Source organism: Nostoc sp. ChiQUE01b (assembly GCF_034531255.1).
GTDB lineage: Bacteria > Cyanobacteriota > Cyanobacteriia > Cyanobacteriales > Nostocaceae > Nostoc.
In genome coordinates, this window is the sequence record NZ_JAVRBM010000025.1 from 1 (window position 1) to 57,671 (window position 57,671).

Sequence of the window (57,671 nt, forward strand, 5' to 3'; positions counted from 1 at the left end):
TATTCTTCTACCACTTTTTTATGCCGTATTTATATTTCGGATAGGTCTAATACACATGCACCTGAAATTAAGCAGGTTTGGTTGGAACTCGAAACGTATATAAAAACTGTCGATTATGCGAACGAAAAACATACTGAGAATATTCCCCTGCTGCTAAAAACTTATGAAGGTGTAACACAGACTTATATTCAACAACTTGAAGAACTATCTCAACAACTTGATTTATCTGCTCTAACTGAGAATAAAATTGCGATGTCTATCGACAAGCCGCTTCGCGTCTACGCTCAACGAAGACTGTTAAAGTTTACCAACAGTGATTTAGCACTTGAGTTTGACGCTATCTCTGATGAACTGGTTACTGTCATTAATACCTCTTATGAGGAATTACAAGCAGCAACGACGACGTTCAAGACAGTAGCACAAATACGGATTCAAATTATTGTTGCTAGCATTCTGTTGTCAGCAGTAATTGCTACTCTTTTAGCTTTTTTGACGAGTCGAACCATTACCCATCCCGTGGAAGTGCTGACGAATGTAGCGCAGCGAGTCACCAAAGAATCTAACTTTGATCTGCAAGCACCCGTCATAACCACAGATGAAATTGGCATACTTGCTACTGCATTTAACCAAGTTTTGGACAGGGTTAAATGCTTACTGGAAGAACAGCAAGCAGCTGCCTTGCGTCAGCAGCAAATGCAAGAAGCGCAATTGCTTCAAAGTGAGAAAATGTCTAGTTTAGGACGAATGGTAGCTGGCATTGCCCACGAAATTAATAATCCGGTAAATTTTATCTATGGCAATTTAGATCCTGCTATTCAATATGTAGACGATTTATTAGCATTGTTACAAATCTATCGCCAAGAAGTACCTAGTCCACCTCTAGCGGTACAAGACCACGCCACCGAAATTGATGCAGAATTTGTAGAAGAAGATTTACCTAAAGTTTTGCAGTCGATGAAGTTCGGCGCCGATCGCGTCCGGCAAATTGTCTTGAGTTTGAAAAACTTCTCTCGTCTAGATGAAGCAGAAGCCCATGCAGTCGATTTGCATGAATGTATTGAGAGTACGCTACTCATCCTCAATAACCGGATCAAAAAAGGGATTACGATTGAGCGCTGCTACGGTGATATTCCCAACATTGAAGGTTTTTCTAGCTCGCTTTACCAAGTGTTTATGAACATTATCAACAATGCACTTGATGCTGTGGAGGAACAGCACAATACTCAAGACAACCCACGAATTACGATCGCTACCGAATTTCAAGACAAAAACTGGGTAGTTGTCCGTATTGCTGATAACGGTTCTGGTATTGCCCCTGAGACTCTAGAGAAAATTTTTGAGATGTTCTTTACCACCAAACCAACAGGCGTTGGCACTGGTATGGGACTTTCGATTAGTCATCAGATTGTTGTCGAAAAACATGGAGGACGACTAAGTTGTAAATCTCAGGTGGGTAGTGGTACAGAATTTACCATTTCTCTCCCCGTCCAAAAACAGTATTTACCCAAAGATACTCAACTGCAACTCTTGTGCTAAAGCCTCAACAAAAACAAGCCCTGCTACCGGATTTCCTACCCGATCCAAAGCTGGACTATAACAAGCGATCGCTCCCTCACCTGGTACTATTGCTACAAGTCCACCAGCAATCCCTGATTTCATTGGTAAACCAATTCTGACTGCAAACTTGGCAGAAGCTTCGTATAGTCCGCAAGTTAACATTACAGCATTGACAATCTGACGATTTTGTGCAGACAAATAGCTATTTTCACAAGCTAAGAGTTTTCCTAACACGGCTAAATCTTCAACTCGCCCAGACAAACAGCATATTTGTTCATAAGTGTCAAGTGCTGTTTGAATATTTTCTAGATGACCGGCTTGGGCGAGATAATTAGCGATCGCTTCATTGGCTTTTGAGCGGGTTAATCTTACTGAAGCTAGCATCACCTCATCTAAGCTTAGTTGACAACCTGCTAATTGGTTAAGCCATTGACAAAATAAAAGAGTGCGTTGATTAGCATTCTTTCCTGGTAACTTATCAGATAAAGTAATTGCCCCACTATTAATCATTGGGTTGCGGGGATGGCTGCGATCGCTAATTAATTGTTCTAAAGAATTGAAGGGTGCATCCGATGGTTCAACCCCAACCCACCCAAAAACTGTTTCTGCTCCCAGATGTTCTAGCAGATAAAGTAGGGAAAATGTCTTAATAACGCTCATTAACGGGAAAATAGAACCTGTATCCCCAAAGCTGATAGTTTTCCCCGATTCACAGCAGATATGAACTGCAAACAAAGCAGGATCAGCTAAAGCTAGTTGCGGAATGCGATCAAGAACTCGTCCTCCTTTAGCTTGGGTTTTGGCTAGTTGTACCCACGCTGATAATTTCTTAGTAGTTAGTTTTTCAAGCCCTTTCAAAGTGTAAACTTTTTAAAAGTTCATTTATTAAGTAGCAACTAACAGTATACTCTGATGTTGATTAAGGTTGACTTTACCCCTATGGCATCTTAGCAGTGTTTACAGACAACAAAACTTTATTGGAGGTAGGTTTGTGAAATTATCTAAACTCTCTAAAATTCTAGGTTTAACAATAGCATTTGCAATTTCATCACAAGCTACGTTGCTTATTCAACAAAACAAGGCTCTAGGGGGTGCTGGTACATCTATCCTTTATACAGGCGAATCCTTATTCCCTGGGCAATTCTTGATTTCACCTAATGGGCAATATAAAGCTGTACTGCAATATGATGGAAACTTTATTCTTTATAATTCATTTAACATTCCTCTGTGGTCATCAAACACTTTTGACACAGGAGCTAAATACATCGTCATGCAATACGACTGCGATTTAGTCATTTATGGATTTAATGCAATCCCCATCTGGGCAACTTTTACTACGATTGGTTCTAGTTGTCGTCTCGCAGTTGAAGATGATGGAAACTTGGTAATTTATAGAGGTGATAATCTTCCTTTATGGGCAAAGGGTACAAGATTGAGAGGTTAAAGATAAGCTACCTTGCTTAATTTAATGCTTTTTATCAATTTAACGCTTAAGGAGAAAAAACTTGTGAAACCTAATTAAAAAAAACGTACAGCGATCGCAGTTGTATTTGTCAGGTCGCTATTATGGGGAGCAACTTGCGTTCTAGAAAATCAAAATGCTATAGACAGTAATTATTTCATTTAGCATACGTCCCTCCTAATTTTTGAATAGAGGGGATTTTATTACTTAAGTGACACGAACAATTTTAGATTTTAGATTTTGGATTAAAATCAAAATCCGAAATCTAAAAAAGGGTTTCAAGCCTCTCAATTCATGGAGATAAAAATAAAAAAACGATTACTTTTAAGCTTTTTCTTTATAAGGAGAGGTCAATCCAAAATCACAAATCCAAAATCAAAAATTGGTTTAACCGAAGCGATCGCTCGACAGCATAACTAGCAACTTGGGTTAACTAGAAGAATTTTTAAAATCAACAAGAAGCAAATCTATTCCATTCATTATTATTGGGATTTTTTCTTCAATAACACTTAATTGCTGAAAACATTTCTGACTGTATTCTGTCTTTTCAATAAATTGTTTAATCGCCCTAATTAGTGGTGAGCGCACTTCATAGGTTGCCTCAGCTTTAGAAATTGCACTCGCAGGGATATCGTTATTCATCCGTAGAATTGCCAAGTCAATTAAATCCCTAGATTGGGTACTGGCATCATTCCAACGGTCAGCGTTAGCCATAAGTTTTGATGTAAATCTGTCGCTTATACTCAAGCATGGAATATTTGCCCACTGAGGATAAACAGGAGGATCTAAGTTAAAGTTTCCATTAGCTACAATTTCTACTTTAATAGTTGTTCCATTAACGGTAACAGGAAATCGAATCCCGTACTGATTTGCTGTGCTGTCACCCAACCTAATGTTTGTGGTATTTATAAATAATGCAGCAATTCCGTCATCATAAATTAAATTTCTTAAGTATCTATAATGTTCAGTTCCAGATGGAAAAAGAAAATCAATATCTTTACTAAGCCTATATTCGTCATATTCTAACGTTAATAAGGTACCACCTGCAAAAAGCGCGTAAGCATTTCTCAACACTTCAGGATTAAAAGCGTTAAGTATTTTAAGTATTTTATTATGATAATCAAGATTAAACATTTCTAAATCCGCTAGTATCCAAGAGTTATATTTGTTTGCCAAATAATAAACAAATCCTTCTTCTTCATCTTCTAGATGTTTGAAAGTGGATCTGTAATGCCAGTTGCGTTGATACAATTGAATCATTTCTTTCTCATGCAATTGATATACATTTTTTAGCTGCCAACCAATAGACTCTAAGAAGGGTAGCTTTTCTGGATTGAGCATAGCAGGGGTTAGTAGTTAGTTTTTCAAGTCTTTTCAAAGTATAACTTTTATAAAAGTTCATTGATAAAATAGCAATCAACAGTATACTCTGATATTGATCAAGGTTTTGTGATAAGCTAAACCACATTTAGTTTGCATAATCTAAAATTGTACATTTCTTGTGGGGTGGGCGTCTCGCCCGCCCAATATATGCAAGTTAAATGTGGAACAGCTTACCGTAGAAACACGAAATTAAGGATAAAAAATTTGTGAAACATAATTTAAAAAAGCATACAGCGATCGCAGTTGGCTTCGTCGGATCGCTGTTATGGGGAGCAACTTGCATTCTAGAAAATCAAAATGCTATTGCACAATTAGGAGGAATCTTTATAATAAACGAACTATCAAACAAATGCATTGATGTAGCTGGAAATCCTGGCACAGCTAATAGTGTGCCATTGCTACTTGCTAATTGCGAACTATCTGGATTTAGCGGTGCTGGTAGAATCACAGATCAGAAATGGGAATTTATTCGTGGGGGATTTATCAGAAATAAATTATCCAACAAATGCATTGATGTAGAGGGAAAGCCTGGCACAGCTGATGGTACGCGATTGATACTTTCTGATTGCGAACTATCTGGATTTAGCAGTCCCTTTGGAACCACAGATCAGAGGTGGGAATACATTGGTGCAGGATTTATCAGAAATGTATTATCCGACAAATGCATTGATGTACGTGGAGATCCTGGCACAATTGATGCTGCGCCATTGGTACTTTCTGATTGTGAAATATCTGGATTTAGCGGTTCTGGTACAACCTCAGATCAGAGGTGGCGATGGGAACCAAGATTTTAAGAGATTAAGGGGTGGGGTGCAACGCTAAAAACATTTTTAATTTATGCGGTTCCTGAAAGTTAGAAACTGGCAGTTCTCAAGACTAGCCAGTTTTTAGCTTTAAACTTGTTGGCGTTTTAACTCTTGTATCAATACTTGGCAACGCTTACTGGCTTCTCTTGCCTGTTGCCTGAACTGTTTAGCTTGCTCTTGGTTAGTTAAATATAGTTCAGATGCTTTTTGCCTGAGTTCAACAGCTTGTTTACTGAGTTTTTGAATACGAGTCTTTAATTCTTCAATTGTTTTCATCTTTTTCGCTCGCAATGACAGAAATACGTTACCTTTGCGTAAGTCCTGTTACTGTTAACTGTCAACCTAACTTAAGCAACTGCCAAAACATTACGACATTAGTCACCAACATTACAATATTAGTCATTAACATTACAATATTAGTGAGTAATATTACGACATTAGTCAGCAACATTACAATATCAGTCATTAACATTACGACATTAGTGAGTAATATTACGACGTTAGTCATCAAACATTACGACATCAGTCATTAACATTACAATATTAGTCATTAATATTACGACATTAGTCATCAACATGAAAGCAATCATGACTAAACTGAAGCTTGTATGAAGTTCAAATATATTATCTCTATCGGACTGGTATTTGATTGTTAGTATCAATATCCTCTAAGAGCAAAGTATACTTTATGATTCCCCGTGTCAGAGCGCCCGAATTACCGCAAAATTACTCTTGGCTCAACACCGATAAACCTTTGTCTCTTAAACAACTCAAGGGTAGAGTCATAATTTTAGACTTTTGGACATACTGCTGTATCAATTGTCTGCATATCCTGCCAAACCTGAAATATTTAGAACAAAAATATAAAGATAGTCTTACTATTATCGGTGTTCATTCCGCCAAATTTGATAACGAAAAGGAAACAGAAAATATTCGCCAAGCTATTCTGCGCTATGACATTGAACATCCTGTTGTAGTTGATAGTGGTTTTCGGATTTGGGAAGAGTATGCTGTACGTGCTTGGCCTACGTTAATAATTATTGATCCAGAAGGTTATGTGATTGGCCAGATTTCTGGTGAAGGAAATCGTGACACTTTAGATGAGTTGATTCAAAAGTTAATTCAGCAACACCAAAACAAAGGCACAATTAATTTCCAAGAAATCAGCTTGACTTTAGAAAAACAGCGCCAACCATTAATCACACCTTTAGCTTTTCCTGGTAAAGTTCTAGCTACCCAAGTGGGTTTATTCATTGCTGATTCTGGACATCACCGCCTAGTTATGAGTAGTTTCGACGGAGAAATTCTACATTTAATTGGTACTGGAAAATCTGGCTTAACCGATGGTGCTTTTAACGAAGCACAATTTTTTGCACCGCAAGGAATGGCTTATGATGCCGAAAATCAGATTCTTTATGTTGCTGATACAGAAAATCATGCACTGCGGCGAGTTGATTTAAAGCACCAAGTAGTCGAAACTATTGCGGGAACTGGCGAACAAAGCCATAATATCAATCCTCATGGTGGTGCTGGTTTAGAAACTGCACTGAATTCCCCTTGGGATTTAGTGAAAGTAGGAAATACCCTATTTATTGCAATGGCTGGGCCGCATCAAATTTGGCAAATGGATTTAGAAACTGGTATCATCAAAACTTATGCTGGTACTGGTGCAGAAGCGTGTATTGATGGTTCACTTACTGAATCTGCCTTTGCTCAACCTAGCGGTATTACTAATAATGGACAAGAATTATATATTGCTGACAGTGAAGTTAGTTCAATTCGTGGTGTTGGAATTGTCGAACCGTATCAAGTAAGAACTGTTTGCGGTAGTGGCGGTTTATTTGGTTTTGGCGATGTAGATGGACAAGGTGAAGATGTCCGTTTACAACACTGTTTAGGAGTGGAATATGCTCAGAATTTTTTGTGGGTGGCAGATACTTATAATCATAAAATTAAATTAGTAAGTCCCAATGGCAATTGTCAAACAGTTTTGGGAGATGGTTCTGCTGGTTTACAAAATGGTCAAGGTAAAAACACTCGTTTTTTTGAACCTTCAGGATTGAGTGCGATCGCTTCACATTTATATATTGCTGATACCAATAATCATGCCATCCGCCGCGTAGATTTAAATACTTTTGAGGTGACAACGCTGCAATTTCCTGAGTTGTGTGCGCCAGATGTTTGTATTCCATCAAATTTATAGAATCATAATCTCACGCGAAAACGCAAAGAAAAACTCTGTGTCTTTGGGTAAGATTTTAAAGAATAATGTTGTTGAGCGATCGCTTGATGTCTGCCCAGATTCTTTATTTACAGTTATTTATTCAGTATTTATACTAAACAAATGTTAATAAAACCACAATATAATTTAGTAGTAAGTATAGACATGGCAACTTTGAATTATCAGTATAGATATTGATATGAAAAATAAATTCATTCCTCTAGACTGTGGAGATGATGTCATTTTATTTGAGAACGCTACTTATAAAGTAAGTAAATTAAGAGAGTTAGTTATACGACAATTTGTAAAAAAATGGCGTCAGGAAATTTGTACATATAAAACTAAAATTAACAATGATTCAGTTGGTAGTTTGTTTGGCAGTATCTCTGCTGGAGACGAGTGCATACCCTTTAGTGAAATTAAACTAAATGCTGTCAAAGATTGTCAGATTCTTAAAATTGATGGTAAAGGCTGGCAGAAAGGCAAATTAGAAATTCTGATATTTATATATCCTAATAGCCATAAACCAAATAATATCTGTCTTGAATTTTATCCAGATGAACCATAGAGATAAAATAACCTTGATACAAGCAACATGAACACCATCCTCCACATTACCAAACGCCAACAATGGGAACAAGCAAAAAATATCGGTACATATCGCGCTGATTCGTTAGACAGCGAAGGTTTTATACATTGTTCAAAATCAACGCAAATACTTAAAGTTGCAAAGAGATTTTTTGATAATCAAAAAGAATTGGTACTACTTTTTATTGATTCTGAAAAAGTCCAAGCTGAAATTCGCTATGAACCTGCTGAAATAGGCGAATTATTTCCTCATGTATATGGTGAGTTGAATATTGATGCTGTATATCAGGTAATTGATTTTGAAGCTGGGGAAGATGGTTTATTTGAGTTGCCGCAAGAAGTTATAAATTTAAAATAATCAACCACAGAGGCGCAGAGAACACAGAGGAGAGATGAAAAGTCAAGGGTTTGATGTGGTGCGATCGCATCCCCAGGATTTTGAGAGAGCGACACGCGATCGCCAATTCATAACCCCAACTCAAAGCATTCCGCGCTTTACTTAAAGAACGGGGAATTAATAATCTAGAGCAATTGTGACCGAATTTAATTTACAAATCCAAGAAAATAGCGATCGCTTGTCTGCGACACGCTACGCGAACGCCAACGCCAAGGGCGAACGCTTGTCAACTCCACTTAAGGATGCTACACCTAGCTTGCTTCCCTTTAAGAGTACGATACACTCCGTCAACACTAAAAGCGATCGCCTCGACCGTTACCTTTCCCAAGAATTACCAGACTTATCCCGTTCCCGCATCCAACAGTTAATCGAACAGGGTAACGTCCAACTTAACGACAAAGTTTGCACATCTAAGAAGATCAATGTCAAGGTAGGCGATCGCATCACTATCGATATACCAGAAGTTCAACCTCTAGAACTGCAAGCACAAGATATCCCTTTAGATATCCTTTACGAAGATGACCAGTTACTTATTCTCAACAAACCCGCAGGTTTAGTTGTCCATCCTGCGCCCGGTCATCCTGATGGCACTTTGGTTAATGCCCTATTGGCTCACTGTCCCAATTTACCAGGAATTGGCGGAGTCCAACGTCCGGGAATCGTCCATCGATTGGATAAGAATACAACGGGGGCGATCGCGATCGCTAAAACAGATGTTGCCCATCATCATCTACAAGCACAACTCAAAGCAAAAACTGCACGACGAGAATACTTGGGCATAGTTTACGGTGCGCCAAAAACTGAAAATGGCACTATCGACTTGCCCATTGGCCGCCATCCCCAAGACCGCAAAAAAATGGCTGTTATGCCTGTTGAACAAGGCGGACGAGTCGCCGTCACTCACTGGAAAATATTAGAACGCCTTGGTAACTTCACCTTAATTCACTTTCAATTAGAAACTGGACGCACCCATCAAATTCGCGTTCACAGCAGCAAAATCGGTCATCCCATTGTCGGCGACCCAGTTTATAGTTCTGGCCATTCAGTAGGGGTAAATTTGCCTGGTCAAGCACTACACGCTTGGCGACTCAAATTGCAGCATCCCCTATCTGAGGAGTTGATTGAGGTGACAGCTACTCCTCCCGCCCACTTCACAAAACTTTTAGAGATGCTAAAAAGACGAGCTACACTTTAACCTCATCCACCCCTGAAACTACCCACATTTTAAACACATCAAGCTTTAATAAAAAACCATGCCCAATTCCCAATGCCCAATGCCCAATGCCCATTAACAATTAGCGTGCATTAGACATGGGATAGAGTCTGTTTCACTTAGTTATATCTAAATAAAACTCCTACATAACCCAAGACTTATGCACGCTATAAAATGATCAAATGGATGTACTAGCCAACCACCGACCAAAAATTATTTAATTCCTGACAGTTGCCGATAAGGTACAGACTTTTCGATATCGATGTTGTATGGCGATATCTGTTGTGGAGCATTGCCAGTTGCATTGATACTTTGTGCCAAAGCCAAGAATAAAGCTGGATCGCCAGCCTTGGGCTTTTGCTCTTGTGGGAGGAATCTGCGTACTTCGACCTGCCAAATGATTTGGGGGAAGCCCAGTTTGGCACGGTGGTAATCTTCGTACCGGGGAGATTTAATGTTGAATGGCAACTCACCCTCAGATTGGGATGGCAGTATCCGACGGCGGTGATAAGGCACTGTGGAGTATCCAAAATTGCTCAGGTACTCTTCAGTGTTGAGCACTTCATCAATAAAGCCTACAATACCCTTGGTAGCGACTACAATTGACCAGGCAATTTTTTCCCGCTCGCTGTATGGATCGCGTCCTAGAACCCGCTGAATTACTTGCTCAACAAAGCGATAATTATTGTTGAGGTCGTAAAAGCTTTTCTTAAAGGTGTTGGAAAGCACCAACCCACGGATAAAGTCTCGCACTGTAATTTGTCCATTACGGAGTTGAGACTCTAAATATGTTTCGCGATCGGCAGCAAAGGCATGAAAGAAAATTTGACGATATGCTGCTTCGATCAAATCACCTAAATCTGACGGAGAAAGTATATTGTCTGTAGTAAAAATCCTGGGCTGTTCATCACCCGGTACTTCATAAGCAGCTACACGCTGATTTTGACTTGAAGGGTCATATTCTAACAGAGGAATTGCCACTCTAAAGCCTCCATGTTCTTAATTAAAGTTAACAACTTTTAATCATATATTAAGGGAGTAGTTGTATCAGAACCTCAGATTCTGATAAATTTTCACGAAACTTAACTAAGGGTAATTTAAGTATTCGTACGATAAATAACTAGCCTAGTGGATTAAACCCATAGCTAATTAATAAAATAGGGAGTTGAGTTTCCAGTTTAATTGACTACGTAAATAGACTAAAAATTTTATTCACATATTTCAGATTAGGAGATTCAGTTTCACCTTTTTGAACTAAAGCAATAATTTTTAACATTTAGCAAAAGAAATTAATGGGGCATTGGGGACTGGGGGCTGGGGAATGGAACATTAAAAAATTTCATCTCCTCTGCTCCTCTGCCTTCTTCAGCGACCAATCCAAAATTCCAGGGGATCTATGGTTGATTTACAGTAAGGCCAGCTACGCAAAGTTGCTTCCATTCCTGCCTCCCAGTAGGGTGGTTCCAATCCCAGTCCTAAGCATAGATGAGATAGGATGCTAGCAAATTGCTCATTGTGACCAAACTCTCCTAGATGGGCATGGGCGTATTCATGGACGACTACACCAAACCAATCTTTAGGTGCAACTCGACCAACATCTACCAGAATAGTGATCGGGTTTGTGAGAATGTTGCACAGGCCATCTATGCCAAAGGACTGAGCTATGGGAACTGCAAAAATTTGGATTTGGCGACGCTCTTGAGGATGAAAGCACTGATGACAAACTTCTAGATAGGTGTTGATCTGAGCGTTTACGGCGTTAATATTTTCGCCGATCCAAGTGCAAATGGGGATGCGATCGCGCAGGTTATCCAATACATCCACCATACCCGGTTCTAGGGCAAGTCCCTGTACCAGACGCAGATAATCTCGCCCACAAGTAAAAGCATCGCTCTGCTTGAGAATCATTCACCAGCCCAAAACTGAATAAAACTGTCTTTTTTCCAAAATATCCGGCCCAAGTCCTTCTATTACTTCTTCTGCGCTGGAAACCTCAATAGAAGCATCAATACGGCTTTCGCTACAAAAAGAGGCCGTACTAAAGCCGCCAAACCGTTTGACTGTACTGGTTCGTAGTCGCATATTTGGGCTAGCGAACCAGAATCGCTCAATGGAACTCATTGTTTCATATTCGGTTGTCAACACCAGTCCGTCTTCATCGTCCATGTGAAAAAGACCGACTACAGGCACTATTTCGGCATAGCCTCTTTCGCGGAGTAATTTGCCTTGCCTTGGGTTATCGCCATCAGGCACGATCGCAAATATGGTTTTCCCCTGATGATTCTCCTCATCCTCTCGATCCCAAGCCATTGTCCCTAGCCAACGCACACGCGAGCCACCGACACAAAGGCTGGGGTCAATCTCATGATACTGGCACAGTTCAATGATTTCTGGATGATCGGCATCGAGAGTTTCTACCTGTATATCCGATTCTCCTGTCTCTGAGCGCTTGAAGGCCAGATGATGAGTTGCACGTTGCGATCGCCACTTACCAGCACTTAGCTGAAAAAATTCCATTGCGTCTATCAATCTTCTGACTCCTACTTATTACTCCTGCGGATGATGTTTACCTTGTTCTTTGTTTTTAGAGTAGTTGGTATATAAACATTCTAAACATTACAGCGATTAGTGGTCAGCTTCAATAAACACCCGACAAAGGGAGAGACAGACGTGTTGTAATGTGATTGTAAACTTTTATAAGCATGATTTATTATGACTTGACAATGTAGACATTTTAATATCCAAGTGCTAAACTAGTAGAAAGCGATCGTTTTCCACCAACAACAAATACCTTTCGATTCAGTCAATCACAGGAGTAAATGATGGACTTTCCAGTGGAATTAACCTTAGAACAACAGTTTCGCTTACAAAATTTGAAAGACCAGGTAAAAAATCTGAGTCAACAAGAGGCTCAAGAATTTTTACTAGAAGTTTTACGGCAGATGATGGTGAAAGATAATTTGGTCAAACATCTGTTAAAACAAGCTTGATCGAGTCAAAAACAAAATTTTTTCCTTAAGACTTACGCAATGGGAGAGTTCCATGAGAATGCGTAAGTCTTAATTTTTTGGGAATTGGGCATTGGGCATGGGTTATTCGCCTCATCTCCCTCATCTCCCTCATCTCCCCCTGCTCCCCCTGCTCCCCCTGCTCTCCTGCTTATTCTCTAGTCTCCATATCCCATGCCCGATGCCCCATGCCCCATACTCAATGTAAATATTACAGATTATTACTTTGTCTCTCATAGTAAAGACTAGGGTACTATTGATCCCCTATGTTTTTCTTTGGCTACTCACAGTTAACCTGATTGAGAACATGCCAAAAATAATATCCGCCATTTGTGAATATTAAGGAGAACTCATGGTTCTTGATGCTTTTTCCAGAGCTGTAATTGCGGCTGATGCCAAAACCGCTCCTATCGGTGGTGCTGACTTGGCAGCCCTTAAGTCTTTCATCGCTGAAGGTAACAAGCGCCTTGATGCAGTGAATGCGATCGCCAGCAACGCTAGCTGTGCGGTTTCTGATGCCATTGCTGGGATTGCTTGTGAAAACACAGGTTTGATTCAAGCTGGTGGTAACTTGTATCCCACTCGCCGGATGGCTGCTTGCCTGCGTGATGCTGAAATTGTTCTGCGCTATGTAACTTATGCGCTGTTGGCTGGTGATTCTTCCGTATTAGACGATCGTGCTTTGAACGGTCTGAAAGAAACCTACACAGCTTTGGGCGTACCCACTGGCTCTTCTGTACGGGCTTTCCAAATCCTGAAGGCTATCAGTGTCGCTCACATCACCAACACCAATACAGAAGCTAACGCTGGTAAAAAATTCCGCAAACTGGAAGTTGCTCAAGGCGACTGCTCTGCTCTAGCTGCTGAAGCTGCTAGCTACTTCGATCGCGTTATTTCTGCTTTGAGCTAATCGCTCATCGCTAAAGGCTGTTAGCCAAGCAAACTGAAATTAAAACCGATCAAATCTAATCTGGAGTATAAAAAGCAATGAAATCAGTTCTCACTACAGTTATTGCATCTGCTGATGCAGCAGGTCGTTTTCCCAGCAGTTCCGATCTAGAATCCGTTCAAGGTAGCATTCAGCGTGCTAATGCTCGTCTAGAAGCTGCTGAAAAGCTAGCTACTGGTATCGATAACGTAGCTAAGGAAGGTTATGATGCTGCCTTCAAGAAATATCCTTACCTGAGCCAAGAAGGTGAAGCTGGCGACACTCAAGTTAAGAAAGACAAGTGCCTCCGTGACATCAAGCACTACTTACGCTTGATCAACTACAGCTTAGTTGTGGGTGGTACTGGCCCTCTAGATGAGTGGGGTATTGCAGGTGCTCGCGAAGTTTATCGCTCTTTGAATCTGCCTACTGCTCCTTACGTTACCGCTTTGACTTATACTCGCGATCGCGCTTGCTCTCCTCGCGACTTGTCTCCTCAAGCGTTAGTTGAGTTCCGCTCTCTTCTTGACTACGTAATCAACTCCCTTTCATAGTCATAAGGATTGACTAGACGTAGACGAGCGATCGTCATACTCTAAAACTCAGGGACTCTCAGTCCGTTGCTTTGCCTGTATCAGGTTGAGTGATTGACCAAGAGTCCCTAAGTTGTTATTAATTCGTAATTAATGATTGAACTTGGAGGATTTAAACAGGGAAATTTTCTTTTATAGCAACAGCCAACGTGGTTAGGACATTAACAGATGATGAAACCTAGACACAAAGCGAAAAGTAGAGCCAGCGCCTTGAGCGGGTTTCCCGACTTGTGGCGACTGGCGTCGGAGCGGCGGCTTGGGCCGATGTGCTAGCGCAGCGTTAGCGACGCAGGAGCGTCACTTTTCAAGACAAAGACTTTTCACCCAGTCCCCATTACCCCTTATCCCCTTCAGGGGCCCCACCATCCCCAGTCCTTTGCTATATGACAATAGATTCTCTATTTGCACAGTTAAAACACCCCAACCCCAATTTGCGGGAACGAGCCATGTGGGAATTGGCTGATGTCCGTGATGAAAATACCATTCCTCGGCTGATGGGTATTTTAGATGAAGAAGATGTCACCTATCGTCGAGCTGCGGTAAAAGCACTAGGTGCTATTGGTACAGACGCTGTACCACTAGTGGTAGAGTCATTAGTAAATAGTGATAATGCGACTATTCGGGGCAGTTGTGCTAAGGCTCTAGCACAGGTTGCTGCTAATCATCCCGATGTTCCCTTCCCAGATGAGGGTTTACAGGGATTGCAAACAGCGCTCAATGACCCAAATCCCGTTGTTTATATTGCATCCGTAATGGCATTGGGTGAGATTGGATCTCCCGCCTTTGAGATTTTGACTGAAGCTTTGAAAACAATAGATAATGTGGCGGTGGCTGTGGCGATCGTCAATGCACTCGGTTCGATGGGCGATATCCGAGGGGTGGAAGTGCTGACGGCATTGACAAAGGATGAATCTGTCGATCCATACATTCGAGAGTCAGCAGTGAGTGCTTTGCCCCGATTAGATCAAGTGATTAAATTTAACAGAGAATAGCGATCGCTCTTATTACTACTTTTATTAATCCCAATAGGGCAGATACATTAGATAAACAGACTGGGTTTCACTTTAAAGTAACTTCCGAGTGCCTTAGCTTGTGCCTTACTAATTGACCGCTTACCGTTCACGACCTCAGACACCACGCCGCTCGACCCAATGATGCCTACCAAATCCGCTTGACGGGTATAACTGACTTCCATAATGTGTTGGAGAATTTCATGCGGTGCAGATTCATCCATTGGATAGTTCAGTGCCTCATACGCTTCAATCAGGGTTACTATCAGCTTATGCAGAGCTTGTTGTTCTGGAGTCCGGTTTTTGCAAAATGTTAGGCGCTCTGCAATTGCTAGGGTGCGATCATACTCTTCTTCCGTCTCAATCACCTTGGGAGCGACTTGCGCTAGTAGACTACTATAAGCAGCTTGGTCAAAAGTAAGGGTCATTTTTCCATTTACGAAGCGTGATGCGTAAAGCTCCCGTTTTCTAAACGGGGGATATAAGCCAACAGGACAAATTTATTTGTTCGTGAGATGTTAGAATTGAAATAGCGGTAAAGCGCATACATAAAAAGCGAAGTAGGTCGAGCGGAGAACTCACGAGCCGGAACCCTGGTAGCAATAAATCCTAAATCTTGTAGCAACTGCGAGTCAAAACAAAAATTAATAAATCATTTCAAACGCGGTCGGGCAGTCCGTGTGTGCTTGTGGACGTAACCAAACGGGGAGAGTTGAGTACTTGTATTTAAATCTCTAGGGCGGACGGATGAAGCAAGAATCCCCCGTTTTCCAAACGGGGGAGTGTCAACTTTGTTATGTTCGGCATGAGTTAGAAAGTATTTGTAATAAACAGTTTGGTTTTCGTAGTCAATACCGACAATCAGGCGATATTCATTCCCTTTGATGTTAAAGACAGTAAAATTTCCAACGGCTTCAGCATCCCGATAAATCTGACGAACGTCCTCCAAATTCTGCCATTCCACTTTGTTAACGGTTGCATACCAGTTGTCAACTTGCTTTTTAACATCAGGATACTGGGCAGCATCAATGCGGAGGTTACGAATCGCAATCAGATGCATTTGTCTCTACGTTTTTTGTCTATATTGATCAATCAACAAAAAACTAATCCCTGCTTAAATACTCTCAAATAGAGAGGAAAGTGTCAAGTCAGAAATGTCTATCGCCTTATTCCCAAGCTTCTTCCTCTAACTGCCTCTCAATTTGAGAAATCGCCAACTTAATCACTGCCTGAACCCCCGCTTCTTCTTCCTCAGTTAATGCGGCTTGCAGGGGTTCTAAAGCAGCAGCATCGCCAATCTTCATCAATGCCAAAGCCGCTGCTTTTCGAGTTTGCCAATCGGGATGATGCAGTAACTCAACGAGGTTTGGAATTGCCGAACGATAGGTTAGGCTACCCAAAGCTGCTGCTGCTTCACACCTGACAATTTCAGATGGATCGTTGAGGGCGTTAATTAAAATCTTAAACGCTCCTTCTTGAGTGCCTTCTTGAGCAATTTTAGCGATCGCACCCACCACCGCAGCCCGAACTTCAGCCGAGTCGGAGTTAATCTCCCGATATAAATGCTCCTTCGCTTCTGCCCCAATAAATCCCAACGCCCAGACCGCATGACCTTTGGCACTTTCTGGATACTCGGTTGACGCTAAGATTTTCAGCAATGCTGGCACAGCTGCCTCACCTATTTTGGCAAGCCCCCCCACTGACGAGGTTTTGACCACCATATCTTCATCATTTAACAGGGCATTGACCAAAGTGGGAACTGCGATCGGGTCAGCAATCAGTGTCAAGGTTTTAGCGCTGGCTCTCCGCACAACTGGGTTTGGATGATTTGCCACAGCTTCCATCAATAAAGGGGTTGCTGGTTTGCCGATTTTACCCAAAGCCTCTGCAAAACTCAACCTAACCATGCCCCGTGAGTCCCCCATACTCTCAACCATCCGCTTTAGTAGCTCTTGGTCATCTGAGTTGAAGGTGTTTAAGCTTAATTGCTCACTCACCGCTTCAAATAAAGCATCAGTTTCTGCATGGGACAGGTTTAACGCATCCGCCCCGGATTGAGTTTCGGAGTTGAGCATATTAACTTCTAGCTAAAATTATCAAGACGAATAACTAGTTGCTGCTACTCAGGGCAGCCTGTTGATTACGGAGTTCCTGGAGGGCAGAATCAATCTTGGCAAGCTCAGGCTCCAGTTTTGCCATAACGCTTACTCTCATCAACTTAGCCCGTTTTGCCGTTTCCGTGGTTTCTTGAACTAGACGTTCCCGATATTGCTCAAGTTCTGCAATCACTTCTGCTACATCTTGAGCGGTTACGTTATTGGTTGTTGTGAATTCTGAGGTTTCATCCATAAGTTTTGTTTCCTAAATACGTGTTTATATGAATCATCTGGGTCAGTGTTCCCAAGAATGTTTGTATTTGGTTAGTCGCTAAAGAGAGGCAACTAACTAATAGCTGACAAATGTATATGTTTCGATCTTCTCAGATCGCGTTACCACTGGTAAAGCTTTTTGACGGAAATCTTCAAAAGCTCAAAAGGTTTCCTCTAGTGGAAAAATATCTCCCCGCAAGTAGGACTCAAAGTTTTTCTTAAAGTATTGAATGCTTGTCACATTCGGCTCATCGCTTTCTATTGGCGTGAATTCATAAATTGGCACTTTTTCCCTTACCAGCTTGACCAAGCTAGGATGAAGCTGCTCAAAAGAATCTACTCTAAATATTGTGGTTTCAAATCTTAATTTAGCTGGATGAGCATATCCTAACTTCATCCAGGGCAACCAAGGACAGTCCCTCGCCCATTTAGCAGGTGGGACTTCAGTTGCATCAGGTCGGCAAGTATTTGAGATAAAGTACTCAACTCCCTTAAACTTTTCTCCAGGGCAATAGTCTGAATATTTGCTATCTCCTGCTAAGGGATGCGGGTATTCTAAAGGAATTTCCATGACAGAGGTAATATATCCACTGCCTTTAGGTATAATAAATTTCTTTGGTTTGACTGAGCCTTGGACAATACGATTAGCAATATGTACTACTGATACTGGTTGACTTGCTGTTGGTGACTTCCAAAAGTGCAGAATCTCTTGCGTATCTGGGTCACAAAATAAACCCAACTCTCTATTGATACGATATCCGACTTCGCTGTACTCAGAATCAAGCTTGATAAATACTTTGGTAGCATTCATCCCAATAATAGAGAATAATTTTTCTTTTGATTTTTCTGGTGTTTCTTGCCACCAAATTTCTCCAGACCAGTTGTAATAAAGCTGTAACCCATGATTTTTTCTGTAAAAATCGAGGTTATTAAATTCGTAGTCATCTAAATAATCACTCATATATGTTCCTATTATCCTCAAATAGCTACGTAGACGCTTTTGATACTTTAATCAATCCCGAAATAGAATTTACCGCTATTTCACAATCCCCAATCCTCTGTACCCACTCCCTAGTAGGATAGTAAAAGTGATCTCTAAGCAATTATCCAAGAGCCATTTACAGATCAATGGATAAACGTTTTTTTAAAATGTTTGGGCTAACAGAAGAACAAGCGATCGCAATTATCGATACACCATTAGAACAACTCGAAGACGCTTCTGATAAGTATATTGCTGTTTCCCATTTAATTAACTTCCCGACTGAGCAATCGATCGCGGCTTTGGTGCGGGCGATTGAAACCAGTAACCCTGATGAGTTAGACCACCGGATTGTCCGACGCAAAGCTGTGGAAAGTCTGGGGCGATTGCAGGCACAATCAGCTTTACCTGTAATTCGGCAGTGCCTTAAAGATGATGATATTTATACTGTTGAAAATACCGTGTGGGCGATCGGAGAAATCGGGACTAAAGATCCAGAAATTCTCGAAGAGGTAGCGCAACTGCTAGATAAACCAGGTCAAATTTATCGAGTCATTATCCACACCCTAGCTAAAGCTGACTATCAACCGTCCCTTGAACGTATACGGAAGTTTACCCAAGTTGAGGATGAACCTACCCGTAGCGCAGCGATCGCTACAGTTTGTCGGTTCACGGGTGACTACTCCGAAATTACTGAGGTAATGGCGCTGCTGCAAAGTTCCAGTGTCAATGCACGGCGCGGTTGTATTCAAGACCTGATTGATTCACGCTACTATAAAGCCATCCCAGAAATTGCCCGTTGTCCTGTATCTCTAGTGTTTCGGTTGCGAGGATTGCGGATGCTTTTGGATGCAGGGGTTCCCAGTGATGAAATTACCTTTACAGAAATTCAACCTTACTTAGAGCAAGTACTCTACGATCATCCCAATGACCTCGATCTAGTACATGAGTATGATGCTACGCCTGTTTTGGATTTTGTGATTAACGAACTCTACGAAACCGATTTTGGACGGTGTTATTTAGCAACAAAAACCTTACTAGATATCTATCCACAAGAAGCACCAGCAGCGCTTTTAGTAACTTATTCGGACAAGGCATATAACGATTATGGCGCTCATTATCATGTGATGAAACTTTTCGGCTGGCTGAAATATGCTCCCGCCTACGATTTATTAGTAGAAAACCTGCACAACCGCGAACCTCAGTTTCAGAAATCTCGTGCGGCGTGTGCGATCGCTCTTGGTGAATTGGGTGATCAAAGAGCAATTCCTGAAATCAAAATTTGCCTGAATACGCCAATTTGGGATTTAAAATACGCTTGTTTATTAGCGCTAGATCGCTTAGGAGACTCGTCTGGTCGGGAAATTTGCAGTGGCGATCGTGATTGGTTAATTAGGGCGAAAGCGACGAGTAATCGATAGTTAGGAGTTAAAAGTTAGGAGTTAACCCTGTTTTGTCACTTTCGGAAAACAATAATCGAATCTAAATTCTGAGACTACCAGTGTCGAAACATTTCTCCCATAACACGCGATAAATTGATGAATTTTTGATATCAAAACCAGGGGAGATAAGGACAAGTTCCAAAACCAAGAATAAAATCGGAACTTTACTTTGTATCTCTGTGTGGCACTTCATGACCGGCTCTCTAGCATTACGCCAAAATATAGATATTGGAGTGAAGCAGAACCAACCATGACTGAAGCCAAGTCTACTCATACAGTGCGCCGGGGAAGAATATTCCCCCAAATCCAGTGGACAGAACAACAAAAAGCCAAACGTCGAGCAGAACGCCAGGAGTTTCATCAACGCAGCCAGGTGATTTTTGATCGCGTTAAGCCAGAGTACATCCAAACTCACTACAACTGGTATATGGTTGTTGAACCTGAAAGTGGAAACTATTTTGTTGATCGTGATGAAGAAGTAGCTATGCAGATGGCCCGTATTAAGCACCCTGGTACTGTACCATTGTTTCTCTTCCGAATTAATGAAACAGGGGTTTCTGGAACTATATGATACTTGGGTTGTTCGGCAATGATGACGAGCTGGTTTTTGAGATTGAGCTTATTGGTGCAGATGGATTAAAACTACCAGTTAGTGTCATATTAGATACAGGGTTCTCTGGCTGGTTGGCTATTGATGAACAAGACTTACAAGGACTGGATTGGATTTACGTGCAGACACGAGCGCTGCGAACCGCAAGGGGGAAGCGGATTTTAATATCTATGCAGGTCTTGTAAGAATCGACGGGGAAACCTTTGATATTCCTGTTCATGTGGGTGAAGAAATGTCAGAAATTTTACTTGGTCGCCAGTGGTTAAAAACTCGACGGTTGGTGGTGGATATGCCGTCATTGGTGTTAACGCTGGAATAATGTTTTCTCTTTGTGCAATCAGGCTTTAGGATGGCTGGAAGCAGCTTACCGTTCGCGCAACGTCTCGTAGAGAAGGTATCGCCCGAATCCATAACTAGCAACTTGAGTTATTCAAAGTTAGGAGTAGAAACGTACATCTGTACGCCTCTACTGGCGGTTTAGGACTTACTACTGGTGACTGCTTCGTTTAAAACTAACTCTGCTTGTGGTGTCTCCTCTTCTTCTTCTGGCAAACCGAAAATTGACCTGTACAACTTCACGTACTCTTTGGCAGATTTATACCAACTAAAATCTTCACTCATGCCCCGTTTTTGTAATTCTTGCCATTGCGGTTTGAAACGGAAGCCTTCCCACGCCCGGATCATACACGTGAAAAGGTCTAGTGGTTCATAGCGATCAAAACAATAACCGGTGCCTGCGGCATTTTCAGGGTCGTGATGGCTTACGGTGTCAACTAATCCACCTGTGCGACGAACAATGGGCACAGAACCGTAGCGCAAAGACATCATTTGGCTAATACCGCAAGGTTCAAAACGACTGGGCATTAAGAAAGCATCAGTACCAGCGTAGATCCGGCGAGACAGGGCATCGTTATACAGTAAATAAGTTGCCATGCGTCCCGGAAAACGCGATGCTAATTGCCACATCTGAGTTTCATAGTAGCGATCGCCTGTCCCTAACAGTACAAACTGGGCATCTGTATAGGAGAGGAAGCGATCGAGGATTTGCAATATCAAATCAATGCCTTTTTGTTCCACTAATCGGGTAACAATCCCAATAAAAAAGGCTTTGGAGTTAACTTCTAATCCTACTTCTTGTTGCAAAGCAATTTTATTGGCTTTGCGTTTTTCTAAAGTATCAGCAGTAAAGGTTTGCTCAATGTATTTGTCATTTTCTGGGTTATAAACTTCGGTATCAATACCGTTGATAATCCCAGATAATTTACCGCTAATAAAAGACAGCAAACCTTCTAATGTTTCACCGTAAGTTGCTGTCTTGATTTGCTCGGCATAGGTAGGCGAAACTGTATTTACCTTATTAGCAAATTGTACCGCCGCCGCCATTGTGTTGTGTCCTTGCATATACCAAGGACACCAAGTAATTTTCTCTAAATACCAACGCCACGGCCCTTGATAAGCCAGGTTATGGATGGTAAAGACTGTGGTGATATCAGGATCTTGGTGCATCCACACCGGAATCATCCCCGTGTGCCAATCATGACAATGGATAATTTCTGGCTTCCAGTAATTCCAGGCAAACTCGGCTGCACCATTAGCAAACAATGTGAACCGCCAATCTTCATCATCTCCAGAATAGATGCGGCGCGGCATGAAAGCCGGATGTCCAAATAAGTACAAGGGAACATCAGTACCAGGCAGAATACTTTCGTATACTGCAAAGTGCTGAAACATGGCATCTCCCCACCAGATGGGTTCTTGGGGAATTTCCATTTTGTCTGGCAGGAAGCCGTAGTAAGGCAAGAATATCCGCACATCATGCCCCATTTCTCTCAGGATTTTGGGTAATGCCCCGACAACATCACCCATTCCTCCTACTTTCGCAACGGGTGCTGCCTCTGCTGCAACAAATAGAATCCGCATGGTAATTTTTGCTTCCCTGAGTCTATATTGGCAAATTAACTTTCTGAAATCTCGCTCAACGCGACAAGTCGCGTCTGGCACATCTTGAGTGCAACGGCGATCAATTCTTATCTAATCACATCAGCTTGCCCAATTGCTTAGGAACCGCGCCCAATCACCGCAAAAATTTCTGATAAAATTTCTTGCGCTCCCTGTTTTCGCAACAGTTCTGCTAGTTCTTGGCCTAGTGCTTCGGCGTTATTGGCAATTCCGGTAACGGTATCTTTGACGAACTTTTGACCATCTACACTGGCGACTATCCCGGTTAAGGTCAAATTCTCACCAGATATTTCTGTATTTACACCGATAGGTACTTGACATCCGCCCTCTAAAGAGCGAAGAAAAGATCGTTCGGCGAGACAGCGATCGCGTGTTTGGGGATGTTCGATCACTTTGAGTAGAGATAGCAATTCACTATCATCAGCACGGCATTCTATCCCTAAAGCACCTTGTCCAACGGCGTGGAGGGAGATTTCTTTGGGGAGAACTTGATGAATGCGATCGCCCATTCCCAATCTCTCTAACCCTGCTGCTGCCAAAATTAAGGCATCGTATTCGCCTGCATCCAGTTTTGCCAACCGTGTAATTAAGTTTCCCCGCACATCCTTAAAGGTAAAGTGAGGGAAGTGATGGCGTAACTGTGCTAACCGTCGCAGCGAAGATGTACCAATTACCGCACCTTCTGGCAACGTATCGATTTGTTTATCTTTGTGCTTTTCATGCACTACTAATGCATCTGCTGGGTTTTCCCGTTCAGTAATTGCTGCTAGCGTTAACCCTTCTGGTAAGTGAGTCGGCAGATCCTTGAGAGAATGTACGGCAAAGTCAATCTCCTGATTGAGCATTCCGAGTTCAAGTTCTTTAGTAAAAAGTCCTTTATCGCCAATCTTAGCTAACGCTACATCCAAGATTTTATCACCTTGGGTAGACATGGTGTGGACTTCAAAAGTGATATCAGGGAAACAATTCTTTAGTTGCTCTTGTACCCAGTAGGTCTGAACCAGAGCAAGTTGGCTTTTACGCGAGCCGATGCGAATAGTGCGTGGGGGACTAGAAACAACTGAAGTCATAAAACAATATAATATTGCAGGCGATAAATTCACTCTCATCTAGACTACCGTAGTCAGTGACTCATACGAATTTTGGGTTTTGGATTTGGGATTTGGAATTACAATTCTTTACCAAAAGCTGGTTTGAGGAATCTTACAGCAGTTTTCAAGGGGAGCATCCCAATGCAAGCAAATTTACCAAGTTAGCAGGTAGTCATTGCGAATGGAGCGTACTCCTTTCCTACGGAACGCTCCGCGAACAAAGAAGCAAGGTACGCGGTAGCGTCTCCAAGAGTTGCGGAATGTTCGCCCTTGGCGTTCCCGAACGCGAGTGCATCTCTGTCAGGAGAAGGGTAGCAATCGCAGCATCTAGACTTTGCGATTGCTTTGCTTCATTTCATTACACTCGCTTGTAAAGTTCTGACTGTTGGATAGCGATCGCAAACTGGGTTGCAAGTTGCTTCATCAACTCAACTTTCTAAGAGTCCTATCAGTGCGATTGGACTGATGGGAATTAATGAAGTTATAGAAAAGAGGCAAATTGCTTATGCTTTTCCAAAGTTGCATTGTACTTTTGGTAATCGGTCAATTGTGCTAGGTGTGGTGCTTATTCGTTGCCAAAAAATTGAGTTTGACGATAACGGATAACCTATCGATGATGTGCTAATTGCTCCGAACTGGACAATTTAGATTATTTCTCCAGATCGGAGTATTAATTGGGTTAAAAGCAATATCTTAAATTGCCTAAAATATGGTTTTTGAGATAATCTTGTAATTGTTGGGTACGCAATTTAGTGGAATTTTCTCGACAACCAAAATAAATGGTTGGGGCAATACTTCCTCCCTCAGTTCTACTTATTTCAAACTCACAACTGGTTTCTCTAAACTTGATCCATGCTACCTGTGAAGCAATTAATTTCTGTTTACTAAAGCTATCTAAGGTAGGTAGCAATTGTTGATAAACTTAATTCATTTTTTTATCTGTATTCTGATAAGACAACTTTATGCATTCATCAATTGCTATTTGAGTTTGAGGATTATTGCAGTTGAGATTTTGAACTAAGCGCGTCTCCCGTAAATCAGGTGTTGTGTCTGCTATTGTCATGGTGGGAGTACTTAAATTGCTGAGAGTTAGCATACTTGCTAAAACTAGTAATAATTGACGCATGGGAAAATTTTTATTGTTCAAGTATAGACAAAAGATACCAAAATACACGTCAGCATTGGTATGTTTCGACGCAAAACACTTCTTAAACTTCTTACAAAAGGGAAACCAGCCGCCAGAAGGAAGCTGAAATTTCACAAGGATGTTAGAAATAATTTGATATTTTAGTGATATAAGTCTAACTTTTATACTTTATGAATCGTTCCGCCTGTCTGATCTTTAATCCTGTTGCGGGTCAGGGCGACCCAGATACAGAACTAGCAGAAATTCGGGCAATATTAGAGCCAGATATTGATCTAGATATTTATTTTACAACTGAAGAAATCGATGCCGATCAACTGGCATATCAAGCTGTAGAGCGAGGAGTAGATGCAATCATTGCTTCCGGAGGGGATGGTACTCTCTCAATAGCGGCGGCGGCTGTAGTGGGAACTGATATCCCATTTGGCATCATTTCCAGAGGAACAGCGAACGCTTTTGCCACAGCTTTAGGAATTCCTGACACGATCGCAGGTGCGTGTAACACAATTTTGCAGGGAGCAACCACCCATGTAGACGTAGCCTATTGCAATGATCGGCCAATGGTACTCTTGGCAGGTATTGGCTTTGAAGCTGAAACTGTAGAATTGGCAGACCGAGACGCCAAGAATCGCTTTGGAATGATGGCCTACGTTTTGGCAGGAATCCAGCAATTAAGAAGCTTACATAACTTTGATGTTGAAATTGAAACTGAAGATAGGATAATTAAAACTAGTGCCTGTGCAGTAACGGTAGCAAATGCCGCGCCTCCCACTTCAGTTTTGGCTCAAGGCCCAGCAGGTCTGATTTATGATGATGGGTTACTAGATTTAACGATTGTCGCTCCAGCTAACAAGGCAGGAGCGATCGCCGCCACATTTCATCTATTTCAAACGGCTTCTACAGGTAATGCCGTAGACCGCGATGATATTGGTTTCCTGCGAGCCAAACAATTTAAAATTACGACTGAGCCACCACAAAAAGTTGTTCTAGATGGTGAAATAGTAGGCACAACACCTGTAGAAATTAAGTGTGTGCCAGCAGGCTTAAAAATTTTCGTGCCATTAGTAGAAGAAGTTGAGCCTACCGAAAAACTAGAAGGACTCCCTAATCTGATTATTGAGATGAAAGATACAGCAGGAGAATAAGGGCATGGGGCATTGGGCATTGGGCATGGGGATTTGAATCTTCAATTTTGAATTTTGAATTTTGAATTGATTTCTCCGTGCCCCTGCTCCCCTTAAATTGAAAACTCAGGAGTAGGTTGCATTGAAACTTGTATCTGATCCAACGATCGCTAACAAAATTCGGAAAATGAATCAGCGAGTACGGTGGCAAGATCCGTTAATTATAGAACGGGACATCGACCAAACTCGGCTGGTTTTGGAAGATGGTCAAACAGACAATTCTGAGTTCTCATTTTTAGTTGTCGGTGATAGTGGTTCCGGCAGGCACGGAGGACACAATCCCCAGCGACAGGTGGCTGAACTTATGCTGCCCCATCACAAAGAATCCCGGTTTATGCTGCATACGGGGGATGTGATTTATTTAGTGGGATCGAGTGAATATTACCAGCAAAACTTCATCGAGCCTTACCGAGAGTTTCTCTTGGGTACAGAGTATCGTAAACGGATTGCTTACGACCAAATGGTTTTTAAGCTGCCTATTTTACCAGTGCCGGGAAATCACGATTACTATAACTTGCCGATTTTATTGAGCTTGGCATCTCTAACAACATTACCCATTCGTCACCTGTTGCGATCGCGGTTAGACCTAGATGTGGGCTTGCATGGCTCAAGATGCGGTGACGCTTACGCCAAGGCATTTCTCGACTATCTGAAGGCGTTTCAGCTTCCAGGAGAGTTAGCCAGTCATTTAGATCGGTACTACACAGCCAAGACAGATACAGGTCGTTGTCTTTCTTATCAACCTGGGCACTTTACCCGCCTTCCCAATCGCTATTACACTTTTCGTTATGGCGGTATTGATTTCTTTGCTTTGGATTCTAATACATTTAACGATCCACCACCGCTACCGAAAACAAAAAAAGGTGATGCCGATCGCAAACTCTTAGAAAAACGCCGTGAAGATTTCGAGCAAGAAAAGCTAGAAATTATTGAAACTTCAGCCAAACTTCGCCCGGAAAACCCTAATGAAGCCGATCAATTAGACGACTTCCACGCCAAGCTGTCACAAATTGAAGAACTTATTGTTGATATCGATAAGCAACTAGCCACGAATAAAACAACGCTGACGGATATCGAACAACTTGATTGGCTCAAACAAAGATTAATTGAATCTTGGAATAATAGTGAAGTTCGGGGAAGGGTGATTTATTTTCATCATCCACCTTATGTAACTGAGGCGACCAAGTGGCAACAAGCACAAACTCTAATCGTTCGCGATCGCCTGCGTGGCGTGCTGGATGCGGTAGCGAAAGAAATCGGTTCCTTAACTCAAGACCGTCCTTTGGTCGATTTGGTATTAAACGGTCATGCACACTGCTTGGAACACCTGGAAACAATGGATACGGGACACGCTGATTCTCATATCCACTGGATTGTTTGTGGCGGTAGCGGGTTTAGTTTGCGACGCCAGCGAATTGAGGGAGCAGATTTGATGGAAAAGAATAGATTAGTGGCGCGATCGCATCTGTTCATCGGTCGTAACGGTCAAGGTTTTCAGAAGCGACGACCTTATTCAGGTTTACGTATTGATGTTAAAGGCGATGCACAGCCCAAGTTTATTGTCCGTCCTTTGGTTGCCGAATGGCATCAGCGGCAATGGCATAATCGTGAGCTTGAGCCACTAATCATTTAATTAATTCTGGAATTTAACTAAAGAGCAACTAAGCATAGCAAATTTTGTGGCGGAGTCTAAATCTCCGTTACAAATTGTTACATGGTTGTAAATTTTTCCGCCCACCTACTTAGCTGTAATGCTTGATATATTAGGATTTAGAAAAAGATTATACGGAAAGCTACCGTATAATAAATAGTTATGCGGCTCAAATCGCTGATTGAGGCATGTTGAGAATCTGTTGATTTTTGTGTCATCATGCTTCATGGAAATAGAAGACTTGGAGGTCTAAGATGCCTGTTGTGAGTAAATCTAATGGTTTACTGGCTGAGTTCGCCGTTTTCCCAAGCGAACCTGATATCCAAGCAAAATTAGTGGAACAAGCTATTCAAAATATTGAAGCTGTTCTCAAGCACAATGCAGGATTTGCCTCTGGCACAGTCCTTCGTAGCCGTGATGGATTAAGAGTGACAAGCTATGCTCAGTGGACAAATCAAGAATCTTATGTAGCTACTCAACCCTTTATTGATTCCACTGTTCCTGATGTTCACGTGTTTGAAATTTTCGCCGAAGAACCAGACGGTAGTAGGTTGCATCTCTCATCACGTATGGATGGACTCATTAACTTTGGCATCTTTAAGATGAAGCAGCCCGAAAATCAGCCTCGATTTATCGAGTTATTCCGTGAGGCATTGGTAATGGTATCAGGGCAAGCAGGGTTGATTTCGACTCACGCCCATCGCAGCTTGGACGGATGGCGTTGTATCAATTTCGGACATTGGCGATCGCTAGAAGAGTATACAGCGATGGATACTAATCGCCCCTTTTCGCCTCTTTTTGGTGAAATGCTTGACTTGGCAAATAACGAGTACCAGAAGACCTTACATGAAGTAGTCTTCACTACCTGAAATAATCTGAATTGATCGCCACATAACAATCCGCCTGCACACCGACCGTATAAAGTTTGCTGGTTGAGTCCGAGAGCTTGCCAGCTGCGGGTGAGGCGGAACGTTATCCTGCTTTGTTTAGTCGTGTTGGCGGTAGTTGCCAGGTTATCGGTTGGTGTTTAATATCAAATCAGAACAAGCAAACCGACAAAAATTGAGGAGTGCTTATGGTTCAGATTGATCGATCAAATACCGCGATCGTTGGATTGGATTTGTATACAGTTGCAGAGCGGCATCAATTAGGATTAGTGGATGCACTCAAAGAGCAAATCACATTCTGGAAGTTCAATCCCTACTTCGTGTCAGCGAGTGTGCATCAAAGTCTAGATGAGGTTCGTGTCTTCAGTTACAGCCAGTGGCAACCCAAGTTTGATCATCGTAGTTTGCAGCGTCCGGTGTTGCTCAATGAGTTTTTTCCGCCGGACTCGTTGCAGCTAGAGGTGTCGGCAAGCAAATCGGTATCGGCAGAAGTTGAGATTGTTGCAGGCGATCGCATTACTCATCTTGCTGAGTTTCGCATGATGCCCTCGAACCAACCAGAAATGCTGAAGCGGACAACGACGGAGCTCGACCAAGCGATGAGCAATTCACCAGGACTGCTTTCGGTAAGCTTTCATCGCAGTTTGGACGGAACCCGAATGTTTAATTACGGGCAGTGGGAGAGTAAAGAAGCATTTGAGGCGATCTTGAAGCAACCGGGATTCAATCCAGACAAGCCTTATTGGGAAGAATTAGCGCGAAATGAGTTTCATTTGTACCATGTTGTACACGTAGAGACAGCAGGATAACAATTTGCTTGGAGCAGACTGTCGAGAGGTCTTGGTGCTGAGTTCAAGGTCATTTGCGGCTGCTCAAGCGAACCATTGTGCCGCTCAGTTTATCGATGAGGTGATACCTTTGACCGGACATGATATTAACGGTCTACTGATCCCATCACAACATCAATGCTTCCCAGAATAACGAAAATATCTGCTATTTTTTGACCTTTGATTAACTGAGATAAAACTTGTAAATTATTGAAATCGGCTGGACGAATTTTCCAACGCCAGGGGAAGATATGATCATCTCCGATGATATAGATTCCTAATTCTCCTCTACCTGACTCTATACGCACATAGTGTTCACCTTGAGGAATTTTAAATGTGGGTGCAACTTTTTTGGCAATAAATTGATAATCAAACCTGTTCCACTCAGATTTAGAGCCTGTTTTCATGCGTTGAGCTTCTAAATTTTCGTATGCACCACCAGGTAATCCCTTGAGTGCTTGCTGAATAATCTTGACTGACTCACGCATTTCTCCAATTCTCACGAGATACCTGGCAAAACAATCTCCGGCTGTATCCCACTGTACTTGCCAGTTAAAATCGTCATAGCATTCGTAATGGTCAACCTTTCGTAAATCCCATTTCACCCCAGAAGCTCGTAACATTGGGCCAGAAATCCCCCAATTAATTGCTTCCTGCCGACTTAAAACTCCCACACCCTCAACTCGGCGGCGAAAAATGGGATTATTGGTAATCAGTTTTTCATACTCATCAACGGTCGGTATAAAGTAGTTACAAAAGTCTTCGCATTTATCCACCCAGCCGCAAGGTAGGTCAGCAGCAACACCTCCGATGCGAAAATAATTATTATTGACCATCCGGTAGCCTGTAGCAGCTTCAAACAAATCGAGAATCATTTCGCGATCGCGCAAAGTGTAAAATATGGGAGTTTGTGCGCCAGTGTCTCCCACAAAAGGCCCCAACCACAGCAGATGGTTGACAATTCGGGCTAACTCTAGCATGATTACCCGAATATAGCTAGCACGTTTAGGGATAGAAATATTTGCCAGTTTTTCGACAGCATTCACCGTCACAGCTTCGTTAAACATCCCGCCATAGTAGTCCCATCGACTCACATAAGGTACGTACATAATATTGGTACGGTTTTCGGCAATCTTTTCCATACCTCTGTGCAGGTAGCCGATAACGGGTTCACAGTCCACTACATCTTCACCATCTAAGGTGACAATAATCCGAAAACACCCATGCATCGAGGGGTGATGCGGGCCAAAGTTAATCACCATTGGCTCAGTCTTGGTTTGAATTCTCACCATAAATAAAAAGTTTCCCTAATCCCAAATATTTCCTAACAAAATACTGTTTTTGAAAATTTTAGAGAATTTGGGGGCTGGAGTCTTGCAAAATCATCCGATTTTTTGCAGATTCATCCTATCTTTGTTGAATGGTTTTAGGAGTTACACCTATTAGTCGCTTACAGTGAAAATTTAGATGGCTTTGGCTAGCAAAGCCAACTAAGTCAGCAATTTCAGCTATTGTCATTCCTCCCTTCAGTAATAATTCTTGGGCACGTTTCACACGACAGGAAATTATATATTTATGGGGAGTCATCCCGGTAGACTCTTTGAAAAGCTGGGAAAAATAATGAGAACTAATTGGTATCAACGCCGCCAATTCTGCTAAACCTAAGTTTTGGTCAAGATGTTCGTGAATGTAATCTATGACTTGCTGTAATTGATGCCGTGGTAAACCATTTTTATATGCTTTTAATATCGGTTTGCGCGTGGAATAGTGTTGCATGAGATGTACTGATAAGGCAGTCATCATCGTCTCTGCATAAAGACGACTCCCTAGAGGATTATTTTCCAAAATGCCTTTCAGTGCTAGCCCTATTTGATAAATTAGGGGATCGGGTGTGGCGAAGTGCGGCAAAAGTTGAATCTGTTCAGCATTTGCTGTTTCGTCAACTGCACGAGCAAAAATCTGTGGTTCAATGGCAAGTAGAATGAAGTCCCCTTCAGCATCCCAAGCTGCCTGATGCCCGACATTAACGGGAGTAATAATAATATCACCTCCAATTACAGCATCATGATGCTTGCGTCCATCCATTTTCCGTTCAGCATGAATTACCCGCGCTCCATGAGTGAAAATGACAAGAGAGTGCCATAGGGGAGTGCAAACTTCAGGAAATTCATAAGCAGGTTGACACATATATACAAATGAAGCACCGTGCCAACCTGCTTGAAGACTTGTGAGAATTGGGAGACGTGGGAATAGCGGGAATACCTCATCCTCTTTAGTAATCGCTAAGGGCTTTTTTTCTAACATGGATTACCACAAGTTATTACAAGCCTAATGTATCAAAAGCAGGACTTACGCAAAATATCTCTCAAACTCTCATTTTGTGTGTGTCACGCCGTTGCTAAAGAGCGGGAACGCTTTGTTGGGGAACCAGCTCAAGATTCTGACTTGATGTCAGGTTGCGCTTTATTAGCCCATAAAATTAGAGACGCAATAATTGCGTCTCTAGAAATCATCTATTTAGCCTTATTACGTGTAATTGCACCCAGCAAAAGGAAAGTTGTTAATTAAATTACTCCTGGGCCTTTACCGCGGCTGTCACCCTTATCTGTCAACTTGCCTTCCTCGTCCTGATTAATTTCTCCAAGTTCTTCAATACGTTCTTCCGTATCTTCTGCTGCTTGCTGGCGTGCATCACCCGGTTCTTCGTAGTACATTTCTGGTTCAACTGCATAGTTATTAGACAAACCTTCTTTGTCAACGGTATAGCCGTCAGTGGTGCGTATACTTTGTCGATCGGTTTGGTCATCCGTAGGTGCATCTGCCTCCCGTTCTTCTGTGGGGCGGGTTTTAAACTTATCTCCTTCTCTTTCCATTCTAGCGGCGGTTTCAGCGGGGATAATGCCGCGATCGTAAGTATCGACTTCCGCTCTATCGGATGAATCTGTATCTCTCTTAACTGCTTCATTAGCCATAATTTATGTCCTCGTTAAAGAATCTATTAAATAAGTTCAAAAACTAGATTAGGCTGTTTCTGATCTGTGAGCTACTATCTTGAGAAGTGACTTAAATTTAAAAATAATGTTATGTTCTCTATCTTTTGATGTATCCAAAAGACTAAAATGGAATCCGGTTAAATACTGTTGATTTACATTTATTCGGTAGAACAAGGGTTTTGGTTGAAGTCAACTTAATATGACAAGCCGATTTGATTCGGTGAATTACTCGTAGAGACTGGGGACTGGGGATGGTGGGGCCCCCTCTGGGGATAAGGGGTAATGGGGACTGGGAAGAAGGAATAAAGGTGTACCTAGCTTTGCAAAAATCAAATATGAGTCCTATATTAAAAGGGCAATTAGAAACTGCAACTACTAAGAGACTTCATCCAATTCCGTAGAGACGGACGAGAGTTTGTGTAGCTGCGAATTTTAGTTGCCCGCGTAAATCTTAGTTTAATAGTGATTAAATTTACTCACCCACAAATTGGTTTTTCAGTAATTGAATTTCATCGGCTAATTCTTGCCGAGTTGAAGCCTTGAGTAGATAACGGAAAATAAACCAACTGGTGTAACTAATTCCAACTAACTCAAAAAGTGGTGATAGTAGTGGAATATCATGAATTGCAGCTAGTAATGCTAGTACTAGCCTAGCTGTAACAATCGCCGCTAAAATTAAAGCAACAGTTATTAGAGACTGCTTATAGTTCTGAAAAAATTCACTTAGGTATTGGGGCAGTTGCTCTAAAAATTGAGAAATTTGTCTGCTAATTTGCTGCAATTGAGATTCCGGTTCAGGTGCTGGCGGTAACTTTGGCAAGTTTGTAGTATCAGTACCTTCAAGTGCTAGCGTACCTCGCGACAAGGAAGGATTGATGGTGGATTCACTTTGCTGTTGTTCGGTTTCCATAGTTTTTATGTTCGGTAACTACAAGACTTTGTATAACTGAACTGAGCATCAATAAATATAGTTATTAGGGTCGTCAGTTGTCAATTATTAGTGGTCAGTTAAACTTATTACTGACCACTCAGGTTTAGCAGGAGCATTTAAATCTGTTTACACCTACCTGCTCAATTAAATTTGTTGTTAGTGGCCCTAATTAGTTGGTGCGGCAACTGTTGCTTTCACAACTACACTATTGACACCTTTAATTTCTTTAGCTAATTTTTCAATTTTAGCCAACTCTTGCTGATTAGTGACAGTTCCGGCGACAGTCACAATGCCACCGTCTGCGGCATTAACTGTTAGTTGACCCTTGGGGATATTAGCCTCCAATTTAGAACGAACTTCACTTTCTAAGTCAGCTTTAGCTCTTTTTGTATCGCCACCAGTAGTATTATTGCGCTGTTCGCGGGCGCGAATATCTTCATTTAGTTGTCTTCTGCGAACTTCACTTTGCGCGTCTTTTTGAGAAGCTTCTGTTGTTTTTGCACTTGGTGTTTGGGGAGCCTCATTAGGATTGTTGGGTGCAGATTCACTTGTTTTAGAAGTGTTATCACAAGCAGCAACACCAAACACTAAAAGGCAACTAATTACGAAGGGGGTTAGCTTTTTCATTGATTTAATTCTGAATCAGAAAGTGAAATCTGTTGATATTTACGGCAAAACTGAGGAGCAAGTTTTTTTTAGTCAGGAGCAAAGTTTTCAAATTATTGCTCCTGCAATTTTGTCTAATTAGTGTGAGTGAGAACTACTTTCGGTTAAAGTACTTCATCACGACGATCGACAATAACTACAGAAGGATCGTTTCTATTAGTCTCTGTTGAGTAATTGGGGCGAATGGGATCGACTACTGCTGCGTCATGATGGGTTACTCGGTCGGAACCTGGGCGATATTCACTAATTTCAGTAGCATCATAGATTGCAAATTCTTCAATACCTCGATGTTTAAGAATCGCTTCAGCTTGGTGGATTTCAGCTTCCGTACCATCGAGAATTACTAAGTAGTCACCTCTTTGAAAGCGATCGCTATATACTCGCGCCCTGTCTTCAGGAATTCCCAAGCCAACGAGTGCGCCTACAATACTCCCGGCTGCTGCACCGATCGCACCACCAGCTAATGTTGTCGCCAAAGTGGTTGCAACTGCACCACCTGCAATCACGGGCCCGATTCCCGGAATCGCTAAAGTCCCAAGTCCAACCAATAAGCCAGTCAAACCGCCTAGAACACCGCCTGTAGCTGCTCCAGCTTTTGCACCATCGTCTGCTTTATTACCAGTACCAACATTTCTATCTACACCTACACCACCGATCCCATGGCCGTCTGTGTCTTTGGCAATGATGGAGACTTGATTCAAGGAAAAACCTGCATCTCGCAATTCTGTAATTGCTACTTCTGCATCTCGACGATGAGAGAATACCCCGATCGCACGTTTCGCAACACCACTATAACCCGTAGCCGGAGTTGGAGTCACATAACCAGTGCTTGCATTTGTCGCATCTGGGTGGTCGTAAATGCCAAACTCTTCCACACCCTGATGATTTAAAATTGCTTCTGCTCTGAGTATTTCTGAATCTGTACCATCGAGAATGACTAAATAGTGTCCTCGTCTAACACGTTCGTCGTAAACTCTAGCCCGTTCTTCAGGAATTCCTAAACCAATTAATGCACCAAGCAAACTACCAGCCACTGCACCAATACCAGCGCCAGCAAGAGTTGTTGCTAGGGTAGTTGCTGCGGCTCCAGCTAACATAATTGGCCCGATTCCCGGAATTGCTAAAGTGCCAAGACCGACTAATAAGCCAGCCAATCCGCCTAAAGCACCGCCTGTAGCTGCTCCGACTTTAGCACCTTCATCAGATTGATCGCCAACGCGATCGCTGACATCCGCACCAGCAATATCATCTCTTTCTCCATCTTGGGTAATGACAGAAACTCTGTTCATGTCAAAGCCAACTTTTTTTAATTCATGTAGGGCATGTTCAACATCTCGACGATGAGAAAATACACCTACAGCACGTTTATGTACGCCTACTACCATTATTCTTTCTCCTCAGCAAAAATCAATTATTTACTAATTCATAGCTCGTAATAACCCTTATTAATACATGTTTCTATTTATTTTTCATCAATCGCTTGGAAGAATTTTTATCTCTATCATTAGATATAGGTGGCTTTATCTAAAGTTAGTAACTAAATCTCTAAGAAAAAATATATTTTATTTTCTAAAGTTTATATAAAAATTATTCCGATTTTTTCACTAAAAATTGATATTAACAAACATTATTTTCTACCGTTTGCTACTGTAACTCACCCGCTTGCAACTTGCTATATCGGTAGATACAGTTTTATAAAATTTACTTTTCTTCATAATTTTTTTAAACAATTATTAAATAAATTATAAATAATACATTACTTTATTTGAAAAGAGATAAAAACATATTTGTTTTTTTTAAATACAACTTTTGGCAAATTAACCTATTACTCTTACCTAAGAAAGTGCCAGCTTATATAAATGATAATTAAGCTGATATAAATAAGCCATTTTGTAAATTCAATCGAATTACCCTAGTAGATGAATTAGAACTTACGCAAAACATAACGAAAGTAGCGGTAATTCATGAATTACCGCTACGCAATAATCAGGTTTTCAGGCACATCTTGCGTAAGTCCTGTGAATTTAAAGAAGTCATCTATGACGTAAATGCAGATCCAACAGCTGTGAGACGGGAGTTGGAAGAAATTAATCAAGAATATTTCACCAACTTACTAAAGCAACGTGGTGATATTAGCGAAGCTAGGGTGAAAGAAATTTCCGAACAAATGGAAAGCGATCGCTTGGAAATTTTAGAAACTGTCAAACAGGCTCAAGCACGAGAAAAAGGGCAAGATTTCCGCAGCTGCATCGAAGATTATTTGCGTTCGACGGGTAAAGACGAACTTAATCCCGAAGCTATCAAACGCGAGTTTAAAGTTTTACTAGACGATCCCCAAGTCGGAATTAGCCTTTTGCGATCGCGCCTATCGCAATTTGACCGAGATACACTGGTAATCAACTATGAAGGCATTAAGCAAGACTTTGCGAAAGTGTTTGATGATCCGCAAGCCGGATTTGAAGCATTGCGCGATCGAATTCATTAAGGCGATCGTAACACTTTAGTTGCTGTAGTGAAGATATTTCCGAAGCGGATGCTAACCGGATAATACCAATTCTCTAAAATCCGGCAACAGATTAATTAAAACCTTGAAACCCAGACACCATCTGAATTTATTAATTGCGAATTGGTTTGACCTTGTTATTGGGATATTTATTAAAAAAACCTCTTTGAACAAAGATTTTATATTTCGTTATGGCAAGAGTAATCAAACAAAGTTAATTATTATTTCTTAAAGGTAGAAAAATGTATGCTTGAGGTAGTATCATAAATCTTGTTATTCTGAATCCAGTAAAAATGTTCTAAAACTTATGCAATTCCGTAGAAAGCAATCTGCTTATTTGCTAGCAGATTGCTACTAAAATCTGTGAATTCATTAGGCACAAGGACATAACATACATGATTATTGGCACAATCAATTTTGATGCCAATACCATCAATACATTCAGTGTTGCTCAAATCTTTAGGCTATAACAGCAAAGACTTGTTTTAATTAAGTCTAATTTGTTATATCTGACTCGTATTTGATTGCGTGAAAAAACTCAGTACATCTTTATTCCTTCTTCCATATTAAGAGTTCCCTGTTCCCTCTCTACGCAAGTAAGTTCAGTAATCAAATCGGATTCCCATATCTTTTAACTCGTTATTTCTCCACCTTATTTTCTCGGCATTGTTGAATGAAAGTGTGAAATTCCAAAATTTCATATTTAAAATAGTTTTCTTTCTGCCTTTAGCAGAAAGCAAATTCATCTTCTTAATCAGCAACGCCATTTTCTAATGGGGAAGTGACGAGGTAATTTTTTACCCTCTAAATTCAGGATAAATTCACTATGCCAACCATTAACGGTACTAATCGCCCTGACAATCTTGGTAATTCTTTTTCTGTTCTCCCTAATATCATCAACGGATTTGAGGGGAACGATACGATTAGGGGCGGATTTGGTGACGATCGGATTCAAGGTGGAGCTGGTAACGATACGATTAACGCCGGAGCGGGGAACAATCGGATTGACGGCGGATCTGGTGACGATAAGATTGACGCCGGATTTAACAACGATACGATTAACGGTGGTTCTGGCAACGATACGATTAATGCCGGAGCAGGAAACAACATAATTGACGGCGTATCTGGCAACGACATTATTAATACCGGATTTGGCGACGATACAATTGACGGTGGATTTGGCAACGATACGATTAACGCCGGTGATGGCAACAATACGATTGATGGCAAAGCAGACAACGATATAATTAACACCCGATCTGGCAACGATAAAATTCAAGGCGGAGTGGGTAACGATACGATTAACGGCGGGTCTGGGAACAATCGGATTGACGGTGGGTCTGGCGACGATAAGATTGACGCTGGATTTAATAACGATACGATTAACGGTGGATCTGGTAACGATACGATTAACGCCGGAGGGGGGAACAATCGGATTGACGGCGGATCTGGTAACGATATCATTAACGCCGGATCTGGCGACGATACAATTATCGGTGGAAAGGGTAGCGATACGATTAACGCCGGAGCGGGGAACAATCGGATTGACGGCGGATCTGGTAACGATATCATTAACACCGGATTTGGCAACGATACGATTGACGGCGGATCTGGCGACGATAAGATTAACGGCGGATCTGGCAACGATAAGATTAACGGCGGATCTGGCGACGATCGCCTTGTAGGGGGATTTGGCAACGATAGCCTTATTGGTGGATCTGGCAATGATACGATTAGCGGTGATTTTAGTAACGGTGGTATCATCACTGGTGTTGGTGGAACTGATGTTCTCACTGGAGGAGCGGGTAACGATGTTTTCGATTTCAACTTCGTTTCAGAGAGTCAACCTGGTTTATTACAGGATGCGATCGCTGATTTTGTTGGAAACGGTATCCTTGCAGGCGATCAAATCGATCTATCTACCATCGACGCCAACTCCATTAAAGAGGGCAACCAAGCCTTCACTTTCATCGGCAGTCGTGCATTCTCTGCAATCGGTCAAATTCGTTATTCAGGAGGTATTCTTCAAGGTAGCAATGATGGGGATCTGTCGGCTGAGTTTGAAATTCGGCTTGCAGGAGCGCCACAACTAGTAGAAAGCGACATTATCCTTTAATTTAATATTATCTGCCTTGAAAATAAGGCAGAATACAGAATTTTAATAATTGAATAGTTGCAAAGAGAGATAAGTTTAGCTTGCCTCTCTTATAGTTTATAGTTATTAAATTGCGCTGCATATACATCAGAAAATCAGGTAATATAATCGCAACAGTTAAGTAAGTGAGTGTAAATATTTGTCGTTGGAATAAGGCAGGAGGCAGGAGGCAGGAGGCAGGAGGGAAGAGGGTTTTAACCTCGTTTATTTTTGTTAACATAGTTTGGTTTTATTCTGCCGACCTACTTACGATGATGCCACTTAATAAAAAAGATGTCAGAGAATTTGAGAAGGCAAGTTGTGACGCAAGGGATGTAGCAATGTCTACGACGGGCTACGCCTATGCACTGGTTCACAAGGCTTTTAAGTTATTGGCAATTACTTCCTTATACGACTTACGCAAAATACCTCTCAAACTCTTATTACTCCGTTTTCTCTGTGCCTCTGTGGTTCGATTTTCCGTTACCTATGCGTAAGTCCCACCTTATACATAACTAGATAAATCACCAAATAAATCTCAAAAAGCAAAGCTAACCCTATCTGAACAAAGGTTTCAGATTTTGTTTGAGCGAGAAAAATAAAATCAGGTTAATTACTCTTTCTTATAGATAGAAAAAAGTCGGCTTGAAAGTAATAGTATAGTCTTGTGATTATGAATAAAATCAAAACGTTGTAAAAGCTATGTGCTTCTGTAGGAGAAAGTTTGCTTGTGTTATAGCAGCCTACTACTGCAACCAGTAAAGACATAAGGACATCACTCTTGGCATAATTTTGATGCCAACATCATCAATACATCTAGTCCTTCTCAAATCTTCAAACTTAACAGCAAAGCCCTGTTGCAATCAGGTGTGATCTAGTTATCTTTTCCTACTCGTTATTTCTTTGCCTTGTTTTATCGGCGTTGCTGAATTACAGAGTGAAATTTAAAAATTCAATCTTTGAAACTGTTTCCTTTACACCTTTGGGGGAAACCAAATTCATACTCTTAATCAGCAACACCGTTTTCTGATGAGAAAGTGACGAAGTTATTTTTTACCCTCTAAGTTCAGGAGAAACTTACTAATGGCAATTGTCAACGGTACCATTTTTAATGATAACAATACTATCAACGGTTTCCCACTTATCTTTCGTCCTGCCCTAAATGGGGGTGGTGGCAGCGATATCCTTAACGGCAATGCCGGCGACGATATCTTAAATGATGATGCTGGTAGCGATATTCTTAACGGCGATGGCGGCGATGATACCCTAAATGGGGGTGGAGGCAGCGATATCCTTACTGGCGGTGCTGGCGACGATATCCTTACTGGCGGTGCTGGCAGCGATATTCTTAACGGCAATGCTGGCAGCGATATCCTTAACGGCAATGCCGGCGACGATATCCTTACTGGCAATGCTGGCAACGATATCCTTAACGGCAATGCCGGCAATGATACCCTAAATGGGGGTGCTGGCAGCGATATCCTGACTGGCGGTGCTGGGACTGATTCCCTGACTGGCGGTGCTGGCAACGATGTTTTCGATTTCAACGCAGTTTCAGATAGTCCTACTGGTTTGTTACGGGATGTTATCACTGACTTCGTTGGAAACGGTATCTTTGCAGGCGATCAAATCAATCTATCTACCATTGATGCTAACTCCAATGTAGCGGGCAACCAAGCCTTCACTTTCATCGGAGCTAGCGCATTCTCAGCAGCGCGTCAGGTTCGTTATTCAGGAGGTATTCTTCAAGGTAACATTGATGGGGATGTGTCGGCTGAGTTTGAAATTAGACTGACAGGAGCACCATCACTAGTGGCAAGCGATATCATCCTCTAATCTAATAGACCTCTTGCAAAAGCGCTTCACACTCTACTTCTAAGAGCAAGCGCTTAGAAGTAGAGTTTTGTTTTTGATTGATGCAAGAGGTCTAATCTTGAAGAAGAATTCAGGTGCAAAGCCAAACATACTCCAATCGTGAGAAAATGTACTCAGCTTGAACCTGTCAAGAATGATATTGCAAGAATCAAGCACAGTTAAATACTAACCAAGCCGCTCATATTAGCTACACCTAACAGAAGCATATCTAAAAATAGAAAATTACCAATGCTTGCCAGGGTTCGATCGTGCTGCGTATGCATAAGAAAATCAGTTAATACAATCGCAACAGTTGCGATGATGCCACAATAGCCAAATTGTAATGCAGGGGTGTAACGATGTCTAAGGGCGGGCTACGCCTACGCACTGGTCTAACAAGGGAATGGCACTAGGTTAAAATACAGCCCTGATCCTGCGAGGCTCCGCCTCCAGTGGCTTTACCATAGGCAGCAGCCCTCTAGAAATACATTTCCAGTCTTAAGACTGGGAACCAATTCAAGTTACACAAATCTTTAGGCTTTTCTTAGTGTCATGCGTCTAACAAAGCTTTTAACTTATTGGCAATTATCTGTTATATATAACTACAGCAACCACTTAACAAATATCAATATGCAAAACCAACCCCATCTGAACAAAGGTTTCTGATTTTATTCTGGACAGAGGATAAAAGGAAGTTAATTATTCTTTTTTATAAAGAGAAAAAAGTAAGCTGGAGGGTAAGACCATAGTATTGTTATTATGAATACAGTAGTAGCGTCCTCAAATCTATATAATTACGTAGGAAAAAATCTACTAATTCCTTGATATTTTCCAACTTAAACGACTAAAAACATCAGGTACAAGGACATCAGATGATTTTTGATACAACTTTGATGTAAACATCATCAAATACATCTAGTACTTCTTAAATATTCTTAAAAATTCTCAAATATTCAGACTTAATAGTAAAGACCTGTTCAAATCAGGTTTGATTCAAGAATATACTCCCACTCTTGAGCTTTTCACCCTGTTTTGTCGGCATTGCTAAATGAAAGTATGAAATTCCCAAATTCCATGTTTGAAATTGTTTGTTTTATGCATTTGAAGGAAACCAAATTTATACTCTTAATCAGCAATGCCGTTTTATAATAGGGAAGTAAAGAGGTAATTTTTTTTCCCTCTAAGTTTAGGAGAAACTCATCAATGGCAATTTCAATATCAATCTCTTCCGGTAGCGGCAGTGTTAGTAGCAGTTCTAGTAGTAGTAGCAGTAGTAGCAATAATAGTCAGAGCGATAGCGGTAGCGTTAGTGGTGGCAACGGTATCCTTAACGGTGGTAGTGGCAACAGTCTGCTTAACGGTGGTAGTGGCAACGATAAACTCTATGGTAATGCTGGCAACGATAAACTCTATGGTAATGCTGGCAACGATAGGCTGAGTGGTGGTACTGGCAAAGATATTCTCACTGGAGGAGCGGGTAATGATACTCTCATCGGCGGTGATGGGGATGATGTTCTGACTGGCGGTAGTGGCAAAGATATTCTCACTGGAGGAGCGGGTAATGATATTTTCAAGTACAACTCAATTTCTGAGAGTCCACTTTCGGCACGTGACTTAATCACTGACTTTCGTGGAAACGGTAGCTCGTTTGGCGATCGAATCGATTTATCTACTATCGATGCCAACTTCACTATTGGGGGCAACCAAGCTTTCACTTTCATTGGGAGTGGTCAATTCTCTGCACCCGGTCAAATCCGTTATTCTGGAGGTATCCTGCAAGGTAACACTGATGGGAATCTGTCGGCTAATTTTGAAATTCGGCTTATAGGAGCACCACAAGTAGTGTCAAGTGACCTCATCCTTTAATTTAATATTCCTCCTATGAAAATAAGGCAGGAGCAAAGGAAATTTTCATTCACTGTGGTGGCAAATTCGCCATAACTGACTGCCTTGAAAATAAGGCAAGAGGCAGAAAGCAGAAGGCACTAGAGAATGAAAATATCTCTTTCTAGTCCTCAATCCCTAGTCACTATTTTCAAGGCAGATATACTTTTGAAGAAAAACTCTGGTGCAAAGTTAGAGTGTCTCCAGCTTTGCACCAGAATCAATATCAATATACTGAGCTATAAACGTAGAAAGTCAGAGCCTCAACTTGCGGCAATGGCTTTTTTTCATATTTAAATTCGTATTGCTATCTCTAGTATTTTCGGCACTCTAGATGTCTAACACACATAGGACTTACGCAAAACATAACGAAAGTAGCGGTAATTCATGAATTACCGCTACGCAGTAATCAGGTTTTCAGGCACATCTTGCGTAAGTCCTGACACAATAATCATGAGTAATAAAAGAGAGTTCATTATTATTTCTTAAAAATATAAAAAACCCTGCTTGAAGGTAGTATGATACTTCTGCTATTCTAAATACAGTAAAAATGCCTTAAAACCTATGCAATTCTGTAGGAGACAATCTGCTTATTCCCTGGCAGCCTACTATAAGTTGTCAAGGCATAAGGCACATGAGTATAAAATGACTCTCGGCACAATGAATTTTGATGTCAACATCATCAATACATCCAGTGTTCTCAAATCTTCAGACTTAACAAATTAGACTTGATTATAACAGGTGTAATTTGTTATCAAACAGAGTTCAGGAGCCAGTCGCCAGAATTCAGAATTGAATTCTGTGTGACTGGTGAGGCAGCGCGGTCTTGAGGAGCCAGTGCGGTCTTGGGGTTTCCCCAAGTGGAGCATCTGGCGTGGTTTCCCCCATGAGCGACTGCCTTTCCCGTTGGGTGGATGAATAACTGGGCTTAAGACTCCCGCTAAATCTTGTCTTTCAGAGACGCTCTTGCTAGCTTGCTTAAGAGCAGGGGTACGATTTAGCAGTCTACAAGACGCTCGCGGACTCGCTCTAAGGGTTCGCGCAGTGTCTTGTAGAGTTGCTATGCCGTTAGCGTTCGCTGTCTTCGTCTCTGAAAGAGAAGAGAAGGCTTTACGCTGCGCTCAGTGGCGGGTCCCAATCCCACACTTATAGTGATTATGACCGGAGCTAACGGAAACGTCTCCGGCTTTGCTCCTGAATTCAGAATAGCTGAATTCTTCTTCATATCTTCCCACTTGTTATTTCTCCATCTTGTTTTCTTGGCGTGGCTGAATCAAAGTGTGAAATTCCAAAATTCAATGTTTGAAACTGTTTCCTTTGTACCTTTGGAAAAACCAAATTCATGCTCTTAATTAGCAACACCGTTTTCTGATGGAGAAGTAACGAGGTAATTTTTTTACCCTCTAAGTTTAGGAGAAACTCGCTATGGCAACCATTAACGGTACTAATGGCCCTGACAATCTGTCCGGTAGAGATGATTTTTTTAACTTCGGTGATCTCATCAACGGATTTGATGGCAACGATACGATTTTCGGCACAGACACATCCTTTGCTAACGATACGATTGACGGCGGAGCGGGCAACGATACGATTGACGGCAGAGCGGGCAACGATATCCTCATTGGCGGTACTGGAACCGATCGCCTCACTGGAGGATTCGATAACGATGTTTTCAAGTTCAACTCAGTTTCTGAGAGTCAACCTGGTGTTTTACGGGATGTTATTACTGACTTTGCTGGAGACAGCATTTTTGGAGGCGATCAAATCGATCTATCTACCATTGACGCCAATTCCAATATAGCTGGCAAGCAAACCTTGACTTTCATTGGGGCTAGCGCATTCTCTGCACCTGGTCAGGTTCGTTATTCAGGAGGTATTCTCCAAGCTAACACTGATGGGAATCTGTCGGCTGACTTTGAGATTCAGCTTACAGGAGCGCCACAACTAGTGGCAAGTGAGATAATCCTTTCCAGTACTTTTAATGATAGCGATCAGGGTATCAGTATCAGCACAGATGGCACAACTAGTGATGGCGGTTTGGCGATTAGCAAGGTTAGTATTAGCTCTAGTAATGACGGCGGTTTTGTTGACATTGGTGCTAACGACAATCTCAACCGTACTATTAAAGGCACTAGTGGCAACGATACTATTAACGCTGGCGGTACTGGCAACGATACTATTGACGGCCGTAGTGGCAACGATACTATTAACGGTGGTCGTGGCAATGATATACTCACTGGCGGTACTGGCAAAGATATTCTCACTGGAGGAGCGGGTAATGATATTTTCAAGTACAACTCAACTTCTGAGAGTCCACTTTCGTCACGCGACTTAATCACTGATTTTCGTGGAAACGGTAGCTTGCCAGGCGATCAAATCGATGTATCTACTATCGATGCCAACTCCACTATTGGGGGCAACCAAGCTTTCACTTTCATTGGGAGTGCCCAATTCTCTGCACCCGGTCAAATCCGTTATTCTGGAGGTATTTTGCAAGGTAACACTGATGGAAATCTGTCGGCTAATTTTGAAATTAGGCTTATAGGAGCATCACAAGTAGTGTCAAGTGACCTCATCCTTTAATTTAATTCCTGCCTTGAAAATAAGGCAGGAGCCAGAAAGCAGAAGGCACTAGAGAATAAAAATATCTCTTTCCAGCCCTCAGTCCCTAGTCACTATTTTCAAGGCAGATATAATTTTGAAGAAAAACTCTGGTGCAAAGTTAGAGTGTCTCCAGCTTTGCACCAGAATCAATATCAATATACTGAGCTATAAACGTAGAAAGTCAGAGCCTCAACTTGCGGCAATGGCTTTTTTTCATATTTAAATTCGTATTGCTCTCTCTAGTATTTCCGGCACTCTAGATGTCTAACACACAATAATTATCTCTATTTTATACAAACCCTTAGATGAAATTTATTTCAATTAGAGCTGTGAAACATAGAGAATTACTCATATTCGATCGCGCCATGTATACATGAGAAAATCAGTTAATACAATCGCAATACAAGCGATGAGTCACAGAAGGAAAAAAGATGTCAGAGAATTTGAGAAGCCAAATTGTAACGCAAGGGGTGCAGCGATCGCCTAATCGAGCTATGCTGCGTGCAGTTGGTTTTAAAGATGAAGATTTCAATAAAGCCATTGTGGGCATTGCCAATGGCTACAGCACGATCACTCCCTGTAATATGGGGATAAATCAACTGGCGCAAAGGGCAGAGGTTGGGATTAAAACTGCTGGGGCGATGCCGCAAGTGTTCGGCACAATTACTATTAGCGATGGGATTTCAATGGGAACTGAAGGGATGAAATATTCTCTAGTATCACGGGAAGTGATTGCCGATTCCATTGAAACCGCCTGTACTGGACAAAGTATGGATGGTGTGCTAGCTATTGGCGGCTGTGATAAAAATATGCCAGGGGCAATGCTGGCGATCGCCAGGATGAATATCCCTGCTATCTTTGTTTACGGTGGCACAATTAAACCCGGTCATTACAATGGACGCGATTTAACTGTTGTCAGTTCTTTTGAAGCTGTTGGTCAATACAGTGCTGGAAAAATTGACGAAAAGGAATTATTAGAAGTTGAAGGTCGAGCTTGTCCTGGTGCGGGTTCCTGTGGGGGAATGTTTACAGCTAACACCATGTCTTCAGCATTTGAAGCGCTGGGGATGAGTTTACCCTATTCCTCGACAATGGCGGCGGAAGATGCCGAAAAAGCCGACAGCACGGAAAAATCAGCGTTTGTTTTAGTCGAAGCGATTCGCAAACAAATCTTACCCCGCCAAATTATCACCCGCAAATCGATAGAGAATGCCATCTCTGTGATTATGGCAGTCGGTGGTTCGACCAATGCAGTACTACACTTTTTAGCGATCGCCCGTGCCGCTAATGTAGAGTTAACTATAGACGACTTTGAAACTATCCGCGCCCGTGTTCCCGTTTTGTGTGATTTAAAACCAAGTGGTAAATATGTCGCTACAGATTTACACAAAGCTGGTGGCATTCCCCAAGTGATGAAGATGCTACTCGCACATGATTTACTACATGGTGATAGCCTTACTATCAGTGGTCAAACCATTGCAGAGATATTAGCAGACATCCCAGAAGAACCATCTGCCAATCAAGATGTAATTCGTCCTTGGAATAACCCGATGTATCCTCAAGGACATTTAGCCATCCTCAGAGGTAATTTGGCAACAGAAGGTGCTGTCGCCAAAATTACCGGCGTGAAAAAGCCAGTAATTACCGGGCCTGCAAGGGTATTTGAATCGGAAGAAGCTTCTTTAAATGCAATTTTGGCGGGTAAAATTCAAGCAGGTGATATTCTCGTCATCCGCTACGAAGGGCCTAAAGGCGGCCCTGGAATGCGGGAAATGTTGGCTCCCACCTCAGCAATTATCGGTGCTGGTTTGGGTGATGCTGTGGGATTAATTACCGACGGACGTTTTTCTGGTGGTACTTACGGTATGGTGGTTGGTCATGTTGCCCCAGAAGCAGCAGTTGGTGGTGCGATCGCGCTTGTAGAAGAAGGCGATAGTATTACTATTGATGCACCCGCTCGTTTGTTGCAGTTGAATATATCTGAAGAAGAATTGGTCCGTCGTCGTGCTAACTGGCAACCCCCCGCTCCGCGTTACACTAAAGGCGTCTTGGCGAAATACGCCAAATTGGTATCTTCTAGCAGTATTGGTGCTGTGACAGATTTGGACTTGTTTTAATTAACTTGACAACTGTGGCGCAAGTTTATCTTTCTTTAACAAGGGGCTTAAGCCCCTTGTCTGGTTAATTGAGATAGTCGCTGAATTTACCTGTCGTAATAGTTTGATCTAGCGATCGCCTCTACAGGAAGTTGCAAGGACAAACTCAGTAACTTACTTTGCGATCGCAAGCGTGGTAAAACAAACTGCTGTACCGAAACAACTTGTCATATCATGTCCGGGTAATCGCTTACGATAAAAGAAGTGAGTGCAAAGATGACCAATGCCGAAACGAATTAGTGTAGTCGCACATCTAAGTCTAGAAGAATTAGAAAAACGTTACCGTCAAGCTAAAGATGGCATAGAAAGCCGTCAATATCAGATTATCTGGTTATTAGCACAAGGAAAAAAAACCGAAAAAGTGGAGGAAATCAGCGGCTACAGCAGAACATGGATGTACGCCTTGGTAAAAAGATACAACAGCTTAGGGGTAGAAGGATTAGGCGCTCGCAGACGGTTAAACCAAGGTACACAGCCGCTAGTTGATGATATACAGCAAGCACAGTTATGGCAGGTATTACAAGAACAAGCAGCAGATGGAGACTTATTGGTGGATTCTTGCTTATGTGAATACAGAATTGTTTAATCAGGTTTTAGCCGATTTTGCACGGGAATTTGGCTTGGGTGCTAATAAACGCATTATTTTAGCTGTTGACCGAGCCGGGTGGCATACCAGCAAGAGTTTAGTGATTCCCCAAGGGCTACATTTAACATTTTTGCCATCTCACTCACCTGAATTACAGCCTGCAGAAAGGCTGTGGACTCTGGTAGACGAACCAATTGCTAATCAATCTTTTGAGACACTCCATGATTTAGAGAATGTTTTATTTTATCGATGTCAGTCTTTACTTTAACAGCCGGATTTAATCCGTGGTTTAACGGGTTTTCATTGGTGGCTTCAAACTGGCGCTTAATCGTAAGTCATTACCCGGACATGATATCAGGCATTCGCAAAGCTGATTTCGTATTAATCAAAGTTCAACCAAGCACTCAAAATTCAACTGGCTATGACTTTGTATTTATTCCTTGATATCTTCCACCTAACAATAGCAAGAATTAATGAAATGCTAGCTGTAACTGATGAAAATTTCTCACGTATCTGGATTTTCACCCAATTCTCTCAATCTAGCTGCTAGACGAGCCGCTTTTGCAACTGCGACTTCTGCTTGTGCAGTTGCAGCCTCCTCTGGTAACAAAACCAAATTGCCAGCTACATCGTAAAACCGCAACCATACCGCCGTTTCTCTGTCTATTGTTCCTTCATACGTTCCCAACCATAAACCTAACTTTTGACACCACAACCAACTACACTCATTTGGTGTCAAAGATTGATATTGCTGATTATGATCTAAATGCCACCCTTGCAAAGAAGTCGGGTCAAAGGGGTCATAGACAAAATAATCTGAAGTATGAAAAGTTTGTTCGTAAAGGTCTTTCTTAACAGTCTTATCTATTTTGGCTGTAGATGGTGACATTAATTCTACAATCACATCAGGATAACGACCGTTTTCTTCCCACACTACCCAACCTTGACGAGAATTAGTCCCGTCCACATTCAGAACAGCAAAGAAATCGGGGCCACGGAAATCCTGGTTACGTACTTGGGCGCTACTGTAATAAATAAACATATTGCCGCCAGCGAAGAAATCATTGCGGTCAGCCCAAGCTTGTTGCAATGACCGAATCAGGACATTCATTGCAATACGGTGGCGATTTGATTCCAAGGGTTCTCCGTCATCAAAAATTAAATCTGTGGGCGGTGTGGGGTGTTCCCAGTCTAGAATGGCTCTTAGGTTGTTTTCGGTAGTCATGAGCGATCGCCTTTCTCAGAAAGCCTTAGATTTCTATCATAAATTATTCTTCACCCAATCTCGAAAATTACGCATAGCTTGACTTCTACCAATGGTTAAACACTGCTGAACATATTCATTAACTAATTCAATAATTGGGATATCAGGAAAATTAGGACTAAATTCAGATTTTATATATTTTCCTTCTTGTAGCAAGAAAATTTCTAACCCTTGTTGTGTATTTCGCCAAAGTTCGGGAACTCCCAAAATTTGATAATTATCAAATCGAGTCCGAGAAGTAATATCAATTTCGATTGCTAAATCTGGTGGTGGATCTATATTTAAATCAATGCGATTCTTACCAATGATAGCAGCTTGATTTTGAATATAAAAACTGGTATCTGGTTCTACTGCTTGCTGCGAGCGCTGATTTTTAAGAGTTGTAGAACCGAAAGGCTCAAAATCATTTTGCAGTCTTTCTAACAAAATTTTAACTAAATCACCAATATATTCTTTATCTTTTTCGTGTTCTAGTAGGGGAACCATAATTTCTAACCAGCCATTACTATAAGAAATACGTGCTGCACGCCTTTCTCCCATTTCTTCTAAAATATATTCTAACTGCTGCCAACTAATATCTTGAAGCAACATTTGTTGACCAGGTTTTACAATAATTTGTTGCAGTTTTAACAGCATATCACCTCAGAGAATTGATGTAGTAGTGATTGGATGTAGCAGATGGAATTTCCAAATTAACTTTCTTCAAGTATACCGTCTTTGAACATGAGTGTAGAACTTAGCCAAAAAAATCTTTTACATATTCTTTGGCTGTTCCAATGTTGTCAGTAATTTTTAAGTTTTACTTGTTAAAGGAATACCAATAGTAAATTCTGTTCCACATCCTGGGGTTGAATCAACTTCAATAGTTCCTTGATGTTTATCTACAACTATTTGATAAGCGATCGCCATTTCAATGAGTAGTAATTTTTGTTGGTTAGGACATATTGTAGAGGGTTGAGTTTTAACCAGCTTTTGCGTAACTTAAGTATCAGAAGCTAATACGCCTATATATTGGACTATTTTCCGTATAGACCGTCATTAGTCATTAGTTAAAAGTGTTTTTAAGGACAAAGGAGAAATGACAAAAGACAACCCTCTCCTGAAGGAGACGCTGCGCGAACACTAGTTAATGTGCAATTTTCTTTGCATAACAGCTTAGTTGCTTTACTCCAAGTTAAAATTTAAAAAGCAAAAATAAAAAGCGCTGAGTAAAGTAGAATAACTCAGCACTCAGCACTCAGCACTCAGCACTCTTTATTGTTGTTGAGTAGAGATTTGAATGACAAACTCTGTGCCCTTCCCAAGTTCGGAAGTACAAGAGAGCGAACCGCCATGTGCTTCTACGACAATTTGACGAGCGATCGCTAATCCTAATCCAGTGCCTTTTCCAACAGGCTTGGTGGTAAATAAATGGTCAAATACTTTTTGTTTAACCTCTGGTGACATACCCACGCCATTATCAGCAATCTTAATCAAAACATCCTGACCTGAGTCTGCTACACGAGTTTGAATGGTGATGCAATTGGGGTTAGCAAGAATCGCTTCCAAACTCCGTTCTGCATTGTATTGTTCAAGTGCATCAATGGCATTTGCTAACAAGTTCATAAACACCTGATTGAGTTGTCCAGCAAAGCATTCTACTAGGGGTAGTTTGCCATAATTCTTTACTACCTCAATTGCTGGGCGGTTTTCATTAGCTTTTAAACGGTGTCTGAGAATCAGAATAGTGCTATCAATGCCTTCGTGAATATCAAAGGGAACTTTATAATCCTTATCTGCTCTGGAGAAGGTTCGCAAACTGGTACTGATACTACGAATACGGTGAACACCCAATTTCATTGAGTCCAGCAATTTAGGTAAATCTTCGCGTAAATAATTCAGGTCGATGGCATCAATTTCATCTTGAATATCTGAGCCAGGATTGGGAAACTTTTCTTGATAAAGATTAATTAGTCCAAACAAGTCTTTAACATAATCTTTGGCTGGTTCAATATTACCAGCAATGAAACCGACAGGATTGTTGATTTCATGGGCAACACCTGCTACCAAGTTACCAAGGGCAGACATTTTTTCGCTTTGCACTACTTGCAATTGCATCGTTTGGAGTTCTTGCAATGCTTGTTCTAATTGTTGTTTTTGTTGTTGCAGCAATTGTTGTGCTTGCTGGCGTTCTGTGATATCTTCAGAGGTATTAAGGATACCAAAAACCTTTCCTTCTCTATCTTTTAAAGGAATTTTATTTGTATTCGACCACTTTTGTTTTCCATCTACTTGCTGCACAGTTTCGATAATGTTGAGTTCCGGTTCCCCAGACTCCATGATGCGGCGATCGCGCGCTACAAAAAAATCTGATTGCTCCCTAGTCCAGGGAAGGTCGTAGTCTGTTTTACCAATAACATTTTCTGGCACTCCTAGACCCCAAGTTTGAGTAAAGTTATGGTTACAGCCTAAATAAAGACTATTGCAGTCTTTCCAGAAAACAGACTGGGGAATATTCTCGATAATTAACCGCAAGAATTGTTCCGTTTGTCCCAGGTTTTCTAGAGTCTTTTGTGCTTGCTGATAAAGTCGGGCGTTTTCCAGGGAGATTGCAGCTTGAGTGCATAATAGATTGAGAATTTCGACGCGATCGCTAGTAAACGCTCCAGTAATCAGATTGTTTTCTAAATACAAAATCCCTAACAGTTTCCCTTGATAGAAAATTGGCGTACACAGCAAGCTTTTGGGTTGCTGACGAATGATGTAGGGATCGGCTATCAGCACCGGATGCAATGTTATATCAAGGATAACGGTAGGTTGTAGGCTGCGTTTGACGGCGTAAATTAGGCTATGGGGAACATCTGCACTATCTTCTACAAAAATAGACTCTAACACTGTTGACTGCTGCCCAACCTGAGCAGTCGCCTCAACTATCAATCTATCTTCTTTGAGCAGTAGTAACGCACACTTATCTGCTCCAGCATTTTCAATCACCACTTGCAACAGCTTCGTAAGTAATTTATCTAGTTCGATTTCACTAGAGAGAGTCTGAGAGGCTTTGAGAACTGCTGCCAAATCTAGCATTACTGATGCACTGCTGCTAGAGGTTACTGATTTATTAATGCTTGGGTGCAAGGTAGCAATGCTATCAATATTTGCGATCGTGTCACTAGGCGTGAGTGGTGATCGCTTCTGTTGTAAGATAGGAGCTAGCAGTTGTGGATAACGTTGTTCTAAATCATCGACTTTTGCTTTAGCACCCCAGCGAGTGTAGCAATAGTAAGCATTAATCAAATACTCTTGAGCAATGCGTTCTTTGCCCCATTCTAAATAAAACTTAGCTGCAAGTTCATTAGCAAGAGCTTCTTCGTTGAGGTATTCATTTTCTTTAGCTTTCGCAATGGCGTGATCGTAATATTCAATTGCCTCTATTTTCGCCCCCAAGACTCGACATTTTTCTGCAACAATTAAAGCATGGCGATGAGCCTGATTAGTGGGTGCATGATCTGCCCAGTTCCTGAGTTTTTCTTGATGATCTGTTACCCGCTCTATAATGCCTGTTTGCTCCGTCTCACTCGCAGTTGGGTAAACCGCTAATCGAATTAGTGCATCGTAGAAATAAAACAGAGGAAGCAGCACTAGTCCTGTGACTGCACCCAAATACGGTTCTGCCAGTTTGGCGTTTTGTAGAGCTTGTTCATAGTGCTGGAACAGATAGCAGAGGAACAGTTTCTCGAAATAAACCTGATATAGTCCTGCTCCGTGATTCGTTTTGAGGTAAAGCTGAATTATTTCATCCTCATAGCAGTATTCGCCAAGCAACCGCTCAGGTTCAGCCGCAACCTCCAACAGATTGACTACAATCTGATGATAAACACTTTGTGTGTAGAGACAACTATCCTGGCGCAATTGCTGAATGACCTGGTGATGAGCTTCTATCGTTTGTCTTAAGGCAGATAGTTCCTGACCACTCCAGTAAGCTGTGTAGCAATAACACATCAGGCTGAGAGCGACATACTCAATGTCACCGGTTTCTAGCCCAGTGGAGTAGGCTTGCAAATATCCTTCCAGGGTATATTTTGCAGGTTCTTGCCAATGTCTGAGGAAGCAGTTAAAGGCAAAAATGGTTTTAGCGGTTAACTTGGGGGCATGGATGCGTTGCAGGAGATTCACCCCCAATTGCCCAAACCGATAGCCTGCCTCAATATCTCCCAATATGGCAACTAAGGTCAACCCATACATTACATAGCCATGAGTCGATTCGGGAGCATTGCCGTATTCTACTGATAAATCGAACTCGGCAAAGATCACCAGGGGCAAAAGCTCAGGGGCAGCTTGATAGGCAGCAGAAATAATGCTGGATAAAATAACCATTGCCGCTTTTTTCTCCGGTGCGGTCATTTGGGGTAATTCCAGTAAAGATTCGATTGACCTGCCATTGAGCAAAGTCTGGGTGTGCCTCAGTGCCTGTTCGATGTCTGCTGGGGTGGGTTGTTCCGGCAAATGTACTCCCAGATGCTTGAGGATTTTTCGCGCTAATTGCAAGGCTTCTAGCTGCTGATATTGTGCCATGCAAGCCTGGATTTTAATACTGTAGATATTTACCCGATCTAGCCAGGATTGGGCATGATTCAGCACAACCTCAGCTAACTGTTCCATCTGTTCAAAATCGGTGCAGAGGTAAGCTGATTCTGTTGCTCCTTCATACAAGATAAGGGCGAGATTGTATTGGTTCTGCCAGCAATTACTCGTTAGCATAGCAATACCTGTGTTGAAATAGTCTAAAGCTGCTGCGTAAGCTGTTGCACTCTTAGCTTTATCCCCAGCCGCCAAGTTTAACTGCGCGAGTTCCTGTTGCTCCAGCTCATCGCTAATCAAAGCGGCCCCTTGATTGAGGTGGTTGACGATCGCAAAAATTTTCTGATCACGTTCATTTGCAGTCGTCGCTTGTTGCAGCAAACGCCCAATGTGCAGGTGAGTAACTTGCTTTTGATTGTCAGGAATTAGTGAATAGGCAGCTTGCTGAATGCGATCGTGGAGAAATTTGTAACCTGTCATTTGTCTTTTGTCATTCGTCCTTTGCAAATCACTAATCACCAATGACGAATCCTGATAAAACTTATAGACTTCATTAGTAGGAATAATCAAACCATCTTGGACAGCTTTCCAAAAGTCTGCGGCTGTTTCCACCTGGGATTTTTCATAAACGATCGCTAATGTGGCTAAATCAAAAGAGTTTCCTACACAAGCCGCTAATTTCAAAACTTCTTGAGTTTCTGCGGACAACTTTTCAAGTTGAATTGCCATAAACTCTACGACATCATCGGTCAAGGCGAGCGATCGCACCTGAGCAATATCGGATTCCCAATAACCACCGTCAAAATTAAATTTAATTAGTCGATCTTGATGTAGCGCTTTCAGAAACTGGGTACTGAAAAAAGGATTTCCTTTGGTTTTGCTCAATACCAACTCTGTTAACGGTGCAGCTAATGCTAGTGTGCAACTCAATGTATCTGCAACCAAATGATTGACAGATATTTGATCGAGGGGAGCTAAAGTAATTGTATTGACTGTAGCGCCTAACTTCTGTATCTCTTCTAAGGTCAACACCAGTGGATGTACTGGGTTCACCTCGTTATCTCGATAAGCACCAATTAACAGTAGATAGCCAATGTCAACTTCGCTCATCAACAAGTGCATTAACTTTAAAGAAGCAGAATCTGCCCATTGCAGATCGTCAATAAAAATTACCAATGGATGTTCTAGTGCAGCGAAGACTTGAGTGAATTTCAAAAACAGCAAATTGAAGCGATTTTGTGCCGCACTCCCAGAGAGTTCCGCCGCAGGAGGCTGTTTACCAATAATACTTTCGAGTTCTGGAATCACCTCAATCATCACTTGTCCGTTCTCACCCAGAGCAGAGAGAATTTTGGACTTCCACTGCTCGAATTGGGTGTCAGTTTCACTCAGCAGTTGCCCGATTAAGTCTCGAAAGGCTTGCACAAAGGCAGAGAAAGGGATGTTGCGCTGGAATTGGTCAAATTTACCTTTAATGAAATAACCTCGTTGTCGCACAATTGGCTTGTGGACTTCGTTCACCACAGCAGTTTTGCCAATCCCAGAGAAGCCTGCTACCAACATAATTTCAGTGCTTCCCTGGCTGACTCTTTCAAAGGCATCCAGTAAACTTTGAACTTCACTTTGGCGACCGTAGAGCTTTTCTGGGATGATAAAGCGATCGCAAATATCCCGCTCACCTAATTCAAAAGATTTAACCCTGCCAATTTCTGGCAATTGAGACAAACATTTTTCTAAATCAAATTTCAGCCCTAATGCACTCTGATAGCGGTCTTCAGCATTTTTTGCCATCAATTTCATCACAATGTCACAAAGAACTTCGGGAATCTCATCTTCCCTCCTGCCTCCTGCCGACGCTCTCTGCGAGACGCTGCGCGTAGCTTGCTTCTCTGTAAGAGTACGCGGACTCGCTAACGCTCCGCTATCCTGCCCCCTACCCCCTAATTTTTCTGGTTGCTTGGCAATATGACAGTGAACCAACTCCATCGGATCGCTAGACTCAAAGGGTAAGTGTCCAGCTAGCAATTCATAGAAGGTAACGCCAAGGGAATAGTAATCAGTGCGATAGTCAATTCCGCGATTCATCCGCCCGGTTTGTTCTGGGGAAAGGTAGGCGAGAGTACCTTCTAAGACATTAGGACTGTAAATTTCCTGGGTTTCTCTGGGTAAAAGAGAGGCAATACTAAAGTCAATCAACTTGACTTGCTTAGTTTCCGGGTTGATGAGGATGTTGGCAGGCTTGATATCTTTGTGGATAACTCGATGGCGATAGAGTCCGTCAAGAGTATTACTCAGAGCGATCGCAATATCCAAGAACTCTGTCAGAGTATATTGGTTGCTTTCCATTTTTTGGTTGAGCCAATCTCTGAGGGAAATACCACCAAAATCCTCCATCACCAAAGCATAGCTGTTGCGGTAAGGTTCTAGGCTGTAGGGAAGAACAATACCGGGTAGGTCAAGATTTTTAGCAATAGTGTACTGATTACGGAACAGCAGCAGTTCATTGAAGGTGGGATACTCTTGCTGGAGCAGTTTGATCACAACCGGAAGTTGATCGGCTTCTCGAATAGCACGGTAAACTAAGGTTCTAGAGCCTGCATAAAGTTGTTCGCTAATTTGATAGTTCAAAAGCTTGTCCATCTGCTCAACTGCTGTATTCATACTTCATCAACTCTTCATAAATCAGCTACTTATTTAAAGTAGTTTGCCCAAAAATCAGCTTTTGCTAACTCAGTTTTCTTTTAAGCGTAGGCGTAGCCCGTCGTAGACATCGCATTTAACCTGTGTGATGTGTCTTGAGCTTCTCAAGCAAAACTCCCACTATTTCTAGTAAAATCAAGTTCTGAGGAAAGTTTTAGAAATAGCTGCTACAGATGAAACGATAAAAAAGCTGATTATCTTCAAAAGGTTGAACAAAACAAACATGACTACAGCGGTTGATATTGGTACTCTAATTACGTCCTCTCCTGACATTCGAGGTGGCAGACCAATCATTACTGGAACAGGACTAACCGTGCGTCGGATCATCCTTTGGTATAAACTCGGTCTGATGCCAGAAGAGATCCTCAATCGAATTGGACATCCGACGCTAACTTTGGCACAGATTTATGCTGCTCTGACCTACTATCATGCCAATCGCGAAGAAATTGAATTAGACATTGCAGCAGAAGAAGTTGAGACAAAATTGTTTGAACAAGAGCATTGTAAATCCCAACTCATTAAGTAATCATGTTCCTGCTCTATCTAGATGAGGACTCGATGGATCGGGATCTGGTAACTGCGCTTCGGTCACGGGGAGTAGATGTCATTACAGCTAGTGATGCAGGAATGCTTGGGTATAGCGATGCAGACCACTTGGACTATGCAACCAGTCTTGAACGTGTTTTGTACTCTTTTAACAAAGGAGACTTCTATCGTTTGCATATAAAATATCTGACAGAAGGCAAGAGTCATTCATGGTGGAATTATCCTTGCCTCTCAACAACGTTACTCAATTGGTGAGCAGATGAAACAACTGCTGCAACTAATATCAACAAAGTCTGTTGAACAAATGCAGAATAATCTGGAATTTCTCAAGAGATAAACTCAGTTTTCTTTTGGGCGATTGCATTTAACCTGTGTAATGTGTCTTCAGCTTCTTAAGCAAAACTACCGCTATTTCCGGTAAAATCAAGTTCTAAGGAATGTGGATTTGGGAGAAATTTGGGGTGGCTACACTTGGCGTTAACATTGACCACATCGCCACTATCAGGCAAGCACGGCGGACAGTGGAACCAGACCCGGTAGCGGCAGCGGTACTAGCGGAATTAGCAGGTGCAGATGGAATTACGGTGCATCTGCGCGAAGATCGGCGGCATATCCAAGATCGGGATGTGCGGATATTGCGGCAAACAGTGCGATCGCATCTTAATTTAGAAATGGCCGCTACAGATGAAATGCTAGCGATCGCTCTCAATATCAAACCAGATTACGTGACCTTAGTCCCCGAAAAGCGCGAAGAAGTAACAACAGAAGGCGGACTAAATATTGTCGGGCAAATTGCTAGAATAGGTGAAATAGTCGATAAATTGCAAAGCGCTAGCATTCCAGTTAGTTTGTTTATCGATGCCGAACCAGCACAAATTGAAGCATCTGTCAAGATACAGGCGCAGTTTATTGAATTGCACACCGGACAATATGCTGAGGCTAAAGATGAAACAAATCGCCAGCGAGAATTAGCCATATTAGCTA

At 41.8% G+C, this 57,671-nt stretch carries 53 protein-coding genes and 2 pseudogenes (1 of these 55 running past the window's edge); 31 read left to right on the forward strand and 24 right to left on the reverse strand.

Annotated features, from left to right (window positions below):
- On the forward strand, positions 1-1,536 hold a 1,536-nt coding region (locus RMY63_RS17745), incomplete at its 5' end, for a sensor histidine kinase (protein ID WP_322729956.1).
- On the opposite strand, the gene glsA is transcribed toward RMY63_RS17745, so the two are convergent.
- Complete coding sequence (gene glsA / locus RMY63_RS17750) at positions 1,501-2,415, reverse strand: glutaminase A (protein ID WP_322729957.1); 915 nt, start codon at positions 2,413-2,415, stop codon at positions 1,501-1,503. The two genes, RMY63_RS17745 and glsA, sit on opposite strands and share 36 nt — an antisense overlap.
- A 133-nt stretch (positions 2,416-2,548) precedes the next feature.
- Between glsA and RMY63_RS17755 the strand changes: the two genes are divergently transcribed.
- Complete coding sequence (locus tag RMY63_RS17755; protein ID WP_322729958.1) at positions 2,549-3,001, forward strand: hypothetical protein; 453 nt, start codon at positions 2,549-2,551, stop codon at positions 2,999-3,001.
- A 447-nt stretch (positions 3,002-3,448) separates the two neighbouring features.
- Here RMY63_RS17755 and RMY63_RS17760 read toward each other — a convergent pair whose 3' ends face one another.
- The gene (locus RMY63_RS17760) at positions 3,449-4,360 is read right to left on the reverse strand and encodes a nucleotidyl transferase AbiEii/AbiGii toxin family protein (RefSeq protein ID WP_322729959.1); all 912 of its coding nucleotides are present in this window, start codon (positions 4,358-4,360) and stop codon (positions 3,449-3,451) included.
- Between the two features lie 248 nt (positions 4,361-4,608).
- Between RMY63_RS17760 and RMY63_RS17765 the strand changes: the two genes are divergently transcribed.
- A complete protein-coding gene (locus RMY63_RS17765) occupies positions 4,609-5,196 on the forward strand; it encodes an RICIN domain-containing protein (protein ID WP_322729960.1) in 588 nt (195 codons plus the stop codon).
- Between the two features lie 99 nt (positions 5,197-5,295).
- Here RMY63_RS17765 and RMY63_RS17770 read toward each other — a convergent pair whose 3' ends face one another.
- Positions 5,296-5,484 carry a hypothetical protein gene (locus tag RMY63_RS17770; RefSeq protein WP_322729961.1) on the reverse strand — a complete coding sequence of 63 codons (189 nt, stop codon included), beginning with the start codon at positions 5,482-5,484 and terminating at the stop codon, positions 5,296-5,298.
- Between the two features lie 412 nt (positions 5,485-5,896).
- Between RMY63_RS17770 and RMY63_RS17775 the strand changes: the two genes are divergently transcribed.
- The 4 genes from RMY63_RS17775 (at position 5,897) to RMY63_RS17790 (ending at position 9,609) form a co-directional block, all read left to right on the forward strand.
- Complete coding sequence (locus tag RMY63_RS17775) at positions 5,897-7,411, forward strand: thioredoxin-like domain-containing protein (RefSeq protein WP_322729962.1); 1,515 nt, start codon at positions 5,897-5,899, stop codon at positions 7,409-7,411.
- A gap of 217 nt (positions 7,412-7,628) precedes the next feature.
- Positions 7,629-7,997: a KGK domain-containing protein gene (locus RMY63_RS17780; protein ID WP_322729963.1), complete on the forward strand. Its 369-nt coding sequence runs from the start codon at positions 7,629-7,631 to the stop codon at positions 7,995-7,997.
- A 27-nt stretch (positions 7,998-8,024) separates the two neighbouring features.
- On the forward strand, positions 8,025-8,375 hold the full coding sequence (locus RMY63_RS17785; RefSeq protein ID WP_322729964.1) for a DUF952 domain-containing protein: 351 nt from the start codon (positions 8,025-8,027) through the stop codon (positions 8,373-8,375).
- Between the two features lie 316 nt (positions 8,376-8,691).
- Positions 8,692-9,609 (forward strand): RluA family pseudouridine synthase, encoded by a 918-nt coding sequence (locus tag RMY63_RS17790; RefSeq protein ID WP_322730046.1) that lies wholly within the window; start codon positions 8,692-8,694, stop codon positions 9,607-9,609.
- 231 nt (positions 9,610-9,840) lie between these two features.
- Here the strand turns inward: RMY63_RS17790 and RMY63_RS17795 are convergent, their stop codons facing one another.
- From RMY63_RS17795 to RMY63_RS17805, 3 genes are all read right to left on the reverse strand, one after another.
- Positions 9,841-10,608 carry a phycobilisome rod-core linker polypeptide gene (locus RMY63_RS17795; RefSeq protein ID WP_322729965.1) on the reverse strand — a complete coding sequence of 256 codons (768 nt, stop codon included), beginning with the start codon at positions 10,606-10,608 and terminating at the stop codon, positions 9,841-9,843.
- Between the two features lie 384 nt (positions 10,609-10,992).
- Complete coding sequence (locus RMY63_RS17800; RefSeq protein WP_322729966.1) at positions 10,993-11,535, reverse strand: hypothetical protein; 543 nt, start codon at positions 11,533-11,535, stop codon at positions 10,993-10,995.
- Positions 11,536-12,144 carry a phycobiliprotein lyase gene (locus tag RMY63_RS17805; RefSeq protein ID WP_416212529.1) on the reverse strand — a complete coding sequence of 203 codons (609 nt, stop codon included), beginning with the start codon at positions 12,142-12,144 and terminating at the stop codon, positions 11,536-11,538. It lies immediately after the preceding gene.
- A gap of 302 nt (positions 12,145-12,446) precedes the next feature.
- Here RMY63_RS17805 and RMY63_RS17810 point away from each other — a divergent pair, with 302 nt between their 5' ends.
- The 4 genes from RMY63_RS17810 to RMY63_RS17825 all read left to right on the forward strand — a co-directional run bounded on the left by RMY63_RS17810 (position 12,447) and on the right by RMY63_RS17825 (position 15,148).
- Positions 12,447-12,617, forward strand: a complete 171-nt coding sequence (locus RMY63_RS17810) for an NblA/ycf18 family protein (RefSeq protein ID WP_242060871.1) — start codon at positions 12,447-12,449, stop codon at positions 12,615-12,617.
- Between the two features lie 370 nt (positions 12,618-12,987).
- A complete protein-coding gene (locus RMY63_RS17815; RefSeq protein ID WP_322729967.1) occupies positions 12,988-13,545 on the forward strand; it encodes a bleomycin hydrolase in 558 nt (185 codons plus the stop codon).
- Positions 13,546-13,622: 77 nt separating this feature from the next.
- Complete coding sequence (locus tag RMY63_RS17820; protein ID WP_322729968.1) at positions 13,623-14,117, forward strand: bleomycin hydrolase; 495 nt, start codon at positions 13,623-13,625, stop codon at positions 14,115-14,117.
- A gap of 422 nt (positions 14,118-14,539) precedes the next feature.
- Entirely contained in the window at positions 14,540-15,148 is a 609-nt protein-coding gene (locus RMY63_RS17825) for a HEAT repeat domain-containing protein (RefSeq protein WP_322729969.1), read from the forward strand.
- Positions 15,149-15,195: 47 nt separating this feature from the next.
- Here the strand turns inward: RMY63_RS17825 and RMY63_RS17830 are convergent, their stop codons facing one another.
- From RMY63_RS17830 to RMY63_RS17850, 5 genes and pseudogenes are all read right to left on the reverse strand, one after another.
- Positions 15,196-15,594 carry a transcriptional regulator gene (locus tag RMY63_RS17830; protein ID WP_322729970.1) on the reverse strand — a complete coding sequence of 133 codons (399 nt, stop codon included), beginning with the start codon at positions 15,592-15,594 and terminating at the stop codon, positions 15,196-15,198.
- A 362-nt stretch (positions 15,595-15,956) separates the two neighbouring features.
- Positions 15,957-16,226, reverse strand: a pseudogene (locus RMY63_RS17835) (type II toxin-antitoxin system HigB family toxin); the annotation flags it as partial.
- Positions 16,227-16,332: 106 nt separating this feature from the next.
- Positions 16,333-17,241 carry a HEAT repeat domain-containing protein gene (locus RMY63_RS17840; protein WP_322729971.1) on the reverse strand — a complete coding sequence of 303 codons (909 nt, stop codon included), beginning with the start codon at positions 17,239-17,241 and terminating at the stop codon, positions 16,333-16,335.
- Between the two features lie 34 nt (positions 17,242-17,275).
- Complete coding sequence (locus tag RMY63_RS17845; RefSeq protein ID WP_322729972.1) at positions 17,276-17,515, reverse strand: hypothetical protein; 240 nt, start codon at positions 17,513-17,515, stop codon at positions 17,276-17,278.
- Between the two features lie 180 nt (positions 17,516-17,695).
- Complete coding sequence (locus RMY63_RS17850) at positions 17,696-18,496, reverse strand: DUF1838 family protein (RefSeq protein WP_322729973.1); 801 nt, start codon at positions 18,494-18,496, stop codon at positions 17,696-17,698.
- Positions 18,497-18,663: 167 nt separating this feature from the next.
- On the opposite strand from RMY63_RS17850, the gene RMY63_RS17855 reads away from it, so the two are divergent.
- The 3 genes from RMY63_RS17855 to RMY63_RS17865 all read left to right on the forward strand — a co-directional run bounded on the left by RMY63_RS17855 (position 18,664) and on the right by RMY63_RS17865 (position 20,885).
- Positions 18,664-19,935 carry a HEAT repeat domain-containing protein gene (locus tag RMY63_RS17855; protein WP_322729974.1) on the forward strand — a complete coding sequence of 424 codons (1,272 nt, stop codon included), beginning with the start codon at positions 18,664-18,666 and terminating at the stop codon, positions 19,933-19,935.
- Positions 19,936-20,206: 271 nt separating this feature from the next.
- Positions 20,207-20,527, forward strand: a complete 321-nt coding sequence (locus RMY63_RS17860) for a hypothetical protein (RefSeq protein WP_322729975.1) — start codon at positions 20,207-20,209, stop codon at positions 20,525-20,527.
- 148 nt (positions 20,528-20,675) lie between these two features.
- Positions 20,676-20,885, forward strand: coding sequence for a hypothetical protein (locus RMY63_RS17865; protein ID WP_322729976.1), 210 nt, complete (start codon positions 20,676-20,678; stop codon positions 20,883-20,885).
- Positions 20,886-21,043: 158 nt separating this feature from the next.
- Here RMY63_RS17865 and glgA read toward each other — a convergent pair whose 3' ends face one another.
- The gene (gene glgA, locus RMY63_RS17870) at positions 21,044-22,486 is read right to left on the reverse strand and encodes a glycogen synthase GlgA (protein ID WP_322729977.1); all 1,443 of its coding nucleotides are present in this window, start codon (positions 22,484-22,486) and stop codon (positions 21,044-21,046) included.
- A 137-nt stretch (positions 22,487-22,623) separates the two neighbouring features.
- Positions 22,624-23,595 (reverse strand): hydroxymethylbilane synthase, encoded by a 972-nt coding sequence (gene hemC / locus RMY63_RS17875; RefSeq protein ID WP_322729978.1) that lies wholly within the window; start codon positions 23,593-23,595, stop codon positions 22,624-22,626.
- Between the two features lie 56 nt (positions 23,596-23,651).
- On the opposite strand from hemC, the gene RMY63_RS17880 reads away from it, so the two are divergent.
- The gene (locus RMY63_RS17880) at positions 23,652-23,990 is read left to right on the forward strand and encodes a hypothetical protein (RefSeq protein WP_322729979.1); all 339 of its coding nucleotides are present in this window, start codon (positions 23,652-23,654) and stop codon (positions 23,988-23,990) included.
- 305 nt (positions 23,991-24,295) lie between these two features.
- Here RMY63_RS17880 and RMY63_RS17885 read toward each other — a convergent pair whose 3' ends face one another.
- Both RMY63_RS17885 and RMY63_RS17890 read right to left on the reverse strand, forming a co-directional pair.
- Positions 24,296-24,526 carry a lysozyme inhibitor LprI family protein gene (locus RMY63_RS17885; protein WP_322729980.1) on the reverse strand — a complete coding sequence of 77 codons (231 nt, stop codon included), beginning with the start codon at positions 24,524-24,526 and terminating at the stop codon, positions 24,296-24,298.
- Positions 24,527-24,538: 12 nt separating this feature from the next.
- Positions 24,539-24,742 carry a hypothetical protein gene (locus RMY63_RS17890; RefSeq protein WP_322729981.1) on the reverse strand — a complete coding sequence of 68 codons (204 nt, stop codon included), beginning with the start codon at positions 24,740-24,742 and terminating at the stop codon, positions 24,539-24,541.
- Between the two features lie 191 nt (positions 24,743-24,933).
- Between RMY63_RS17890 and RMY63_RS17895 the strand changes: the two genes are divergently transcribed.
- The 4 genes from RMY63_RS17895 to RMY63_RS17910 all read left to right on the forward strand — a co-directional run bounded on the left by RMY63_RS17895 (position 24,934) and on the right by RMY63_RS17910 (position 29,291).
- On the forward strand, positions 24,934-25,905 hold the full coding sequence (locus RMY63_RS17895; RefSeq protein ID WP_322729982.1) for a YegS/Rv2252/BmrU family lipid kinase: 972 nt from the start codon (positions 24,934-24,936) through the stop codon (positions 25,903-25,905).
- A gap of 121 nt (positions 25,906-26,026) precedes the next feature.
- Entirely contained in the window at positions 26,027-27,577 is a 1,551-nt protein-coding gene (locus RMY63_RS17900) for a metallophosphoesterase family protein (protein ID WP_322729983.1), read from the forward strand.
- Positions 27,578-27,849: 272 nt separating this feature from the next.
- Positions 27,850-28,464, forward strand: a complete 615-nt coding sequence (locus tag RMY63_RS17905) for an antibiotic biosynthesis monooxygenase (RefSeq protein WP_322729984.1) — start codon at positions 27,850-27,852, stop codon at positions 28,462-28,464.
- A 206-nt stretch (positions 28,465-28,670) separates the two neighbouring features.
- The gene (locus tag RMY63_RS17910; protein ID WP_322729985.1) at positions 28,671-29,291 is read left to right on the forward strand and encodes an antibiotic biosynthesis monooxygenase family protein; all 621 of its coding nucleotides are present in this window, start codon (positions 28,671-28,673) and stop codon (positions 29,289-29,291) included.
- A gap of 125 nt (positions 29,292-29,416) precedes the next feature.
- Here the strand turns inward: RMY63_RS17910 and RMY63_RS17915 are convergent, their stop codons facing one another.
- Positions 29,417-30,601 (reverse strand): NAD(P)H-quinone oxidoreductase subunit H, encoded by a 1,185-nt coding sequence (locus RMY63_RS17915; protein ID WP_322729986.1) that lies wholly within the window; start codon positions 30,599-30,601, stop codon positions 29,417-29,419.
- A 115-nt stretch (positions 30,602-30,716) separates the two neighbouring features.
- Positions 30,717-31,613, reverse strand: a complete 897-nt coding sequence (locus RMY63_RS17920) for an AraC family transcriptional regulator (RefSeq protein WP_322729987.1) — start codon at positions 31,611-31,613, stop codon at positions 30,717-30,719.
- 27 nt (positions 31,614-31,640) lie between these two features.
- Here RMY63_RS17920 and RMY63_RS17925 point away from each other — a divergent pair, with 27 nt between their 5' ends.
- Entirely contained in the window at positions 31,641-31,877 is a 237-nt protein-coding gene (locus RMY63_RS17925) for a hypothetical protein (protein WP_322729988.1), read from the forward strand.
- Here the strand turns inward: RMY63_RS17925 and RMY63_RS17930 are convergent.
- The 4 genes from RMY63_RS17930 to RMY63_RS17945 all read right to left on the reverse strand — a co-directional run bounded on the left by RMY63_RS17930 (position 31,874) and on the right by RMY63_RS17945 (position 35,284).
- On the reverse strand, positions 31,874-32,281 hold the full coding sequence (locus tag RMY63_RS17930; protein WP_322729989.1) for a hypothetical protein: 408 nt from the start codon (positions 32,279-32,281) through the stop codon (positions 31,874-31,876). The two genes, RMY63_RS17925 and RMY63_RS17930, sit on opposite strands and share 4 nt — an antisense overlap.
- 493 nt (positions 32,282-32,774) lie before the next feature.
- Positions 32,775-33,212 carry a CAAD domain-containing protein gene (locus RMY63_RS17935; RefSeq protein ID WP_322729990.1) on the reverse strand — a complete coding sequence of 146 codons (438 nt, stop codon included), beginning with the start codon at positions 33,210-33,212 and terminating at the stop codon, positions 32,775-32,777.
- A 186-nt stretch (positions 33,213-33,398) separates the two neighbouring features.
- Complete coding sequence (locus tag RMY63_RS17940; RefSeq protein ID WP_322729991.1) at positions 33,399-33,860, reverse strand: BON domain-containing protein; 462 nt, start codon at positions 33,858-33,860, stop codon at positions 33,399-33,401.
- A 143-nt stretch (positions 33,861-34,003) separates the two neighbouring features.
- Positions 34,004-35,284: a general stress protein gene (locus tag RMY63_RS17945; protein WP_322729992.1), complete on the reverse strand. Its 1,281-nt coding sequence runs from the start codon at positions 35,282-35,284 to the stop codon at positions 34,004-34,006.
- Between the two features lie 620 nt (positions 35,285-35,904).
- On the opposite strand from RMY63_RS17945, the gene RMY63_RS17950 reads away from it, so the two are divergent.
- From RMY63_RS17950 to RMY63_RS17985, 8 genes and pseudogenes are all read left to right on the forward strand, one after another.
- Positions 35,905-36,384, forward strand: coding sequence for a hypothetical protein (locus RMY63_RS17950; protein ID WP_322729993.1), 480 nt, complete (start codon positions 35,905-35,907; stop codon positions 36,382-36,384).
- Positions 36,385-37,228: 844 nt separating this feature from the next.
- A complete protein-coding gene (locus tag RMY63_RS17955) occupies positions 37,229-38,518 on the forward strand; it encodes a calcium-binding protein (protein ID WP_322729994.1) in 1,290 nt (429 codons plus the stop codon).
- Positions 38,519-38,808: 290 nt separating this feature from the next.
- Positions 38,809-39,033 carry a hypothetical protein gene (locus RMY63_RS17960; RefSeq protein WP_322729995.1) on the forward strand — a complete coding sequence of 75 codons (225 nt, stop codon included), beginning with the start codon at positions 38,809-38,811 and terminating at the stop codon, positions 39,031-39,033.
- 586 nt (positions 39,034-39,619) lie between these two features.
- Positions 39,620-40,372 carry a calcium-binding protein gene (locus RMY63_RS17965; protein ID WP_322729996.1) on the forward strand — a complete coding sequence of 251 codons (753 nt, stop codon included), beginning with the start codon at positions 39,620-39,622 and terminating at the stop codon, positions 40,370-40,372.
- A gap of 1,221 nt (positions 40,373-41,593) precedes the next feature.
- The gene (locus tag RMY63_RS17970; protein WP_322729997.1) at positions 41,594-42,256 is read left to right on the forward strand and encodes a calcium-binding protein; all 663 of its coding nucleotides are present in this window, start codon (positions 41,594-41,596) and stop codon (positions 42,254-42,256) included.
- 1,443 nt (positions 42,257-43,699) lie between these two features.
- The gene (locus RMY63_RS17975; RefSeq protein ID WP_322729998.1) at positions 43,700-44,857 is read left to right on the forward strand and encodes a calcium-binding protein; all 1,158 of its coding nucleotides are present in this window, start codon (positions 43,700-43,702) and stop codon (positions 44,855-44,857) included.
- Between the two features lie 452 nt (positions 44,858-45,309).
- Positions 45,310-46,995 carry a dihydroxy-acid dehydratase gene (gene ilvD, locus RMY63_RS17980; RefSeq protein ID WP_322729999.1) on the forward strand — a complete coding sequence of 562 codons (1,686 nt, stop codon included), beginning with the start codon at positions 45,310-45,312 and terminating at the stop codon, positions 46,993-46,995.
- Positions 46,996-47,257: 262 nt separating this feature from the next.
- Positions 47,258-47,888 (forward strand): annotated as a pseudogene (locus tag RMY63_RS17985) (transposase).
- Positions 47,889-48,125: 237 nt separating this feature from the next.
- Here the strand turns inward: RMY63_RS17985 and RMY63_RS17990 are convergent.
- From RMY63_RS17990 to RMY63_RS18000, 3 genes are all read right to left on the reverse strand, one after another.
- On the reverse strand, positions 48,126-48,845 hold the full coding sequence (locus RMY63_RS17990) for a Uma2 family endonuclease (protein WP_322730000.1): 720 nt from the start codon (positions 48,843-48,845) through the stop codon (positions 48,126-48,128).
- Between the two features lie 36 nt (positions 48,846-48,881).
- Positions 48,882-49,520, reverse strand: a complete 639-nt coding sequence (locus tag RMY63_RS17995; RefSeq protein WP_322730001.1) for a Uma2 family endonuclease — start codon at positions 49,518-49,520, stop codon at positions 48,882-48,884.
- A 618-nt stretch (positions 49,521-50,138) separates the two neighbouring features.
- Positions 50,139-56,102 carry an AAA family ATPase gene (locus RMY63_RS18000; protein WP_322730002.1) on the reverse strand — a complete coding sequence of 1,988 codons (5,964 nt, stop codon included), beginning with the start codon at positions 56,100-56,102 and terminating at the stop codon, positions 50,139-50,141.
- A 262-nt stretch (positions 56,103-56,364) separates the two neighbouring features.
- On the opposite strand from RMY63_RS18000, the gene RMY63_RS18005 reads away from it, so the two are divergent.
- From RMY63_RS18005 to RMY63_RS18015, 3 genes are all read left to right on the forward strand, one after another.
- Positions 56,365-56,667, forward strand: coding sequence for a DUF433 domain-containing protein (locus tag RMY63_RS18005; RefSeq protein WP_322730003.1), 303 nt, complete (start codon positions 56,365-56,367; stop codon positions 56,665-56,667).
- Between the two features lie 2 nt (positions 56,668-56,669).
- Complete coding sequence (locus tag RMY63_RS18010; RefSeq protein ID WP_322730004.1) at positions 56,670-56,942, forward strand: DUF5615 family PIN-like protein; 273 nt, start codon at positions 56,670-56,672, stop codon at positions 56,940-56,942.
- Positions 56,943-57,148: 206 nt separating this feature from the next.
- Positions 57,149-57,671, forward strand: the 5' portion of a protein-coding gene (locus RMY63_RS18015; RefSeq protein ID WP_322730005.1) for a pyridoxine 5'-phosphate synthase. Its footprint extends 203 nt past the window's final position; only the first 523 of its 726 coding nucleotides appear in the window; it begins with the start codon at positions 57,149-57,151; its stop codon lies off the right edge, out of view.

Coding starts and splice junctions, on each gene's coding strand:
- RMY63_RS17970 (WP_322729997.1), top strand. CDS start 41,594: ATGGCAATTTCAATATCAATCTCTTCCGGTAGCGGCAGTGTTAGTAGC.
- RMY63_RS17815 (WP_322729967.1), top strand. CDS start 12,988: ATGGTTCTTGATGCTTTTTCCAGAGCTGTAATTGCGGCTGATGCCAAA.
- ilvD (WP_322729999.1), top strand. CDS start 45,310: ATGTCAGAGAATTTGAGAAGCCAAATTGTAACGCAAGGGGTGCAGCGA.
- RMY63_RS18005 (WP_322730003.1), top strand. CDS start 56,365: ATGACTACAGCGGTTGATATTGGTACTCTAATTACGTCCTCTCCTGAC.
- RMY63_RS17915 (WP_322729986.1), bottom strand. CDS start 30,601: ATGGTGAGAATTCAAACCAAGACTGAGCCAATGGTGATTAACTTTGGC.
- RMY63_RS17780 (WP_322729963.1), top strand. CDS start 7,629: ATGAAAAATAAATTCATTCCTCTAGACTGTGGAGATGATGTCATTTTA.
- glgA (WP_322729977.1), bottom strand. CDS start 22,486: ATGCGGATTCTATTTGTTGCAGCAGAGGCAGCACCCGTTGCGAAAGTA.
- RMY63_RS17940 (WP_322729991.1), bottom strand. CDS start 33,860: ATGAAAAAGCTAACCCCCTTCGTAATTAGTTGCCTTTTAGTGTTTGGT.
- RMY63_RS17925 (WP_322729988.1), top strand. CDS start 31,641: ATGTATCAAAAGCAGGACTTACGCAAAATATCTCTCAAACTCTCATTT.
- RMY63_RS17775 (WP_322729962.1), top strand. CDS start 5,897: ATGATTCCCCGTGTCAGAGCGCCCGAATTACCGCAAAATTACTCTTGG.
- RMY63_RS17920 (WP_322729987.1), bottom strand. CDS start 31,613: ATGTTAGAAAAAAAGCCCTTAGCGATTACTAAAGAGGATGAGGTATTC.
- RMY63_RS17810 (WP_242060871.1), top strand. CDS start 12,447: ATGATGGACTTTCCAGTGGAATTAACCTTAGAACAACAGTTTCGCTTA.
- RMY63_RS17975 (WP_322729998.1), top strand. CDS start 43,700: ATGGCAACCATTAACGGTACTAATGGCCCTGACAATCTGTCCGGTAGA.
- RMY63_RS17855 (WP_322729974.1), top strand. CDS start 18,664: ATGGATAAACGTTTTTTTAAAATGTTTGGGCTAACAGAAGAACAAGCG.
- RMY63_RS17860 (WP_322729975.1), top strand. CDS start 20,207: ATGACTGAAGCCAAGTCTACTCATACAGTGCGCCGGGGAAGAATATTC.
- hemC (WP_322729978.1), bottom strand. CDS start 23,595: ATGACTTCAGTTGTTTCTAGTCCCCCACGCACTATTCGCATCGGCTCG.
- RMY63_RS17935 (WP_322729990.1), bottom strand. CDS start 33,212: ATGGAAACCGAACAACAGCAAAGTGAATCCACCATCAATCCTTCCTTG.
- RMY63_RS18000 (WP_322730002.1), bottom strand. CDS start 56,102: ATGAATACAGCAGTTGAGCAGATGGACAAGCTTTTGAACTATCAAATT.
- RMY63_RS17955 (WP_322729994.1), top strand. CDS start 37,229: ATGCCAACCATTAACGGTACTAATCGCCCTGACAATCTTGGTAATTCT.
- RMY63_RS17840 (WP_322729971.1), bottom strand. CDS start 17,241: ATGCTCAACTCCGAAACTCAATCCGGGGCGGATGCGTTAAACCTGTCC.
- RMY63_RS17995 (WP_322730001.1), bottom strand. CDS start 49,520: ATGCTGTTAAAACTGCAACAAATTATTGTAAAACCTGGTCAACAAATG.
- RMY63_RS17845 (WP_322729972.1), bottom strand. CDS start 17,515: ATGGATGAAACCTCAGAATTCACAACAACCAATAACGTAACCGCTCAA.
- RMY63_RS17930 (WP_322729989.1), bottom strand. CDS start 32,281: ATGGCTAATGAAGCAGTTAAGAGAGATACAGATTCATCCGATAGAGCG.
- RMY63_RS17960 (WP_322729995.1), top strand. CDS start 38,809: ATGATGCCACTTAATAAAAAAGATGTCAGAGAATTTGAGAAGGCAAGT.
- RMY63_RS17905 (WP_322729984.1), top strand. CDS start 27,850: ATGCCTGTTGTGAGTAAATCTAATGGTTTACTGGCTGAGTTCGCCGTT.
- RMY63_RS17895 (WP_322729982.1), top strand. CDS start 24,934: ATGAATCGTTCCGCCTGTCTGATCTTTAATCCTGTTGCGGGTCAGGGC.
- RMY63_RS17805 (WP_416212529.1), bottom strand. CDS start 12,144: ATGGAATTTTTTCAGCTAAGTGCTGGTAAGTGGCGATCGCAACGTGCA.
- RMY63_RS17830 (WP_322729970.1), bottom strand. CDS start 15,594: ATGACCCTTACTTTTGACCAAGCTGCTTATAGTAGTCTACTAGCGCAA.
- RMY63_RS18010 (WP_322730004.1), top strand. CDS start 56,670: ATGTTCCTGCTCTATCTAGATGAGGACTCGATGGATCGGGATCTGGTA.
- RMY63_RS17820 (WP_322729968.1), top strand. CDS start 13,623: ATGAAATCAGTTCTCACTACAGTTATTGCATCTGCTGATGCAGCAGGT.
- RMY63_RS17945 (WP_322729992.1), bottom strand. CDS start 35,284: ATGGTAGTAGGCGTACATAAACGTGCTGTAGGTGTATTTTCTCATCGT.
- RMY63_RS17990 (WP_322730000.1), bottom strand. CDS start 48,845: ATGACTACCGAAAACAACCTAAGAGCCATTCTAGACTGGGAACACCCC.
- RMY63_RS17785 (WP_322729964.1), top strand. CDS start 8,025: ATGAACACCATCCTCCACATTACCAAACGCCAACAATGGGAACAAGCA.
- RMY63_RS17825 (WP_322729969.1), top strand. CDS start 14,540: ATGACAATAGATTCTCTATTTGCACAGTTAAAACACCCCAACCCCAAT.
- RMY63_RS17800 (WP_322729966.1), bottom strand. CDS start 11,535: ATGATTCTCAAGCAGAGCGATGCTTTTACTTGTGGGCGAGATTATCTG.
- RMY63_RS17770 (WP_322729961.1), bottom strand. CDS start 5,484: ATGAAAACAATTGAAGAATTAAAGACTCGTATTCAAAAACTCAGTAAA.
- RMY63_RS17760 (WP_322729959.1), bottom strand. CDS start 4,360: ATGCTCAATCCAGAAAAGCTACCCTTCTTAGAGTCTATTGGTTGGCAG.
- RMY63_RS17850 (WP_322729973.1), bottom strand. CDS start 18,496: ATGAGTGATTATTTAGATGACTACGAATTTAATAACCTCGATTTTTAC.
- RMY63_RS17965 (WP_322729996.1), top strand. CDS start 39,620: ATGGCAATTGTCAACGGTACCATTTTTAATGATAACAATACTATCAAC.
- RMY63_RS17910 (WP_322729985.1), top strand. CDS start 28,671: ATGGTTCAGATTGATCGATCAAATACCGCGATCGTTGGATTGGATTTG.
- RMY63_RS17890 (WP_322729981.1), bottom strand. CDS start 24,742: ATGCGTCAATTATTACTAGTTTTAGCAAGTATGCTAACTCTCAGCAAT.